Here is a 56,729-nt window from a genome sequence, read left to right as displayed (position 1 = left end):
CGGCTACCGGGCGGACCTGGCGGCGCTGCGCGAGGCCGTGGGCGACCGGCTGCTCATCGTCGACGGCATCCAGGGCTTCGGCGTGGTCGACGAGCCCTGGGAGCTCGCCGACGTCCTGGTGGTCGGTGGCCAGAAGTGGCTGCGGGCGGGGTGGAGCACCGGTTTCGTGGTGCTCTCGGACCGGGCGCTGGAACGGCTCGACCCGGTGCTGTCGGGCTGGACGGGCGCGGTCGACGCCGGCCTGTTCGACAACGAGGTGCACGACGCCGCCCCGGACGCCGCCTCCTGGAACATCACGAACCTCTCGCCGGTCGTGTCCGGTGCCTTCGCGGAGGCGCTCGAGCTCGTGGAGCGCGCGGGGGTGCCGGAGATCGACGCCGCGGTCGGCGAGATCGTCGCGGAGCTCGAGGAGATCGTGCTGTCGAGCGGCGGCAAGGTCGTGTCGGCCCGCGAACGACGGGCCGGCATCCTCGCGTTCACCATGCCGGACGCGGCGCCGGTGGTGGGGGAGGCGTTGAACGCCTTCGGCATCACGGCCACCGTCAGGCCCGAGCACGTCCGCCTGTCGCCGCACGCCACGACGTCGCGCGGCACCCTGGAACGCCTGCGGACCGCCCTGAAGTCGTTGTCCGGCCCGGTTTCCTCACCGGTGCCCGCGGCGCTGTCGGCACTGGTGCCGACGGTCGGCAGCCTCGCCTCGGCGCTGGGCCCGGACACCGAGGTCGTCGTGCACGACCTGTCGAGGCTGCCGAACTCGATCATCGCGATCGCCGGGTCCCTCACCGGCCGGCAGGTGGGCGGGCCGATGACCGACCTGCTGCTCGGCCTGGTCCGCCGCGGCACGACCACCGACATGCCCGGCTACGAGACCTACGCGCCGGACGGCCGGGCGATCTGGTCGTCGACGACGTTCGTGCGCGACGCGGCCGGCGTGGCGGTGGGGTGCCTGTGCGTCAACAAGCTCGCCGCGCATGAGGCCTCCGGACCCGTGGAGTCGTTCCCCCAGGACGTGGACACGCTGCAGCGCGTGCTCGTCGAGAAGGCGATCGCGGACGTCGGCGTGCCGGTCGAGCTGATGAAGAAGGTGCACAAGTCGCAGGTCGTGCGAGTCCTGGACGAGGCCGGCTTCTTCCTCATCCGGGACTCGGTCGACCACCTGGCGGGTGTCCTGGAGGTCACCCGGTACACGATCTACAACTACCTCAACGAGAACCGAGGGACCTGAGCAGCGAAGCCCAGGCGGGGACGGAGAACGCGAGGGTGGGGCCGCTCGCGTTCTTCGAGTCCCGGACGAGTGCGTTGTGAGCCAGGGAGACCTCGACGCACTCGCCGTCCTCGGTGCCGTCGCTGTAGCTGCTAGTACGCCAAGTGCGGTCCTGAGTCATCGAGTTCCTCTCGCGGTCGGCTGACGTACTCCGCCAGCTTGCTCCGCGATTGTTCCGCACTCAAGGCGACCTCACCCAAGCGGTCGAAGAGGAGTCTGGTCCGCGCGATCGCTGCCGGGTCCTGGACGAAGACCTTCGCGAGGTTCGTCTCGCTGAAGACGATCGGCCTGGACTTCTCGTACTCCCACAGCACGCAGCCCGTGGCGGCCACTGGTGCGTCAGCGGGCACGATGCGGATGGTGTGGGTGGCGAACAGCAGCCGAGCGTACTGGTCCTCCATGATCAGGCTGCTGCCGACTCGCAGCTGCAACGCGTGCTCGTGGATGTAGAACAAGCAATTCGGCCGATCGTGTCGGCGAAGAATCGCTTGGCGGTCGGTCCGGAACTGGACCAGCGTCGGAATGCGATCCTCGGTGACGAGTCCGGTCGTCCGGTACAGCCCGTCGGCGTACTCCGGGGTTTGGACCAGGCCGGGTATCGACTGCGGTGAGTAGCTGGTGATCGTCGTGGCGGTGGACTCCGCCATCGCGACGGTGCGAAGATTCCCGGACACCTGCACGAAGTACTCGTCGAACGCGTACCGGTAGCGGCGCTTGAAGTCGTTGACGAAGTCGATGTCCTTGCCGCACATGGACAGGTACTGGATGAGGTCGATCTCGCTGGCGCGTGCCTTGCCGTGCTCGACGGTGGAGACCTTGCTCGGGTCCCAGCCGAGTTTCACGGCGAGCCTGTTGCCGCTCAACCCGGTGCACGTCTCGCGCAGGTGCCGGAGCTCGTCGCCCAGGTCCCTGCTGTAGGCGGTGGAGGGAGTCATGTGCCGACGCTATGGGTTGTATTCACTTCAAGCAGGTGCTCGTTCGGGTGAAAACGAACTCGCGTCACGGAGCTTTCGTGAAACTTGCATCTTCCGCATCCGTCTTCTCCGCTTTACCGTTCCAGGTGTGAGAGCGCTCTCAAAGGTGAGATGGCGGCGTGGTCTGGCCGCCGCAGCGATTGCCCTGTCGTCATTGGCGACGGTCGAGGCCGCGTACGCGGCCGACGACTACACGCAGAACGTGACCGCGATCGACGCGACTCAAGCCAGGATCAACTTCACGCCGACGACCCCTGCTGCCTACGTCGACGTGCACTACCTGATCTCCGGCACCTCGCAGCAGAACTTCCGCATGACCAACAACGCCGGGACCTGGCAGAAGACCGTGGGGTCGCTGTCCTCCGGCACGGTGGTCGAGTACTGGTTCACCTACGAGAAGAGCGGCCCGCAGTACGACACCCCGCACTTCAGCTACACCCACCAGGGTGCGGCGCAGCCGGTGGCCACGCCGACGTTCAGCCCGCCGGGCGGCACGTACGCGACGGCGCAGACGGTGACGATCTCGACGTCCACGTCCGGCGCGACGATCCGCTACACCACGGACGGCTCGACACCCACGAGCAGCTCGCCGGTCTACAGCGGGCCGATCTCCGTGTCCTCCAACAGGACCCTCAAGGCGATCGGCCTCAAGTCCGGGCAGTCGAACTCTGCGGTCGGCAGCGCGTCGTACGTGATCGGCACGCCGGTCGCGACGCCGACGTTCAGCCCGCCGGGCGGTGCCTACGCGTCCGCGCAGACGGTGACGATCTCGACGGCGACGTCCGGCGCGACGATCCGGTACACGGTGGACGGATCCACACCGACCAGCAGCTCGCCGGTCTACAGCGGGCCGATCTCCGTGTCCTCCAACAGGACCGTCAACGCGATCGGCATCAAGTCGGGCCTCGCGAACTCGGCCGTGGCCAGCGCGACGTACACGATCGGCACGCAGCAGGGGTGCGTCCAGTCGGACAACCCGAGCTTCGGGCCCAACACGCGCGTGTTCGACCCGGGCATGTCGGCGACGAGCATCCAGACGCAGCTCGACATCGACTTCAACAACCAGAAGGACACGCTGACCGCGCAGATGGCGCCGCGCCGGGTCGCGCACCTGTTCAAGCCCGGGACCTACAACGGCATCCACGACGACGTCGGCTTCTACACGTCGGTCGCCGGCCTGGGCAAGAACCCCGGTGACGTCGTGATCAACGGTGACATCACCGTGGACGCGTTCAACGAGTCCGACAAGGGTGTGGCGCTGCAGAACTTCTGGCGCTCCGCCGAGAACATGGCGGTTGTCCCGAGCACCGGCACCAACCGGTGGGCCGTCGCGCAGGCCGCGCCGTTCCGCCGCATGGACGTCCGCGGCAACCTGGCGCTCTACCCGGCCAGCTACGGCTTCGCGAGTGGTGGCTACACGGCCGACACGCGTGTGTCCGGGCAGACGGCGTCGGTCTCGCAGCAGCAGTGGTACACGCGTGACTCGAACTACGGCAGCTGGAACGGCGGCGTGTGGAACATGGTGTTCTCCGGAACGCCCGGCGCTCCGCCCACCACGTTCCCGAACCCGCCGTCGACGAACCTCGCGACGACGCCGATCTCGCGCGACGTGCCGTACCTGTACTTCGAGAACAACGCCTACCGGGTGTTCCTGCCCTCGTTGCGCACCAACGCTTCCGGCGCTTCGTGGATCAACGGCGGCACGCCCGGCACGTCGTTGCCGATGAGCCAGTTCTACGTCGTGAAGGCGGGCGACACGGCCGCCACGATCAACGCGGCGCTGGGCCAGGGCTGCAACCTGTTCTTCACGCCCGGCATCTACAACGTCAACCAGACGATCAACATCACGCGGCCCAACACCGTCGTGCTGGGCATCGGCTACGCGACGATCGTGCCGCAGAACGGCGTCACGGCCATGCAGGTCGCCGACGTCGACGGCGTGCGGATCAAGGGAATCCTGTTCGACGCGGGCACGACCCTGTCGAACTCGCTGCTGACGGTCGGCCCGTCCGGCTCGTCGGCGTCGCACGCGAGCAACCCGACGACGTTGCAGGACGTGTTCTTCCGCGTCGGCGGCGCCATCGCGGGCAAGGCGACCAACAGCCTCGTCGTCAACAGCCACAACGTGATCATCGACCACACCTGGGTCTGGCGCGCCGACCACGGCAACCCGGGCACCTGGGGCTGGGACGAGGCGATCGGTGACACCGGCGTCGTCATCAACGGCGACAACGTGCTCGCCACCGGCCTGTTCGTCGAGCACTACCAGAAGTACCAGGTGATCTGGAACGGCAACGGCGGGCGGACCATCTTCTTCCAGAACGAGATGCCGTACGACGTGCCGAGCCAGGCGGTGTGGAACAGGCCGAACGGCCAGGCCGGGTACGCGGCCTACAAGGTCGGCGACAACGTCACCACGCACGAGGCGTGGGGGCTCGGCAGCTACTGCTTCTTCAACGTCAACCCGTCGGTGCGCGCCGAGAACGCGTTCGAGGTGCCCAACCGGTCCGGCGTGAGGCTGCACAACCTGCTGACCGTGTCGCTCAACTACCAGGGAACGATCACGCACGTCGTCAACAACGTCGGCGGTGTGACGCCACCGGGCACGGTGCCGGTGAACGTCGTCAGTTACCCGTAGCCACATCGGGGAGCACGGCCCGTCACCGAGGTGGCGGGCCGTGCCCGTGTCCGGCCGTCCGGCCCGCTGACCAGTGGATTTCGTTTCACGCGCGTGGCATTGCATGATGCGTTGCATGTCGATCGAGCGTGGCCCCGAGTTCGCCGAGTTCTGGGCTGAACGGCACCTGTGCACGTTGTCCACCGTCCGCCGGGACGGGACCCCGCACGTCGTGCCCGTCGGGGTCACCCTCGACGCCGAGGCCGGTGTCGCGCGGATCATCACGCACGGCGCGTCGTGGAAGGTCAAGCACGTGCGCGCGGCCGGGTACGCGGCGGTGTGCCAGGTGGACGGACGCCGCTGGTCCACGGTGGAGGGTCCCGCCGTTGTGCGCGACGACGTGGAATCGGTCCGGGAGGCCGAGCGGCGGTACGCGCTGCGCTACCGGGAGCCCCGGGTCAACCCGGAGCGCGTCGTGATCGAGATCCAGGTGCGGCGTGTCAGCGGCTCGGTCTGACGTCGTCGTCGTCGGCATCGGTGCCGACGGGTGGGAAGGGCTGTCACCGGCCGCCCGGCAGGCGGTGTCCCGCTCCCGCGTGCTGATGGGCTCGCGGCGGCAGCTCGACCTGGTGCCGGGGGAGTTCGAACGGGTCGCGTGGCCGTCGCCGCTGGTGCCGGCGTTGCCCGAGTTGTTCGAGAAGTACTCGGACGTGTGCGTTCTGGCGTCCGGCGACCCGATGTTCCACGGCATCGGCACCACCTTGGTGCGGTTGCTGGGAGATCGGGTGACGGTCGTACCGCACCCGTCGTCGGTGTCGCTGGCCTGCGCGCGGCTCGGGTGGGCGCTGAACGAGGTCGAGGTCGTGTCGCTGGTGGCGCGGTCCGCCGACCTGCTGCGCCCCGTGCTGACGCCGGGACGGCGCGTGCTCGTCCTGGGCGGCGACCCCGCGGTGGTCGCGGAGATCGCCGGGCCGGTCACGGTCCTCGAACAGCTAGGTGGCCCGGCCGAGCGGGTCTACCCTTGGTCCGGACAGGACGCCGATCCGTTGTGCGTGATCGCGATCGAATACCGCGGGAGCGCTTTCTCACGGGTGCCCGGACTGCCTGACGACGCGTACGAGACCGATGGTCAGCTGACGAAGCGAGAGGTGCGGGCGATTTCTCTGTCGAGATTGGCGCCGCTGCCGGGGCAGCTGCTGTGGGACGTCGGGTCCGGGACGGGGTCCATCGCGATCGAATGGGCGCGCACGCATCCGACGTGCCGCGCCATCGCCGTCGAGCAGTCCGCCGAACGCGCGGAGCGGATCGTGCGCAACGCCGCGTCGCTGGGGGTGCCCGCGGTGGAGGTCCACATCGGACGCGCCCCGGAGGCGCTGGCGGGGCTGGAGAAGCCCGACGCGATCTTCATCGGCGGCGGGCTGACCGTACCGGGCGTGGTGCAGGAGTGCTGGGACGCGCTGGCGTCGGGCGGGCGGCTCGTGGTGAACGCCGTGACGCTCGAGTCCGAGGCAGTGGTGGCGCAGTGGTACGCGCGGCTCGGCGGTGACCTGGTGCGGATCGCGGTGAACCGCGGGTCGTCGGTCGGCAAGTTCACCGGCTGGCGGCCGCACATGCCCGTGACGACGTGGAGCGTGACGAAGTGACCGTGCACTTCATCGGGGCCGGGCCCGGCGCCGCCGACCTGATCACGGTGCGGGGCCGGTCGTTGATCGAGTCGTCGCCGGTGTGCCTGTACGCGGGCGCCCTGGTGCCGGTGGAGCTGCTGGACTTCTGCCCTCCCGGTGCCCGCAGGGTCGACACGGCGTCGCTGACGCTGGACGAGATCGTCGCCGAGCTGGTCGCGGCTTCGGAGCAGGGGCTGGACGTGGCGCGACTGCACTCCGGCGACCCGGCGGTTTTCAGCGCCATGGCCGAGCAGATGCGCCGGTTGGACGCACTGGGGATCGACTACGACGTGACGCCCGGTGTGCCGGCGTTCGCGGCCGCCGCGGCGTCGTTGCAGCGCGAGCTGACCGTGCCCGGTGTCGGGCAGACGGTGATCCTCACGCGCACCTCGCAGCGGGCGACGCCGATGCCTCCCGGCGAGGACCTGGACACGCTGGGGCGCAGCCACGCGACCCTGGTGCTGCACCTGACCGTGCAGCGGATCTCCGAGGTCGTCGCCGAACTGGTGCCCAACTACGGCCCGGACTGCCCGGTGGCGGTCGTCGCCTACGCCTCCCGCGAGGACGAGGTCGTGCTGCGCGGGACGCTGGACGACATCGCCGCGCAGGTCGCGGCCGCCGGCATCAAGCGGACCGCGGTGATCGTCGTCGGACAGGTGCTCGGGGCCACGCAGTTCCCGGACAGCCACCTGTACTCGCCGACGCGCGTCCGATGATCCTGATCCTCGGCGGCACGGGGGAGGCGCGCGAGCTGGCGCGGCGGCTGACGGCGGGGTCCGCGCACCGCCGGGTCGTCTCGTCCCTCGCCGGGCGGGTGAGCAACCCCGCCCTCCCCGCCGGCGAGGTCCGGATCGGGGGCTTCGGCGGAGTGGCCGGGCTGGCCCGGTGGTTGCGGGACAACGACGTGCGCGCCGTCGTCGACGCCACCCACCCCTTCGCGCGGCGGATCACCGCCAACGCCTTCGAGGCCTGTGATCGGGTGGGCGTGCCGCTGCTCGTCCTGCGGCGGCCCGGGTTCACGCCCCAGCCCGGCTGGCGGTGGGTGGACAGCGTCGCCGAGGCCGCGCGGGACCTGCCGGGCTCGCGGGTGTTCCTCACGACCGGGCGGCAGGACCTGGCGGAGTTCGCGGACTGCCCGCAGTGGTTCCTGGCGCGGATGGTCGAGCCGCCGCAACCGCCGGTGCCGCGGCGCGTCGAGGTGCTGCTGTCGCGCGGTCCGTTCACTGTGGACGGTGAGCTGGAGCTGATGCGGTCGCGGGCGGTCGACCTCCTGGTGACCAAGGACAGCGGTGGCTCGATGACCTCGGCCAAGCTCGAAGCCGCGCGACAGCTGGGAGTTCCCGTCGTGGTCGTGCGCCGGCCACCGCTCCCGCCCGCGGAGGTGGTGGCCGACGTCGACGCCGCCGTCAGGTGGTCGGGTACCGCCGGGGCGTGAAGACGACGCCCGCGTCCGTCACGACCGTCTGCGACGAACCGATGATCAGCAGGCAGCGCATGTCGATCGTGGCCGGGTCGAGGGTGCCGAGCGTGAGCACCCGGATCTCCTCCTCCGGGCCGCCGACGTCCCGCCCCACGACGACCGGCGTCTCGGGCCCGCGGTGCTCCAGCAGCAGAGCGCGCATGTCCGCGACCTGGTGCGTGCGGGCCTTGGACGCCGGGTTGTAGATCGCGATCACCAGGTCCGCCTTCGCGGTGGCGGCGAGGCGTTCGGCGATGACGTCCCACGGCTTGAGCCGGTCGCTCAGCGAGATCACCGCGTAGTCGTGGCCGAGCGGCGCACCGGCCTTGGCCGCCACGGCGTTCGCGGCCGTGACGCCGGGGACGATCCGGACCGGCACGTCCCCGGTCTCCGCCGCGACCTCCAGGACCGCCGTCGCCATCGCGAAGACGCCGGGGTCACCGGACGACACGACCGCGACCCGCGCACCCTTGCGCGCCAGGTCCAGGGCGAAGGCCGCGCGTTCGGACTCGACCTGGTTGTGGGAGAGGTGCCGCTGCTGGCCGGGACGCTCCGGAACGCGGTTGAGGTAGGTGCTGTAGCCGACCAGCTCGTCGGCGGCCTCGAGCTCCTGGCGTGCCTCGGGCGTGAGCCAGTCGCGGGAACCGGGACCGAGACCCACGACCACGACCTCGCCCTTCGGCTTCGGCGGCTTGGACTGGCTCGGCAGCACGGCGATGGAGAAGTACGGAACCGTGTCGGGGTCGACGTCCGCCAGCGGCGACATCCTCTGGCGCTTGCTCGTGGCGCGTTCGACGTACCAGGCGCCGTCGAGCCTGCCCGCGTCCTGCAGCGCCTGCTTGACGTTGCCGAAGGTGCGGCCCAGCTTGAGGATCGCGGCGCAGTCGGTGTCGGCGAGACGGGCCGCGAGCTCGGCGGGCGGCAGCGTGCCGGGCAGGATCGTGAGGACCTCGTCGCGTTCGACCAGCGGCGTGCCGAGGACGGCGCTCGCGCCGCTCACGGACGTGACGCCCGGGACGACCTCCCACTCGTAGCGGTCGGCCAGCCGCTTGTGCATGTGCATGTACGAGCCGTAGAAGAACGGGTCGCCCGCCGCGAGCACGACCACCGTGCGCCCGGCGTCGAGGTGCGCGGCGAGCCTGCCCGCGGCCTCCTCGTAGAAGGCGTCGATCTCGCCCTGGTAGTCGTCCGACTCCTCGGTCGTGACCGGGTAGACGAGCTGTTCGAGGACCTGGCCCTCGCGGAGGTACGGCGCCGCGATGGTCTTCGCGATCGACCTGCCGTGCCGGGCGCTGTGGAACGCCACCACGTCGGCCTCGCCGATGAGCCGCGCGGCCTTGACCGTCACGAGTTCCGGGTCGCCGGGACCGAGGCCGACACCGTAGAGCTTGCCCGTCATTCTTCTTCGCTCGCAATCGCGTTGATGGCCGCCGCCGTCATGGCACTCCCGCCGCGCCGGCCGAGCACCACGAGGTGCTCCAGATCCGTTGCGGCCAGGGCTTCCTTGGACTCCGCCGCCCCGATGAACCCGACCGGGATGCCGATCACCGCGGCGGGCCTGGGCGCGCCCCGGTCGAGGAGGTCGAGGAGGTGGAAGAGCGCGGTGGGGGCGTTGCCGATCGCGATCACGGCGCCCTCGAAGCGGTCCGCGAGCAGCTCGAGCGCCGCGGCACTGCGGGTGTTGCCGATTTCCCGCGCCCTGTGCGGCGTGCGCGGGTCCTGCAGGTAGCAGAGGACCTCGTTGTCCTTCGGCAGGCGGCGGCGCGTGACACCCGAGGCGACCATGTTGGCGTCGCAGAGGATCGGGGCGCCGTTGTTCAGCGCCTCGCGGGCGTCGCGGACGACGTTCGGCGAGAACGCCACGTCGTCGGTCAGATCGGTCATGCCGCAGGCGTGGATCATGCGGACGACCACTGTCGCGACGTCGCCGGGGAACCTGGTGAGGTCCGACTCCGCGCGGATGGTGGCGAAGGACTGGCGGTAGATCTCCGCGCCGTCCTTGATGTACTGCGTCAACGGATCTCCTCGTAGCCGTCGCCGGTCGCGACGAACTCGATCACATCGCCGGCGGGGCGACCGCAACGGCGTGCACAGCCCGACCAGTGGACCGGTCGGTCGTGCGGGGTTCCGAGCCAAGCGCGCGCGTCGGCGCGGACGTCGGACAGCGACTTGGCACAGCCGGGGCGGCCGGTGCAGGCGCTGACGCCGTGCCACGGCGAGGCGGGGTCGGTGATCAAGCCGGACGTGCCGGTCCCGGCGGGCACCACCAGGCTGCGCCACGGGGTCAGCCGCAGCGGCACGCCCGGCAGTTGCGCCGCGTCCAGCCGGCCGAGCGGGACGCCCGGCGTCACGGGTGAAGGTGCGACAGGAGTCACAACCGGGCTGAACCGGTCACCCGGCGAGACGCCGAAGTGCTCGGTGATCTTCCGCACACCGCCGTCCACTTCGGACAGGCGCCACGCGGTGCCGCGCAGCGACCCGAAGAGGCGGGCCGCGGTCACCACGGCGTCGACCGGATCGGTCACGCGGACGCCGGTGTCGCGGCCCGCGAGGAGCAGGACCGTCCCGCCGTCGCCCTGGCTGACCAGGCCGAAGTCGCCGCCCAGGCCGCTCACCGAGGCGCCGACCGTGACCAGGAACCGGCCCGGCAGCGAGGCCAGCGACGGGTCCGCGCACAGGGCGGCGTCGAGCTCGTCGACCAGCGCCTGGTTGTCCTCCAGCGGTGCCGCGATGATGTTGCGCATCCGCTCGTGCGACCACGAGGGCAGCAGGCCGGCGGCACGCAGCCGGGAGCCCAGTTCCACCCCGTCCGCGAGGCCCCTGATCTGGAGGTTCGCCCGCGAGGTCAGCTCGATCGAACCCGAGCCGAGCTCGGCGGCCGCGACCCGCACGACGTCCCACTGAGCAGCGGAAAGAGTGCCGCCCGGCACCCGGATGCGCGCCAGCCCGCCGTCGGCCGCGGGGTGCAGCTCGACGGCGCCGGGGCAGGCATCCGGGTGACTACGCATAGGTCGGACTGTAACCCGCCGGTTAGGGTGAGCCCGAACGGCGAAGCACAGGAGGAAGCCGGTGTGAATCCGGCGCGGTCCCGCCACTGTGACCAGCGGACACGCTGGGAGTCAGGAACTCCGCTTCGCCTGTCACCCGCAACCTGGGGCGAGGACCCCACGAGGGATGGAGCCTGCGTGATCCTGCTGCTGTCGACTTCCGACACCGACCTGCTGTCGGCGCGTGCGAGCGGTGCCGAGTACCGCCTCGGCAACCCCGCACGGCTCACGGCCGAGGACCTGCCCGCGCTCGTCGAGGGCGTCGACCTGGTGCTCGTGCGCATCCTCGGTGGGCGCCGGATGTGGGAGGAGGGCCTCGACTGGCTCCTCGCCGGCGGGCTGCCGGTCGTGGTGCTCGGCGGTGAGATGCAGCCCGACGCGGCGCTGATGGAGCTGTCGACGGTGCCCGGCGGCGTCTGCGCGGAGGCGCACCTCTACCTCGCCCACGGCGGGCCGGCGAACCTCACCGAGCTGCACAAGTTCCTGTCGGACACGGTGCTGCTGACCGGTCACGGCTTCCAGGCGCCCGCCGCCACCCCGAGCTGGGGCGTGCTGGAACGGGAGAACACCCCGGCGGAGGGTCCGACGGTCGCGGTCCTCTACTACCGCGCGCACCACGTGGCCGGGAACACGGCGTTCGTGCACGCGCTGTGCGACGCGATCGAGGCCAAGGGCGGCAGGCCGCTGCCCGTCTACTGCTCCTCGCTGCGCACCGCGGAGCCCGAGCTGCTCGACACGCTGCGCGCGGCGGACGCCCTGGTCGTGACGGTGCTCGCGGCCGGTGGCACGAACCCGGCGAAGGCGTCGGCCGGGGGCGACGACGAGGCGTGGGACGTCGGTGCGCTGGCGGCGCTCGACGTGCCGATCCTCCAGGGCCTGTGCCTCACGTCGAGCCGTGAGACGTGGGACTCCAACGACGACGGACTGTCTCCTTTGGACACCGCGACCCAGGTCGCCATCCCGGAGTTCGACGGCCGGATCATCACGGTCCCGTTCTCGTTCAAGGAGATCGACTCCGACGGCCTCACGGTCTACGTGGCCGACCCGGAACGGGCGCTGCGCGTCGCGGGCATCGCGGTCCGCCACGGCCGGTTGAGGCACATCCCGGCGAGGGACCGCAAGGTCGTCGTGATGCTGTCGGCGTACCCGACGAAGCACTCGCGCATCGGCAACGCCGTCGGACTCGACACGCCCGCGTCGACCGTGCGGCTGCTCAAGGCCATGAAGGAGCACGGCTACGACATCGGCGACGAGCTGCCGGGCGTCGACGAGCTCGACGGCGACAAGCTGATCCACGCGCTGATCGCCGCCGGTGGCCAGGACGCCGACTGGCTCACGCAGGAGCAGTTCGAGAGCAACCCGATCCGCATCGCCGCGGCCGACTACCGCGAGTTCTACGAGACGCTGCCGGACGACTTCCGCGAGTCGATGCAGGAGCACTGGGGCGACGCGCCGGGCACGCTGTTCGTCGACCACAGCAGGTCGAAGGACGGCGAGATCGTGCTGGCCGCGCTGCGGTCGGGCAACGTCGCGGTGATCGTCCAGCCGCCGCGCGGGTTCGGCGAGAACCCGATCGCGATCTACCACGACCCGGACCTGCCGCCGTCGCACCACTACCTCGCGGCGTACCGGTGGATCGAGTCGAACTTCGGCGCGGACGCCGTGGTGCACGTGGGCAAGCACGGCAACCTGGAGTGGTTGCCCGGCAAGACCGTCGGCATGTCGGCCTCCTGCGGCACGGACGCGGCGCTGGGCGACCTGCCGCTGATCTACCCGTTCCTCGTCAACGACCCCGGTGAGGGCACGCAGGCGAAGCGGCGCGCGCACGCCACGCTGGTCGACCACCTGGTGCCGCCGATGGCCCGTGCCGACAGCTACGGCGACATCGCACGGCTGGAGCAGCTGCTCGACGAGTACGGCAACATCTCCGCGATGGACCCGTCCAAGCTGCCCGCGATCCGCGCGCAGATCTGGACGCTGATCCAGGCCGCGAAGCTCGACCACGACCTCGGCCTCGAGGACCGGCCGCACGACGCCGAGTTCGACGAGTTCCTGCTGCACGTCGACGGCTGGCTGTGCGAGGTCAAGGACGTCCAGATCCGCGACGGCCTGCACGTCCTCGGCGAGGCGCCGACCGGCAGCGTGCGCGTGAACCTCGTGCTCGCGATGCTGCAGGCACGGCAGATGTGGGGCGGTCAGGTCGCCGCGCTGCCCGGTCTGCGCGAGGCGCTCGGGCTCACGACCACGGCACGGGAGGACGTCGACGCCGTCGAGGAGCAGGCGCGCGCACTCGTCCAGGCGATGGAGGACGGGGGCTGGAACCCCGAGGTCGCCGAGACCCTGCACGAGTCCGCGGACGTCCGGAAGATCCTGGAGTTCGCGGCTGTCGAGGTCGTTCCGCGGCTGGCGCGCACCACGGACGAGATGACGAACGTCCTGCACGCGCTGGACGGCGGCTACATCCCGGCCGGCCCGTCCGGTTCTCCGCTGCGCGGCCTGGTGAACGTGCTGCCGACCGGCCGCAACTTCTACTCGGTCGACCCGAAGGCCATCCCGTCGCGCCTCGCGTGGGAGACCGGCCAGGCGATGGCCGACTCGCTGCTCGCCCGCTACCGCGACGAGAACGACGGCGAGTGGCCGCCCTCGGTCGGCCTGTCGGTCTGGGGGACGTCCGCGATGCGCACCGCCGGCGACGACATCGCCGAGGTGTTTTCGCTGCTCGGCGTGCGGCCGGTGTGGGACGACCAGTCCCGCCGCGTCACGGGCCTCGAGGTGATCGGGCTGGAGGAGCTGGGAAGGCCGCGCATCGACGTGACCGTCCGGATCTCCGGCTTCTTCCGCGACGCCTTCCCGCACGTCGTGTCCCTTTTGGACGACGCCGTGCAGCTGGTCGCGCACCTGGACGAGCCGGCGGAGCACAACTTCGTCCGCGCGCACGTGGTGAAGGACCTGGAAGAGCACGGCGACCAGCGCCGGGCCACGTTGCGCGTCTTCGGCTCCAAGCCGGGTGCGTACGGAGCGGGCGTGCTGCCGCTGATCGACAGCCGCAACTGGCGCGACTCGTCGGACATCGCCGAGGTCTACGCGGTGTGGGGCGGGTACGCGTACGGCCGCGGCGTCGACGGCGTCGCCGCCCGCGAGGACATGGAGTCCGCGTACCGGCGGATCGCGGTGGCGGCCAAGAACATCGACACCCGCGAGCACGACATCGCCGACTCGGACGACTACTTCCAGTACCACGGCGGCATGGTCACGATGGTCAAGGCGCTGACGGGCAAGGCGCCCGCCGCGTACGTCGGCGACAGCACGCGGCCGGAGGCGGTCCGCACGCGCACCCTGACCGAGGAGACGTCGCGGATCTTCCGCGCCCGCGTGGTGAACCCGCGCTGGGTCGGGGCGATGCGCAACCACGGCTACAAGGGCGCGTTCGAGCTGCAGGCGACGGTCGAGTACCTGTTCGGCTACGACGCCACGACCGGCGTCGTAGCGGACTGGATGTACGAGAAGCTGACCGAGACCTACGTGCTCGACCCGGAGACCCGCAAGTTCCTGCAGACGTCGAACCCGTGGGCGCTGCACGGCATCGCCGAGCGCCTGCTGGAGGCGGCCGAGCGCAAGATGTGGGAGCACCCGGAGGAGTCCACTTTGGACGCGCTGAGGTCGGCCTACCTGGAGACCGAGGGCGACCTGGAGGACGGCGTCTGATCCAGCCGGACGCAGCAGTGGCCCGGTGACGGGGCGAGGCGGGCGGACGCGCCGTCCGCCCCGATCCCGTCCAGCAGGCCGCTGACGAGGCAGAGGTTCATCCCGCACACCAGCCGGGTGTGCCGCTGCGCGAGGCTGTGGAACGGGCAGTTGCCCAGCAGGATCGATCCGCCCTCGGCCCGGGGTTCGAAACCGAGGTCCGCCAACGCCTCCGCCACGTCGCCGGACGCCCGCGCGGCCAGGTCCGAGCCCCACTCGTACGCGCGCCGGTTCAGCACCTCGCGAGCCGGCTCGCCGGTGGTCTCGGACTCGGCCAGCGCGTCGGCGAGCAGGTGGCTCGCGGCCTCGTAGCGCCGGTCGGGCAGCGACACCGCGATCTGCTCCCCGGAGCGCCGGTAGAGCTTCGCCGGCCGGCCGGCTCCCGGTCCGCTGCGCCCGGAACGCCGCTCGTGCACCACGGACAGCAGGCCCAGCTCCACCAGTTTGTCGAGGTGGAACGCCGCTGTCGTCCTGGGCAGCTCGACGGCCCGCGCGGCCTCGTCCTTGCTGATGGGCGCGTTCTGGCGCACCACGAAGTCGTAGAGCCTGCGCCGGTTCGGCTCGTCGAGGGCCGCCACGGCGGCGACGGAATCGGCCATCTCTAAAACCTACTCCCATTGACTATATTCGGCGAGCCGTTCTAACGTTGACGAGAGTTGTCGTTAGAAGGAGCCGGGCCGATGAACGAAGCGATCGACGTCGAGGCGGCGCGGCAGGCCGTGTCCGACCTGCTCAAGGCGCTGGGCAAGGACCCGTACTCGGTGCACCTGGCCGACACCCCGCGCCGCGTGGCCGACGCGTACGCGGAGATGCTGACGCCGCGCACGTTCACCCTCACGACGTTCCCGAACGACGAGGGCTACGACGAGCTCGTGCTGGCGCGCGGGATACCCGTGCAGTCGTTGTGCGAGCACCACATGCTGCCGTTCCACGGCGTCGCGCACGTCGGCTACCTGCCCGGCGAACGCATCCTGGGGCTCTCGAAGCTCGCACGGGTCGTGGAGATGTTCGCGCGCGACCTGCAGGTGCAGGAACGGCTCACCAAGCAGGTCGCCGACTGGCTGCAGGACCAGCTGCGGCCCAAGGGCGTCGGCGTCGTGATCGAGGCCGAGCACATGTGCATGGCGCTGCGCGGCGTGCGGGTCAGCGGGTCCAGCACCGTCACGTCGGCGTTGAAGGGCGCGCTGCGGGCGGATCCCGCGTCACGGCAGGAGTTCTTCACCCTCGTGCACGCGTAGCCTGCGGGGCATGGGGAAGATCCACGCCGGGGCCACGCTCACACCGCACTTCCGGGAGTTCCTGCCCGCCTGGGTGGCAGCGCAACCGTGGTGCGCCGCGCCACCGGAGGCGTTGCGGCCCACCGGGTTCTTCCGGTTCGAGGACCCGGCGGGCGAGGTCGGGGTGGAGACGCACCTGCTGCACGACGGCCAGGACGTCTACCAGGTCCCGCTGACCTACCGCGCCGCGCCGCTCGCCGGGGGAGCGCTCGTCGCGCGGGCGGAGCACAGCGTGCTGGGGACGAGGTGGATCCACGACGCGGTGAGCGATCCGGTCTGGATCGCCGCCGTCCTGGACCTGGTGGCGCGCAACGGGGTCTCGGACTCCGCGAGCCGCGGCCCGATCGGCCCGGCCGAGGCGCGCGGGCGGGTGCTGCGCCCGGTGCCGTTCACACCGGAGACGATCACGATCGACCTGGACCGCCGGATCGTCCGGGACGAGCCGGGCGACGCGGCCGGCGTGGTCACCGGCTCGTGGCACCACGAGGGCGTGATCGCCACCGGACGGCTCGCGGTGCTGCGTCAGACCGGCCCGAACACGTAGGAGCCGGGCGCCTCCGCGTCGTCGCCCGCCCAGAACTCCGCCCACAGCGCGGCGAACTCGGCGCGCGACACCCTGCCGTCCCCGTCGAGGTCGAGCCGCGCGAAGTCGGGGTCGCCCTCGGTGCCGAGCCAGGCGTTGATCATCACCCGGTACTCGTCCTCGGACACGTAGTCGTCGTTGTCGGAGTCCACGGCGGTGAACATCGCGTCCGCCGTGCCGTGCACCGCCTCGATGGAGGTGGGCAGGACGTCCACGACCTTCAGCACGTCGTCGATCGTCACGCGGCTCGCGCCCCCGGCGGCGGACCGCAGCGTCTCCCACCAGCCGAGCACGACCCTGGTCAGCAGCTCCTCGTCACCGCCGCGCAGCCCCGCCCAGCGCGCGGCGAGGAGCCCGAAGTCCTCCTCGGTCAGATAGCCGTCGCCGGTGGTGTCCATCGCACCGAAGACCAGCTCCACCTTGCTGCGCTGGAAGTCGCTCGCCATGAGCAAGGACGATAGGCCGAACGCCGCAACGCCAGCCATCGGCCGAACGGGTCCGAACTAGTCCACGAACAGAGCATCGGACAGCTGAGAACGGCCGGAGACACCCAGCTTGCGGTAGATGCCGGACAGCACCCCCTCGACGGACTCCGCCGGCATGAGCAGCGTGGACGCGATCTCCCCGTCGGAACGGCCGCGTGCCGCCAGTTCGGCCACCCGGTGCTCCGTCGGGGTGAGCGCGGTCGGCCCGGTCTGGCGCATCCGCCGAGGTCCGGCGCTCGTCGCCACCAGTTCGGAGTACGCGCGGGCGGCCATCGCGGTGGAGCCGCACTTCTGGGCGAGGTCCAGCGCGTCGCGCAGGCAGGTTCGTGCGCCGGAGGTCTCGCCCTGCCGTCGCAGCACCACGCCGAGGTCCACCAACGCGCGCGCCAGCTCCAGGCGGGCGGGGGAGCCCCGGAGCACCCGCACGGCCTCTTCGAGCAGGCTGCGTCCGGCGGCACCCGCGGTCACCCGGCCGGCCGCGCGCAACGCCATGCCCAGCGCCCTGGGGGCGCCCCAGGCCCTGGCCAGGTCGACCTCCTCCTGGGCGAGCTCGCGGGCCCGTTCGCCGTCGCCCATCGCCGCGCACGCCACGGCGGCGCCCGAACGCCACGCCAGCGCAGCCGGGTTGCGGTACGGCCAGGCCGCGCAGTGCCGTTCGGCGGCCAGGAAGGCTTCCAGGGCCTCGTGGTCGTCACCCCGGGCGGTCAGCATGCGGCCGCGCACGGTCAGCACGCCGCCGAACGACCAGGTGCGCCGCGCCTCGTCCGTCGTGGCCTCCGCGATCACCTCGGCGGCCTCGTCCAGGCGGCCCTCCTCCAGCAGGATGTCGGCCAGCAGCGCGGCGTGCCAGGTCGCCACCGCGTGCCAGCGCCGGTCCTGGCGCAGGTGGCCGGCCGCCACGTCGAGGTCGGCGCGGGCGGAGACGAGATCTCCCTTGCGCCGCTGGACGTTCGCGCGCATCACGTTCGTCAGCGCGCGCAACGCCGGTGCCTGCGCGCGGTCGACCTCGTCGAGCACGGCGAGCGCTTCGTCCAGGGAGTCGGCGAGGTTCAGCGTCATCGCGGACGTGAGCGCGGACAGCACGTCCGAGGTCGACACGAGCGCGACCGCCCGCGCCGCGCCGATGTCCCCGACCATGACGTGGTGCAGCACGCCCGCCGGGGTGTCGAGCGGCACCGACGACGGCACGGCCTCCCGCCACACCAGTCCGTGCACGACCAGGTGCGCCGCGGCCCAGGGGGAACCGCCCGACAGCACCGGGAGGATCTCCGCCGGGGTGCCGTCGGCGTGCAGGGCGTAGGACAGGGCCACCGCCGAGTCCGCGTCGTCCACATCGGACCGGAAGGCCTCGCGCAGCCGGGCCGTGGCACCGGGCAGGTCGCCGACCAGCTCGGCGATCCCCAGCAGCCGCAACGCCCGGGACGGGTTCGCGACCGGTTCGCGCAGCGCCCGCCACAGCAGTCGTGCGGCGCCGGCGGTGTCACCCCTGGTCACCGCCTCCTGCGCGGCCCGGTCGAGCACCTCGCCCGCCCACGGTTCCAGGCCCGGCGCGGTCTCCAGCAGGTGCTCGGCCACGGCGCGGTCCGCCGCCCCGTGCTCCCGCAGGCACCGCGCCGCCCGCAGGTGCAGCTCCGCCCGCGCGCCGGCGGGCATGTCGTCGAGGACGGCGGGCCCGGTCAGGCCGAGCAGCTCGGCGGTCCGGACGGCGCCGGCCAGCTCGACCGGGCTCAACTCCGCGAGCTCGGCCAGCACGCCGGGGTGCGGGGACGGGCCGAGCACGGCGAGGCACTGCGCCGCGGTCACGACCGAGGCCGGTCGGCGGCGCAACCGGGCCGCCACGATCTCGCCGGACACCTCGGCACCGCGCTGGACGACCCGCCACGTGGCCTCGGCGGTCGGCGGCACCTCGTCCTCCGCCAGCGCGGTGAGCAGACGCGTCACCGCGAGCGGGTTGCCGCCGGTAGCGTCGAAGCAGGCCGTCACGAACTCGGGTGCCGCGGTTCCCAGGGCGTCCGAGACGAGACGGCCTGTCTCGTCCCGCGTCAGGTTGGTCAGCGTCACGCGCCGGCACGCGGCCATGATCTCGCCGTACGAGGGGTCGTCGCAGCGCTCGCCCAGCCCCACGGCCAGCACGACCGCGATCGGCAGCCGCCGCACCCTCAGCGCCAGGTAGGCGAGCCACCGCAGGGAAGCCGCGTCCGCCCAGTGGGCGTCGTCCACGACGACCAGCAGATCCCCCTGCCCGGCGAGAGCGGCGGCCAGCCGGTAGACGCCGTGCAGCACCGGGAAGTCTGCGGAGGTGGCGGTGAGGCTCAAGGCACCGATCGCCTCCGCGGGAACGAGGTCCGGGTCGACCAGGTCGAAGAGCTGGGCCACGACCCCGAACGGCAGGTCGCCCTCCAGCGCGCTGCCCCGCGCTCGCACGACCCGTCCGCCGGCGGACTCCCAGCGGGCGGCGAGGTCGTCCAGCACCGCCGTCTTGCCCGTGCCGGGAGCGCCTTCCACGACGGTCGTCGTGCCCGGCGTCACCTGACCGCTGATTCCGGCACACCAGGCTTTCAGCCGGTTTTCCAAGATCTCTCCACAATCCGCCGCTGAAAGATCAGCGGAAATGATGCTAGGAGAAAGTGCGCCACTTGACCGGGTAAAGGTTCTTCCGCCGCACGGCGTCTCAACAGGAGGGCTGCACGTATGATCCCGCGGGCAACTACCCGAATGGGTAGCGGCAGCCGGACGGCGGCGCGCGGCGGTCATCCCAACGGTCCAGAGGGAGCACTTCGGGGCTGGTCGGGGCGCCGGTCGCTGTGGTATTGCGACGCTTGTTCTCCGCCGCCGCGGAGCGAAAGGAAAAATGGTGTCCGGGAATCGTGACGGGGTGTTCCGCGGCCGTGAGGGAGAACGGGAGCTCCTGAACGGTGTGCTGGACGCGGGCACCGGTGTGGTGCTGGTCGACGGGGCCGCGGGCACCGGCAAGACTCGCCTGCTGGCCGAGGTCGCCGCCGTCGCCGCACGCCGCGGGTTCCACGTCGCGACGGCCCAGGACGAGCTCGACCAGCCGTTCCTCCTGGCACGCCTGGCGGAACGCGAACCGGACGGCCCGACGCTCGTCGTGCTCGACGACCTCCACCTGGCCGAGCCGGGCACCCTGGCCGCCCTGCGCGCGTTGCTGCCCGCCTCCGGCGACGCCAAGGTGGTGTGGCTGCTCGCGCGCCGCCGCGGTCAGGGCGCGGACCGCCTCTTCGCCGCCGCCGCGCAGCGCGGAGCCGTGCGGATCGACCTGCGGCCGTTGCCGGAGCAGGAGGTCGTGGAGCTCGTCACCGACCTCGCCGGCGGTGTGCCCGACCACGACCTGCGCGCCCTCGCGTCCACCGCCGGGGGGAACCCCGCCGCGCTGATCGGTCTCTTCGACGCGCTGGAGCGCGACGGCCAGCTGGAGCTCGACGCGGGCAACGCCTCCCTGCGCACCGACCGCCTGCCGCGGCGCACCGAGGCGTTGCTGGGCGACCTCGTCGGATCGCTCAGCGGCACGGCGAGGCACCTGCTGCAGGTCGCCTCGGTGCTCGGCCAGAGCTTCGAACCCGGTGACGTGGCGGAGATGCTGGCGTCGAGCACCGCGACCCTGCTGCCCGCACTGGACGAGGTCATCGGCGCGGGCGTCGTGATGTCGCTCGAGGACAGACTGGCGTTCCGGCACGAGATCCTCTGGCGGCTCGTCGCCGACTCCGTGCCGCCGCCCGTGCGCCGCGCGCTGCACCGCGAGGCGGGGGAGATGCTGCTGGCGCGCGGGGACTCCGCCGTCGTCGCGGCGAAGCACCTGCTGCACGGCGCCCAGCGCGGTGACGTGCGGTCGATCGACGGACTGGTCTCGGCGGCGAAAGCCCTGCTGTGGAACGCACCCGAGGCCGCGGCGGAGCTCGCCGTGCGGGCGCTGGAGCTCACCGACCAAGCGTCTGCTTCGCTGCTGCACCGCACGGTGATCGCGGTGCGCGCGCTGACCGCGGCCGGGAAGCTCGCGGCGGCGCAGGCGCTCGCGCAGGAGGCGCTGTCGCGCCAGGTCGCCCCGGACGCCGCGGCCAAGCTGCGGCACTGCGTCGCGACGACGACGCTGCTGACCGCCCGGCACGCCGAGTCCGTGGAGATCTCCGAGGCGTTGCTGCAGGAGCCCGACCTGCGCCCGGAACTCGTGGGGTGGGTGGAGATCACCAGGATGATGGCGCTGCTCGGCCACGACCGGCGCCGGGCGGAGGAGCTCGCCGAGTCCGTCGTGCGCACCCACCAGGGCTCGCCGGACGACGTGCTGGCCACGGCTCTCGCGGTGCTGGCGGCGATCGCGCGCGACGCGGGACAGCCCGGCGCCGCACTGGAACTGGCCCGCGAGGCCGCGCGGTCCGGTACGTCCCACGACCTGAGCGCCTACCCGCAGCTGCTGCTCGCGACCCTGCTCTCGGGGCTGCGCGAGTTCGCCGAGGCCGACAGCGTGGTGCGGCGGGTGCGCAGCGGACCGTCCGCCGTGGTCACCCGGCAGACCATGACCTCGGTCGTGCAGGCGCGGATCCTGTTGCAGGCAGGGCGGATCGAGGAGGCGTCGATCGAGGCGCGCGGCGCGCTGGCCGTGGCGCAGGAGACCGGGCACGAGACACTCGTGGCGCCCGCGCTGGCCGTGCTCGCGATGGTCGCCGTCCACACCGGCGACCTGCCGGCCGCGGTCGAGCACGTCGAGCGCTACCGCGGGCGGGCCGCGGTCGACGGGCTCGTGTTCTCCCGCGCCTACTACCAGTGGGCCGACGTGCTGGTCACCTACGTCGGATCCGGGCTGGACGAGGCGATGGCGCTGCTCACCGGGGAGTACCCGGGGCTCGTGGCGTCGGGGCTGTTCGCCGAGGAACCCCGTGCGGCCGGGTGGTTCGTGCGCCGTGCCCTGGAAGCGGGGGACGAGCGGCTCGCGCGGGCCGTGGTGGACCGGGTGGACCGCCTCGCCGGGGACCACCCGGCGGTCGCGGCGGCCGCGCTGCACGCGCGCGGCCTGGTCGACGGCGACGCGGAGCTGCTGGAGCTGGCCTCGCAGCAGCACCGCGACCTGTGGGCGCGGGCGAACGCGGCCGAGGACCTCGGCGTGCTGCTCGCGGGCGGGCCCGAGGACCGCGCGGAGTCGGTGAAGGCGCTGGAGAACGCGCTCGGGCTGTACCGGGAGATCGGCGCGTCCCGCGACAGCGCCCGCGTGCTGGGACGGCTGCGCAAGCTCGGCCGGCGTCGCAGGGCGGCACCGGCACGGCCCGCGTCCGGGTGGTCCGGGCTGGACGACACCGAACGGGCGATCGCGAACCTGGTGGCGAAGGGTCAGACGAACCGGCAGATCTCCACGCAGCTGTTCATGTCACCGCACACGGTGAACTTCCACCTGCGCAAGATCTTCCGCAAGCTCGGGATCAGCTCTCGCGTCGAGCTGGTGATGAGGTCGAGGGACCAGTAGTGGGCGTGGCCCGCTTGGCCTGCCGGCGCAGCTGCAGGATCCGGGCCGCTCCGACCACCGCGACCAGCACCGCGCCACCGATCGCGCCGAACAGCAGCGCCACCCCGAGGGGCAGGCTGAACTGGCCCCACAGGAAGTGGATCGTCGTGTTCCCGCCGTTCTGCAGGATGAACACCAGCAGGAAGATCAGCACGACGATCGCGACCAGCACCGCGATCCAGGTGCCGCTGGTCCGGGTCGGCCGCGGCTTCTTCGCCGCGGCCGCCGGGGCGGGATCAGGAGCGGGAGCGAGGGCGGCCGGCGGTGCGGCCGGGATCGGTTCCGTGACCGGCGTCTTCGGGGTCTCGTCGCTGGAGGTCGCCACGGGAGAATTATCGGCGACCCCGCCTGATGGCGCGCGTTGGCGAACGGGTGGCCTACAACCTCCGCAGGCCGGACAGCACGCGTTCGAGCAGCGCCATGTTCGGCTTGTCGCCCGGCTCGTGCACGGCGACCAGGTTCAGCGTGATCAGGTCGCTCAGCAGCACCCGCGTGACGCCCAGCGGGATCTTCATCAGCGCCGAGATCTCGGCGACCGACCGGGGCTGCAGGCACAGCCGCATCATCGCCGCCTGGTCGTTCGTCGCCCGGTGCAGCCGCTCCTCGTCGGTCGAGAGCAGCGTCTCCAGGCGCAGGTCGTGGCGGGCCGCCGTCCGGCCGCCGGTGCGGGCGTAGGGACGGATGAGCGAGCTGTCCCGCGCGGGGACGTGGGGTTCTTCTTCCTGCATCGGCCACTCCGGCGGCGGTTCCGGTGGGCGTTGGCGCAACGGTTGCTGAAGGGGCAGTTGTTGCGTCTCGGCGCCGTTGAAATTTCCACTGCTTTCGTCCGCGCGCAGCCGTCTGCGGGTGGCGGGAGACCCGAATCGGGCTCCCGTGTAACCGATTTCCGTCGCTCCCTCGTCGTGCACGTGCCCAAGCTATAACGAAGTCGCCCAAATGTATGTCGATCACGTTGTCTTTTTGTCACCCAGATCGAATCTGACCTGGATCGCGGTGCCCGACGACGTCGTTTGGGTGCGCACGAGGTCCGCCAAACGGTTGACAAGCAACAGACCGCGACCGCCTGGTTCGTTTGCGTGAACAGGAGTGCGTCCGGCCAGAACATCGGTGATGTGACCGTTGTCGTTGACTTGGCAAACAATACTTCTGCTTTCCGCCCACACGCGGACCGTGCTCTCGCCCCCGCCGTGCCGGACGCTGTTCGTCGCGAGCTCGGTGACCGCGAGCGCGAAGTCGTCGAGGCGCTCCGCTGCCAGACCGAGCTGCACGGCCTGCTCGCGCGCGAACGCCCGGACCGCCGCCATCGCCCCCGCCTCGGCCGAGGTGCTCACCGCGTCCGCCGGGATCTGCAGCGGCAGCGAGTGCGCCGCGACGACCACCCGTGCCGGGTGGAAGTGGTCGCTGGGGCGGTGGCCGCCCGCGTCGATCACGACCGGGTGCGTCTTCTCGGCGTCGGCCAGCACGTCGTGGCTGAGCGCCGAGGTGTCGTACGGGCACAGGATGCTGAGATCGCGGCCGCTGAACGCGTAGTTGACGAGCGCCTCGTGCAGCGCGCAGGCCGGGTACTCGACCTCGGTGCGCAGGTCCCACACGGGTTCGCTGATGATCCGGACTGCTCCGCGGTGCCGGTCGGCGAACGAGCGGAGGTCCGGGATGATCCGGCCGGGGTTGCGGCCCGTCTCGGCCAGGTCGATGAACGTGACGAGGTGGGCGAACCCGCTCAGCGCCTCCCTGAGCAGCTGGAGCTTCCTGCTGGGGACCGCCACCGCTACGGGCTCGGCGCCGGCGAGACCCTCCACGACGAACGGCACGGTTCCGTCGATGTAGGAGTCCTCGTCGGAGTAGAACAGCGCAGGATGTGCGAACGTCATGTGCCACCTCTCGTCAACATCCCAGGATGCGCTGCCCGGGCGTTGTTCAAACCCACCACTTCTTGACCCTCACACCGTGTCAGCCCCTACACAGGAGCAGTCATGTTCACCATCGGAGACTTCGCCCACTTGGGGCGCGTGTCGGTGCGGATGCTGCGCCACTACGACGCGGTCGGGTTGCTGCCGCCGGCGCACGTCGACCCGTCCAGCGGCTACCGCTTCTACACCGCCGCCCAGCTGCAACGGCTCAACCGCCTGGTCGCGCTGAAGGACCTCGGACTCACGCTCGACCAGGTCCGCGTGGTGCTCGACGACGAGCTGTCCGTCGAGCAGCTGCACGGCATGTTGTCGTTGCGGCGTGCCGAGCTCAGGCAGCAGATCCTCGCCGACGAGTCCCGGCTGCGCCGGGTCGAGGCACGTCTCCGCGCCATCGAGAGGGAAGGCGCCATGCCGACCGACGACATCGTTGTGAAACCCGTCCCCGCCGTCCGCGTCGCCCGGCTGACGGCGACCGCCGCGTCCTACGGGCCCGAAGACGTGGGCCCGGTGATCCAGCCGCTGTACCCGCAGCTCTTCGCACGGCTGGAGCGTGCCGGCGTCGAGTCGTCGGGCTGCGGGATCGCGACGTACGAACCCGCCGGGGGTGACGAGGTCGTCGTGCACGCCGGAGTCGAGGTGGCCGTCGAACCCTCGCCGCGCCACGACTTCGAGGTCGTGGACCTGCCGGCGCTGGCCGAGGCGGCCACCATCGTGCACCGGGGGCGGATGGACGACGTCGACACGTCCTACCAGGCCGTCGCGGCGTGGATCGAGGCGCACGGGTACAGGCAGAACGGGTTCGCCCGCGAGGTGTACCTGAACTACGGCGTGGGCGACCCGTCGGACTGGGTGACCGAGCTGCAGCTGGAGATCACCAAGCCGTGAGGGCGATGACGGCGGCCAGCCCGAGCAGGCCGACCGGCAGCGAGGCGACGACGGCGAGCCCGCCCACCAGGAGCGGGCCGCCCGCGTCGCCGAGCTCGCGGCCGACCTCGGCGCTGCCCATCGTCTGACCCGTCCGTTCCCGCGGGGCGGACCGGGCGAGCGCCGCGAACGCCGGTGGTGCCACGGCTCCCGAGCCCGCTCCGACGAGGACGGCCGCGACGAGCGTGCCGGTGAGCCCCGGGACCACCGCCGCCGCGACGAACCCCGCCGCCGCGGCCAGGAGGCCCGCTCGCGTGCCCGCGCGGGTCGAGACGCGGCCCGCGTCCAGGGCCTTGCCGATCCTCGGCTGCACCAGTGCCGCGGTGAGGGCGAGCAGGCTCACCGCGGCACCGGTGACGACCGGGCCGTGCTCGGCGGCCTTCACCGGGAGGAACCCGATCGCGGTGGCCAGTGCCGCCGTGGACGCGGCGAGTGCCGCGGTGGGTCTCAGGAAGTCGCTGCGGGACAGGCGCTTCACGAGGTCCCGGACGGTTTGCCGTTGGCGTGGAAGGGGTTCGAGCTTCGGAACCGCGAGGCACCACACGGCGACGACGGCGGCGAGCGCGGCCATCGTGAGGAACAACAGGTCGAAGTCGCCGAGGTGGATCAGCACGCCGCCCAGGAGCGGGCCGACTGCGTAGCCGATGCCCTTCCAGGCGCCGTAACGGCCGAAAGCCCTGCCACGCGCCGAATCCGGGGTCAGGCGGGCGACCGCGGCGCCGGCCGCGGGGGAGAACGCCGCCGCGGCCACGCCCTGGCCGAAGCGGGCCACGGCGACGTTGCCGACGAGCACGAACGCGCTGGACGCCACCGCGAACGCGAGCAGGCCGCCGATCAGCACCGGGCGGGGACCGACGCGGTCCGCGAGCGAGCCGAAGACCGGTTTGAGCACGACCTCGGCGCCGTCGTAGACCGCCAGCAGCAGGCCGAGCGCGAGCAGGTTCGTCTGCAGGAAACCCAGCCCGGAGGCGACGCTGTGGGCGCCGAACGCCGTGACGAACCCTGCCGCGCACAGCGGCAGGACGGTTCTCACACGTCGTCCCGGTGGATGCGGCGGTGCAGCGACTCCATCCGGTCGTCGAGCTGCGCCGCGATCATCGCCGTCGACATCAGCTCGCCCACGAAGTCCGCCGGCGGGTTGTCGTCGTACTTGTAGAACAGCTTGTGCTCGAGCGTGGCCCAGAAGTCCATCGCGATGGTGCGCAGCTGCACCTCGACCTTCACGTGCTCGACGCGGTTCGACAGGAACACCGGAATTCGCACGATCAGGTGAAGACTGCGGTAGCCGTTCGGCTTCGGCGAGGCGATGTAGTCCTTGGTGCGCAGGATCTCCACGTCGTGCTGCCGCGCCAGCATCTCCTTGACGCGGTAGACGTCCGAGACGAACGGGCAGATCACCCGCACGCCGGCGATGTCGTCGAGCCAGTCGCCGATGGAGTCGAGGTCGAGCGGGAAGCCCTTGCGCCGCAGCTTCTCCAGGATGCCCTCGGGCTTCTTCACCCGGTTGGTGATGTGCTCGATCGGGTCGTGCCGGTGGACCGAGTCGAACTCCTCGCTGAGGATGCGGAGCTTCGTCATCAGCTCCTCGATCGCGAACTTGTGGACGAGCAGCCGCCGCTCGAGGTCGCGCAGCAGGCTCAGGTCGTCGGCCAAGTCGGTCACGACACCAGGGTACTGATCAGGCGCGCCACGGCGCGGAGGCGGTCACGCGCGGCGGCACCGCGCTCAGAACTGGGCGACGGCCTCCGGCGCGTAGCCGTAGAAACCGGGAAGGCCACCCGTGTGCAGGAACACCACCGGCACCTCGCTCCGCGCCGCGATCTCCCGGAACTTCACCGCCGCCTTGCCCGTGTACACCGGATCGAGGACCACGCCCTCGGTCTCGGCGAACAGCTTCAGCACGCTCCACATCTCCGGCGTCGGCACGCCGTAACCAGGCCCGATGGTGTCGTCGGTGACGGTGACGCCGGCGAGCTCGGGAGCGGGCCCGCCGAGCAGCGCGGCGGCTTCGGCGGCGAGGGCGCGCAGCTCACGCTCCGCTTCCGCCGCCGGGTGCGAGACGCTCGCGGCGTGGACGGTGCCCGGCCAGCCGAGCAGTTCGGTGCCGAGCGCGAGACCCGCGGCCGTGGCGCCGCTGCCGTCCGGCACGACGACGGTGGCGGTGCCGATGCCGCGCTCGGTGAGCTGGCCGACGAGCTCGGCGGCGGCGTTGACGTAGCCGAGGGCGCCCAGGCCGTTCGAGCCGCCGACGGGGAGCGTGACGGCCCTGTCGTGGTTGACGCGCTCGTAGGCCTTCACTGTCTCGTCGGCGTCGGCGCAGACGTGGACGTTCGCGCCGAACATGTGGTCCAGCACGACGTTGCCGGACTTCTCGTACGCGTCGCCCTTCATCGGCACCTTGGCCGTGAGCACGAGCTCGCACCGCAGGCCGAGCTTCGCGCACGCCGCCGCGGTCTGCCGGCCGTGGTTGGTCTGCAGCGCGCCGAACGTGATGATCGTGTCCGCGCCCTGCTCGACCGCCTGACCCAGCAGGAACTCGAGCTTGCGCAGCTTGTTGCCGCCCGCGCCGAGGCCGTTGACGTCGTCGCGCTTGATCAGGACCCTGGGCGCGCCGAGGGCGGCCGCGAGCCTGGGGGCCTCGTCGAGCGGGGTCGGCCAGCTGCCCAGGGCGACTCGGGGGAACGCGCTCAGGTCCATGCCGCGAGCCTAATCGCCTCGCTCCCGGGCCGGGCGGGGGCGAGCCGCTCGACGGCGGCGACCCCCGGCATCAGACCTCCCGGCATCAGACCTCCCGGCCGAACTCGGCGTACCGCGGGGCACCGCTCTCCAGAGCGGCGAGGGCGAGGGTGAGCCGCCGGTGCAGCGACGGGTGGATCCGCGGCCGGGCCTCGTCCAGCGCCAGGTACACCACGCCCTCCAGTTCCGGGTCGCACGCCACGGCGTCGTCCACGACACCGCCGTCGAACACGAACTGGTGGCAGTCGCGCCACACGCCGTTGCGGGGCGTCCAGTCGACGACCAGCAGCGGCCCCAGCGCAAGGGTGAGGCCGAGCTCCTCGCGGATCTCGCGCAGGGCCGCCGCTCTCGGGGACTCGTCGTCCTCGGTCATGCCACCGGGGATGTCCAGCACGTTCTTGTAGCCCGGCACGACGAACAGCACGCGTCCCCGCGAGTCGCGGATCAGGGCGCCACCGGCGGACGTCTTCGCGGCGCGCCTCGACGCCACCCCCGGCTCGTGCTCGAGTTCGGCCGGGCCCTCGTCGAGGACGTCGGCGGCGAAGGTCGCGGGGTCGCCCGCGTGCTGAGCTGACACCCGCCGATGATCACACCACCGGGTGAATCGCGCGCGGGGCGGCCCCCGGTCGGCTGAAGGGCGCAACGGCACGGTCCGCAACCAAACGATCGGGGAGTACGCTTGGTGGTGTAACTCCGTGCGATCAATCGCCGATGTCCACGGCAACATCGGTGGAGGTGACGCCAATGGGGGCAACCGGTGCCGCCAAGCGCAGACGTGATGGTAGATCGGCCCCGTGGTCGGTGGTCGGGTTGACCGTCGTGTTCGTCGTGGTGGCCCAGGTCCAGTTCGCCATCGCGATCGCGGAGCGGGTCCTGTGGCCCGTCGTGCTCGGGGTGCTGCTGCTGGCCGCGGCGGTCGCGTTCGTGAAGACGGCGCGCAGGCTGCCCTGGGAGGACGACGACCGCTTCGAGGCGCCGCCCGAGGTGGCCCAGCCGCTTCCGGCGCACTACGAGAGCCACGTCGACGCGGACGGGAGCCTGGCCCGCGCGGTCGGCGAAGTCGTGCAGGCGTCACGGCGCTGGCGGGCCTGACAACCCTCACAGCAGCGGAGACCGGGCCCTGGGCGGGGTCCGGTCGTCCGGCTTCCTCCGGGAACCGGCGTGGCGTCTCCGTACCGCTCCCGCGAATCTCCGTACCGCTCCACGGATGTCCGCACCCCCTTCTCGCGGCTGGAATGTCGAAGTCACATTTCAGATCCGAGGGGGATTCAGATGCGGAAGTTCACCGCTCTGCTCGGCACCGCGTTCGCCGCGACCGCGATGGTCGCCGCGACCGGCCAGGTCGTTCCGGCCCAGGCCGCGCCGGTGTCCGTGCAGGCCGTGACCACGGTGCACGTCAAGGCCGTGAGTGAGATCGACTCGAACGAACCGAAGAGCGCGACCGCGACCTGCCCGGCGGGCATGGTCGTCACCGGGGGCGGGTTCAGCACGGCGACCGGCGTCGGCAACGACGGGTCGGTCGTCATGGACGAATTGCTCATGAGGGACACCTCCGTGAGCGGCACGGCCTACGAGGACGCCGACGGCACCTCGAAGAACTGGGGTGTCACGGTCTTCGCGGTGTGCGCGAACCCGTTGCCGGGCTACGAGATCAAGCTCGGCCGCAGCGCCGTCATCGGTTCGGAGCACGAGAAGACGGCGGTCGCGACCTGCTCGCCGGGCAAGTCCGTCATGGGTGGCGGCTTCGCGCTGACCGGCGCCACGGGCGACGTGGTGGTCGACGAGCTGCTGCCGGGCACGAGCACCGTCTCGACGAAGGCGTTCGAGGGCAAGAACGGCACCACGAAGAACTGGTTCCTCGACGCCTACGCGGTCTGCGCGTTCCAGCCGACCGGCTGGCAGATCGTGAACAAGGCGGGCCCGGTGCACTCGAGCGGCAAGATCACCACGCTGGAGTGCCCGGCGGGCAAGAAGGTGCTCGGTCCCATGTTCGACCTGACCGGATCGCTCGGCCAGGCGCACATGCTGTCCGTGCTGCCGCAGAACGTCCTGCGCGAGGAGGTCTCCATCGGCGCGCTGGAGGACGACGACGGCACCACGAACTCGTGGGGCCTGAACAACTGGCAGATCTGCGCTAACTGAGTGGTTTAGCCCAGAACCCCAAGGGTTCTGGGCTCCACTGTGGATCGGTCGGCGGGCGTGAATTCGTTCGCTGAGGATCTTCCGGGCTGTCACCATCTCGCGCATGACCCTTGCCGAGGAGCGGGCCCTGAGCGGCTGTCCGGCGGCGGCTTCCGCCGTCACCGGACAGCGGTGGCGGAAACCGCAGATCACCTTCGCGCTCGACCGGATGGGCCGGCGCGGGGTCCTGGTCACCGGCGAGCCGGGCGTCGGCAGGACGTGGCTCGCGCGGGTGGTGGCCGCGCTGTCGGGCCTCGAGGTCCGCTGGGTCGTCGCGACGGAGACGAGCCGGTCGATCCCGTTCGGCGCGCTGACGGCGTTGCTGCCGCCCGATCTGACCGAGCTGCACCCGATCACCGTGCTCGCCGCCCTGCGCCGCGGCCTCGGCCCGCGCACGCTGCTCGTCGTCGACGACGCCCACCTGCTCGACGAGGCCTCCGCGACGACGGTGCTGGCGCTCGCCTCCGGCTTCCCGCGGCTGCTCGTCACCGCCCAGCTCACCGGCCCCGTGCCGGACGCGGTGCTCGCGCTCGCCAAGGACGGGTTCCTCGACCTGCTGATCCTGCGGCCGTTCGGCCGCGAGGACGCCGCCGGGGCGTTGGCGCAGGGACTCGGCGGCCCGATCGCCCCCGCCACCGCCGAGCTGCTGTGGCGGTGGAGCCGCGGCAACGCCCGCGCCCTGACCGACCTCGTGCAGCACGGCATGGCGCACGGCTCGTTCGACCAGCTCGACGGCGTGTGGACGTGGCGTGGTGACACCGCCGTCCCGCCCACGGGGGCCCAGCCCGTCAGCGGCCTGTCGGCGGCGGGCGTGGAGGCGTTGTGCGCGCTGGTGCTGGCCGAACCGGTGTCCGTGGACGCGCTGGCCCGCGTGGTGTCGCCGGAGGGGTTCGCCGAGGTGGAGGAGCGCGGCCTGGTCACCGGAACCGCGGGCACCGCCCGGCTCGCGCACCCCATGCTGGCCGCGGCCGCCGCGCCGCACCTCACGCCGTTGCGCCGGCGCCGGCTCGCGGACCGCCTCCTCGCCGCGGACGTGGCCCGCCCCCACCTCCTGCTCGACTCGGCCGTCACCGATCCCGACGTGCTCGTGGCCGCCGCGCGCACCGTCGCGCTGGAGCGGCCGGAGCTGGCCGTGCAGCTCGCCGAACGCGCGCTGCCCGCCGATCCCGGGCCGCACGCGGCGCTGGTGCTCGCCGACGCCCACGCGGAGCTGGGTGCCGTCGCCGCGGCCTGGCGTGCTCACCGCGTTGCCTCGCAACGGGTTCGTGATGACGAGGACCGGCTGGCCGTGCTGCTCGCGCAGGCCTCGCTGACGATCTGGTGCGACCGCTCGCCGTCCAAGGCGGTCGAGCTGCTGGAAGAAGCCCATCTGCCGATGCGTTTCGCAGCCGACGTGGAATCGGCCGCCGCGGTCGCGGTCCTGTTCTCGGCGCGTCCCGCGGAAGCGTTGCGGCGGGCGGAGAAGGTGCTCGCGGCGGACCCGCCGCCGACCGCCTGGGGCAGGGCGACGCTGGTGAGCGCGGCGGCCCTGGTGATGGCCGACCGCCCGCACGACGCCGCCGAGGCGATGGCACGCCTGACCGCCTCCGCCGACGTGTCGCCGTACTACCAGGGACTGGCGCGTTCCGTGGCGAGCCTGCTCCGGCCGGACCCCGACGCCCCGGACCTCGCCCTGCTGCGCGAGGCGCACCTGGCGCAGACCACCGGCAGGGGAGCGTTCCGGTCCGAGGCCGCGGCCACCCTCGCCGTGACCGAGGCCGCGGCGGGCCTGCCGGGCAGCCACGAGCCGGACGACGTGGCCGTCCTGCCCGCGTTGAGGACGTGGGTGGCCGCCGCCGGTCGCGCCGCCCGCGGTGAACCCTCGTCGGAGCTGTACCTGGCAGCGGCCCGCGAAGCCGCGGACGTCGGTTCGGTGCGGTGCACCGTCTACTACCTCGCCGCCGCGGCCGAGCACGGTGCCGCCGCCGAAGCCGTTCGCGCGCTGGGGGACCGGGAGCTCGAGGCGCCGGAGACCCGTGCCCGCGCGGCCGGGATCCGCGCTCGTGCGTCGCGCTCCGGCCCGGACCTGCTGGCCGCCGCGCGGGCCCACCGGGAGGCCGGGCTGCGCGCCGAGGCGGAGAAGTTCGAGTCGCCGGCGGACGGGCGGACGTTCGGGCTGACCCGGCGGGAGCTCGAGGTGGTGCGGCACGCGGCCACCGGGATGACGGACCGGGCCATCGCCGAGACGCTGGTGGTGTCGGTGCGCACGGTCGAAAGCCACCTCGCCGCCGCCTACCGGAAACTCGCGATCAGTTCCCGGCAGGGCTTGGCGGGGCTGTTCGCGCAGCCGGGGTGAGGGGTGGCCTCGCGCTGCCCCGACAATGGCGCCATGCCGACGTCTGCCGAGTGGCTCGCAGTGCGCGCCCATTTGCTGCGGCACCGCCACGCCCTCGCGGTGGAGGCCGCCGCCGAGTACCCGGACGTGCCAGGGGTCGCGGGCACGCCGCTGCTCACCTCGCCGGACTGGATGCCCGCCGCGCCGATCCCGCTCGACGAGCTCACGCTGGAGCTGCGGCCGTCCCCCGAGCTGCCGGTGCTGCCCGCGTCCGGGCTGCCCGACGGGTTCGGCAGCTACTCGGAGGCGATGGCCGTGCTCGCCCCGCCCGCGGTGTTCGCCGACCGCGAGACCTACCGGCTGCTCGGCTTCACCGGGCGGCACCTGACGTTCGGGCTCGGCAGCTACTTCGACGGCATCGACGTCGGCGAGGCCTGCGCGCACGAGTACGCGGGGCAGGTCCCCGGGCTGCCGTTGCGCACGGCGGTGGGGAATCCGTGCGATCCGCGGCGACGACCGGTCAACGTCGCCATCAGCACGCTCACCCTGCGGCACGACCCGGCGTCCGGCGAGGCGACGTTCTTCCTGCACTGGCGCGACCCGAAGCGCGTCGGGCACGCGGGCGGGATGTTCCAGGTGCTGCCGGTCGGGGTCTTCCAGGGCACGACCGAGGCCGACTTCTCGTTGTGGCACTGCATGGTCCGCGAGTTCGCCGAGGAGGTGCTGGGCGCGGAGGAGATCCACTCGGTGGACTACGGCACCTGGCCGTTCGCCCGGGAGCTCACGGCGGCGGCACGGGTGTTCTACCTCGGCACGGGAGTGGACCCGCTGACGTTCGCGACCGACCTGCTCACCGTCGCGGTGATCGAGGCCTCGCGGTTCGACGAGCTGTTCGGGGACCTGGTGCCGCACAACGATGAAGGACAGGTGTTGCGCGGGCTCCCGTTCACCGCCGCGAACGTCGAGCGCTTCGTGCGCCACGAACCGACGCAGGCCGCCGGTGCCGCGCTGCTGTCACTCGCGTGGCGGCACCGCGAGGAGCTGTTCAGCTCCTGAACGGGTTCGGCAGGTGTGCCCAGGCCGTCGTGCCGGGGTCGATCCGCATCAGCGTGAGGGGCTTGGCGGGCAACGGGTCGTGCAGCAACGCGTGCCGGTCCGGCGTGTCCGGCAGGACTCGGGCCACCACGTCCCAGAGTTCGGCGTCCGGGGCGTCGAGGGTGCTGATCAACCCGGTCAGCGCCGTGGCGAAGAACGTGGCGAACGTCTTGGCGCGCAACGCCTCCGGGCTCGCGTGCAGCCGCGTGGGCAGCCCGGCGCGCGGGCTGACGCGGATGTCGGCCAGGTCGCGGTAGACCACCCGGTGCGGTCTGCCGTTGACGAGGCCGATCAGCAGGTTCTGCTCGTGCGCCTCCAACGCGACACCGCGCGCCAGCAACGTCATCAGCGGCGGCACGGTCAGCTCGGCGAACTCCCTGAACCACCCGACCGGGTCGGGGATCCGCCAGGCACTCAGCGCCGCCAGGGGCAGGAGGTTCTCGCCGTCGTGCGGGACGGGCCTGTCGCGCAGGACCACCCCGAGCCGGCGATCCGGCTCGCCGCCGGTGAGCACGGCCGCCGACGCCCGGTTGTGCTGCAGCTCGATGCCCTCGACGACCGAGCCGAGGAAGTCGGAGACCGTCGTCGCGGTCGCGATCGAGCCGCCGGAGATGTCCCGCACGGCCGAGGTGATCTGAGCGCTCAGCGTCGTCTTGACGTGCCAGGCGCCGGCCGAGAGCGTGCGCAACGCCATGAGCGGGCTCGCGTCCAGGGTTCCCGCGCTGCTCACGCCGAGCCGATCGGCCTGCCAGGGGTGCACGGGCAGCAGGATCTGCTCGCCGTCGCGCAGCTCGTCGGGCCAGTCGCCGAACACCACGTGGTCCGCCGCCGGGTGCAGCCGGAGCCGGACGACCGGGCGGTGCTCGGGGCCGTACGCGAGGTGGTCGAGGGCGGTGAAACCGGTGCGGTTGCGGCAGCACGGGTGCAACGGGTGGCCGTCGACGACGCTCTGCTCGTGCTCCTCCAGCGACCTGTCCGCGAACGGGGTCGTGAGCGGGCTCGTCGTGCGCGACAGGGCCAGTCCCGCCACGCTGTGGGCGACCTCCGTGACAAGGCTCTCAGAGCCCGGCCAGCGCAGCGCGATGAGGAGGTCGACGGGATGCTCGTACGCGGACGGATCGACGTTGACCTGCGGCAACGGCTCGACGGCCAGGGCTCGGCGCAGGCGCGCGAGCACGGCCGCACGGGCGCCGGGCAACGCCGCGGTGAACCTTTCGGCGCGGCTTTCCCCCAGAGCGGCGAGGAACTCGGACTCGACCGGTGTGTGCGTCAGAATGATCTGATCCTGACACATCGCCCGAGGGAAGCGGACACCGGTGGAAGCGATCACTGATCCCGACGGCGTCACGTCGACGGCGCTGCTCAACTGCCTGCGCCGCGAGGTCGGGGAACGGGGTCCGGACGGCACGCTGCGGCTGCCCCGCACCGGCGTCGTGCTGCGGGCGCGGGAAGGCCGCTGGCTGTCGGACCCCGAGGTGTTCACCGGATCATGGAGGCCGCTGCCGTGGCACGAGCTCGCCGTGCTCGTCGCCGAGGAGCTTGGAGACCCGCCGGTCGGCTTCTTCGACGAGATCGCGGCGTCGCGGTCGGCCGTCGCCGCCATCCTCGACGCCCGCCCCGCCGCCCCGCCCGGCGACCTCTACCGGCGCTCCGAGCAGGCGCTGGTCGCGGGTCACCGCTACCACCCGGCGCCGAAGGGCCGCGGCGGCCTGCCCCCGTCGCAGTGGCTGCCGTACTCGCCGGAGGTGCACGCCACCTTCTCCCTGGCCAGCCTGGAGGGCGAGTTCGTCGACGACGGCGAGGTGCCGCTGCCCGCCGGCGTCCTGCCCGCGCACCCGTGGCAGCTGTCGTTGCTGGGCAGGGAGGGCAACGCCGCGGGCCACGAGGTGTGGCCGACGTCGTCGGTGCGCACGGTCTACGACCCGGCGGCCGACCTGTTCCACAAGTTCAGCCTGGACGTGCGGATCACCAACGACGTGCGGCGGCTGTGGGCGCACGACCTGCGCTGGATCCCGCCGCTCGCGGCGCTCCTCAAGCCGGTGTTCGACGACATCGCCTCGATGTTCCCGGGAACGGCCTTCCTCCTCGACCGCGGCTACCGGACGTCGCCCGAGGAGTTCGAGGGCCTGGCCGTCGTGGTGCGCGACGGCCTGCGCCGGCACCTGCTCCCCGGCGCGACCCCGTTGCTGGCGGCGGGGATCAGCGAGGGCTTCGAGGGCAACCCGCTGGACGGCTTGGACGCCGGGGCGGCGCTGCACTGGTTCCGGCGGTACGTGTCGGTCGTCGTTCCCCCGGTGCTGCACGCGTTCTTCGCGCACGGCGTCGTGATGGAGTGCCACCTGCAGAACGTCCTGGTGGGCGTCGACGCCTCGGGCATGCCGGTGCAGGCGATCCACCGCGATCCCGAGGGCATGCGCCTGCTGCCGCGGCACGCCGCGCTGCTGTCCTCGATGGACGGTCCCGGTTCCGCGCGCGGCGTCACCGAGGCGAAGGGCTGGGAACGGCTGCAGTACTGCCTGGTCGTCAACCACCTCGTCGAGATCGCCGGCGCGGTGCTGGACCGGCACCCGGGACTGGACGTGTGGGCCGAGGCGCGCGCCGTGTTCGCCGCCTACGCGCGGGAGCACGGAGCCGAGCAGGTCTTGGCGTTGCTGGCGAACCGGTTCGTGCCCGCCAAGGCGAACCTGCTGCTGCGCTGGACGCGCGCGGAGGGGGCGGCGAGCCGGTACGTCGACTGCCCGAACCCGCTGCGCCGGGACTGACCACCGGCGCGGGGACGCCGACACCTCGGCGTCCCCCGGAAGCACGGCAGGTCAGCCCGGGTGGACGTGGTGGGCGCTCTCCCACAGCACGCGGTGCCGGGTGGGGGCGGCCTCGGCGGCGGTGCGCGCGGCGGGTGGAACCGGCCACTCCGGGCGCTGTCGATCGTCCACAGTGGCCGGTCGGGTGCGGCCGGTCCGTTCAGCCGGAGCTCGGGCGCGAGCGTGCGGCCACCCATCCTTCGACGCCGTCGAGGAACCGGTCCACGCCGAAGCCCAGCTCGAACGGCAGCCCGTCGCTGTCCGGGCTCTGCTGATCGCCGGTTTCGGCGGCGTGCACCGCCGTCAGCGCCGGGTATTCCTCCTCGTCGAGGAACTCCGTGACGGCGTGCGTGAGACCGGGGTGCGGGAGTCCGTCCGCGCGTTTGCGCTCGCTGCTCGTGCTGAGACTGATCTGCGCCGTGCCGCGCACGACGGCGGTGAGGTGCAGGGCCGCGCTCCTGGCCTCGCCGCCCACCAGCCCGGCCGCCAGCAGCGGGCGGAGCAGGCGGTCGAGCCACGCGAGCTGGTTGGGGCCCACGGGCGCGTGGTCGAGCGGGACGCGCAGCAGCCAGGGGCGGCTCCGGAGACCGGCCCACAGCGCGCCGGCCCAGAGCCGGACCGCCTGCCGGAAGTCCTCGGCGCCGGCGAGGTCGGGAGGCGGGCCCGCCGCGACGTCGGCGGCCACCTCCAGCAGCAGGTCCTTGCCGGGAACGTGGTTGTAGAGCGACATCGTGGAAAAGCCGAGCTCGGCGGCGACCCGCTGCATCGACAGCGCCTCCAGCCCGTCGGCGTCCGCGACCCGCACGGCGGCCTGCGCGATCTGCTCGACGCTGAGCTTGGGCCGGGGTCCCCGGCTGCCCCTGCGCCGTCCAGCCCACAGCAGCGCGAGGCTCCGTTGCAGGTCGGGGTCCTTCTCTTGCCGTGCCGTCATCCGCCATCCCGTTCGTCGGCCGGAGTCCATCATAAAACTACGTACGTCATACGTTTCTATGTATGGTGTACGCAGTTTCTCCACGACGAACGGATCTCCATGACCTCGACTGCCCCGCCCCGCCGGAAGACCTGGTGGCGCCGCCCCTGGATCGCGCCGCTGATGATGGTGGTCGCGGCGTTCCTGGCGTTCTCCGTGCCGCCCTACCTGACCTTCGACCCGGCCCACTCGCGGCTGGAACCGCCGCCGGGCAACGACCTCTACTACCCGCTGCTGGTCGCGCACGTCCTCTGCGGCACCGTCGCCATGGCGACCGCCTGCTTCCAGGTCTGGCCGGCGTTCCGCGCACGCCACCGGACCGGGCACCGCATCACCGGCCGCGTCTACGTCTACGCCGGCGCGTTGCCGGCGGGCGTGCTCGGCCTCTACGTCGGCTGGCACACGACGGCGGGCCCGTCGGTGCTGGTGGCCAACCTCGTGGGGTCGGCGCTGTGGGTGGTGACCACGGCCACCGGGCTCTGGATGGCCCGCAGGCGCCGCTACGACGAGCACCGCAGGTGGATGTCGCGCAGCTTCGCGCTCGCCATGTCGATCGCGCTGAGTCGTGTCATCAACGTCCCGGCCATGATCGTGCTCACGCCTCAGGTGGACACGGCGTTCGGCGGCAACGAGGTGTTGATGCGCAACACCGCGACGAGCATCGGCGTCTGGCTCAGCCCCCTGCTCCTGCTGCTGCTCACGGACTGGGTCCTGGAGCGCCGCAAGCCGGGCGCCCGCCGGGCGGCGCCCCGTGGTGCGGCGGCGGGGGTGCGCCTGGCGACCGGCTGACCGGCGTCACCGGAAGGCGCACGCCGGTGGAGGGCAAGCGGGATCTCGGCCGCCCGCCCTCCACCGCGGGTGTCCACTCAGGACCGGACCGGTGTCACAGCAGACGCTTGATCTCACCCCGGGCCCGGTAGAACCCACCACCGGCCGAGGTGTGGATCTCCGTCACCAGGTACCGCGCGCCCGGCACCCGGATGTTCTTCGGGAACTGCACCGCCCGCGCCCGGTCGTACCCCTCGGAGACCACGTGCACCCGCAGGCGCCCGTTCTCCTGCACGCACTCGACGACCACGCCGCCGCTCGACGCGACCGCGCTCGCCACAACGGTTTCCACCTCGGTGGTCGCCTCGACGCGCTGCCAGTGGTCGGCCTTGATGTCGCTGGGCTTCGGCAGCTCGCCCTGCTCGGCGGCGTGGATCGCGGCCGGGCTCGCGTCGATGCACGCCAGGGAGCCGTCGGTGGTGACGATGTAGAGGCGTTCGTCGCGGTACTGCATGGAGTACGCGGAGCCGCAGCCGGTGCCGAGCTTCCACAGGCGGGTGCCGTCGGCGGCGAAGCAGTACACCGACGAGTGGTTGTCGCCCGCGAAGACGTAGCCGCCGTCCGGGGAGGTGGCGCACGAGAAGACCGCCGCGTCGCAGCGGTAGCGGGCCGTCTCGGCGCCGGTGGCGCGCGACAGGCGGTGCACGTAGCCGCGGCTCGTGCCGGCGAACACCTCCGCCGGCTCCCGCCAGCCGAACAGCACCGCGCCCACGGTGTCGGTGTGCCACACGGGATCGCCGCTGCGGGCCGCGTAGTGCGTCACGCCCCGCGAATGGCCGTGGAACACGCCTTCCGGTGCGCAGCGCACCATCCAGGCGCTGTCGCCGGTGCTGCGGCGCGACCACTGGAACTCGTCCTCGTGGTCGACCAGCGTGATGCCGCCCTGCCGGTCGGACACGCCGAGCACGCCGTCGTCGATGTCGAGCCAGTAGATGTCGACGTCGCTCGCGATCTCGTACGCCACGCGCGGGACCTTGCCGCCGAGGTCGTACACGCGGCCGTCGTCGCAGCCCGCGTAGATCCAGAAGTCGTCGGCCACGATGCACTTCACGCCGTCCGGCAGGCCGTAGCGCCCGGTCACCCGGCCGTCGTGCGCGAGGGTGAAGACGTCGCCGCGCTCGTTGCCGACCCAGGCCTCGTCCTCGCCGATGAAGATGCCGAACGCGGGCGCGCCCGAGTGGAAGCGCCACAGCACGGGGGCCTGCCGCGCGGTCGACCGGACGCTCGTGATCTCGCGCCGGGTGACGGGGCGCCGCTGCCGTTCGCCCTTCACGGCGGGCGCGTAACCCTTGCGCACCTTCTCGCCGATCTTCTTCTGGGCGGCCTGCGCGGCCTTGGTCTCGTCGGCGAACGTCGACTCGCGCGTCGAGCCCCGCTCACCGATGCGGCCGAACGTGATGGTCACCGTCGTGCCGTCGACGACCACCTCGTAGAACTTGTGGGCGCTCCCACCGGTCTCGGACAGCTCCAGGTACGTGGTGGCAGCCACGGTCTTCCCCCTCGTGTTGATCAGCTGTCCGGACGCTAGCAAGGGGGTCCGACAATTCCGGTTGTGCTGGAGGAACGCCGCAGGGTGACCAGGCGGCTACCGGATCGGAACGGAAACGGTGTTTCTCCTTGCGCTGAACGGGTATTCGCCTGTTCCCCGAACATCCGCGGCGTGTCGGCGCCCCGAGCAGGACGGTGAGACGTGGAAAAGGCGCCCTCGAAGGACGCGTGGAGTCCGACGGTAGGTGTGGAGGAGGAGTTCCTCCTGGTGGACCCGGAGACGGGTGCGCCGGTGAACCTGGCGGACGAGGTCGTCACCATCGCGCGCGAAAAGCTCGGCCTGGAGCTCGAGCACGAGCTGACCGGCGCGCAGGTGGAGATCAACACGTCGATCTGCCGCGACGTCGAGCAGGCCCGGCAGGAGCTCCTGGCCACACGTCGCCTGGTCGCGCAGGCCGCGCGGATGGCCGGGTGCCGTGCCGTCGCCGTCGGGGCCCCTCCGCTCGGTGAGGCGACCGGCGAGGTCACGGACAGCCTGCGGTACCGGCGGATCGCCCGCGAGTTCGGCGCTCTGGCCGAGCAGCAGCTGATCTGCGGTTGTCACGTGCACGTCGCCGTCCCCGACCGGGAGACCGCGGTGCGGGTGTGCAACCACGTGCGTCCCTGGCTTCCCGTGCTGGCCGCCGTGACCGCGAACTCGCCGTTCTCCGGCGGCGAGGACACGGGCTTCGCGAGCTGGCGCTCGACGGTCTGGTCGCGCTGGCCGGTTTCCGGGCCGCCGCCGGTCTTCGAGTCGTGGCAGCACTACGAGGAGCTCTGCGACACCATGATCACGGCGGGCACGGCCCTGGACCGCGCGATGGTCTACTGGGACGTCCGCCCCGCCACCGAGCTGCCCACCGTCGAGGTGCGGGTCTCGGACGTCGCGGCGACCGTGGACGAAGCGGTGCTGCTGGCGGCCCTGGTGCGCGCTCTGGTCGCCCAGGCCGTCGTCGACGTCGGCCGTGGCGTCGAGGCGGAGCCGGTTCCCCAGGAGACGCTGCGCCAGGCGTGCTGGAGCGCGGCCAACGAAGGCCTGCGCGGCACCGTCCTCGACGTGCTGGCCGGCGAGCCGAGGCCCGTGCGGCAGCAGCTCGACGACCTGGTGCGGCGGCTGACCCCGATCTTCGAGGCGAACGGTGACCTGCCTGCCGTGCAACGAGGTCTGCGCCTGCTCGACACGCAGGGCGGCGGCGCGGACCGCCAGCGCACCGCGTTCCGCGGCGGTGAGGTCGAGTCGTTGCTGAGCTTGATCGACGTCGACAACGCCGAGCAGCGCCAGAGCACCGCGAGCTGAGGCCCGGCGACCTTCGCGGGCTGCCGGGTGCTCATCATCGGGTCACGGTATGACCGGCGCGTTGTCGTCGAGTCAGGCCCCGGCACCCGCGAGCCCGCGGCGGAACCACTCCGGCATCTGCTCCTCGGACCGCGGGAACCAGTCCTGCTCGGTCGCGAAGTCCTCCGCCGACGGCGCCTCGTCGAAATTCGGGGCCTCGTCGCGGTTGTAGGTGATGCTGTACCTGCCGGGCGGGTCGAGGACGTACTCGAAGCCGATCCACGAGCCGAGCCCTTCGGCGTACATGCCCTTGCGCAGCTGCTGGAACTTCCGCCACGCGTCCGGCGTGAACGACCAGCCGCGCACGGTGCCGTCGGGCATCTTCACGCCCGTGTCGGCCTCGCTGTGCATGCCGATCATCTTGACGCGCACCACCAGGCGCACCCAGCCGTGCGGCAGGGTCGGCAGGATCTCCTGCGTGATCTCCGCGAGCTTCTCCTGCTGCTCGGTCGGGCTGAGCGCCGGCCAGTTCGCCATGGTGTCGCTTCCTCCTAGATCGCGGTCGGACCCGGCCAGCCTACTGATCGGCAGGGCTCGCCTCCTGCTCGCGCTGGAGCTCCTCACCGCGTTCGACCATTTCGCGCAACCAGTCCGGGACGTGCTCGTCGGCCCTCGGGAAAGCCTCCAGGTCGCGCACGAACATCATCGGGTGCAGGTCCGGTGACCACCGCGGGTTCTCGTCGTAGTTGAACGTCACCTCGGGCTCGGCCCCGCGGTGCAGCACGAACCGCGCCGACAACCACGCGCCGCGGTCCTCCCGGTACATCTGCTCGCGGAGGTCCTGCAGCCGTTCCACCATGTCCGCCAGCCGCACCTCACCCGCGAACCTGCCCTCCGCGTTCTTCGCCGACGCGGCCAGCTCGTACGCGTGGACGTTCGCCCAGACGTCCAGCGTGACGCGGTTCCAGCCGGCCGGGGCGCCCGCCTCCAGCAGCGCGCAGATCTCAGCGCTTCGCGTATCGGTTCGTGGGTCCATAGTTCACCTCCGGACGGTTCGGGAAGACCCGTTCCTTGGTCACCACGTTCTCCACGATCTTATTGCCGTCCGCGTCCAGCTTCGGCTTGCCGTTCGCGTCGACCTCGTACGTGACCTCCTGCCAGCGCATGGTCACCTCGTCCGGCACGCCGTCGGCGCCGCGGGTGGCCCGCACCTGGTAGTTCTGGACGTCCTGGTGCTCCTTGGAGGCGAACTCGACGAGGTAGTTCTCCTTCTCCCGCCACGACGCGGCGTGCACCCAGCCGTCGCGGATGTTGCCGGAGTTGGACGCGGCCATCTGCGGGTGCATGTTGACGTACTCGCCGAGGCCGCCGAGCTCGTTGGCGAGCAGGTGACCGCCGGCCCACTTGACACGCGAGTTCTCCAGCTCCTGCGGGGTGAGCTCGCGGTCCGGCGGGTTGCTCGGGTACGCGGCCTCGCCCTCCTGGTAAGCGCGCTGCTGGGCGCCCTTGCCGGAGTCGTCGTCGCGGTACTTCGTGTTCTGCCCCTTCGCCTCGACCTCGCCGGTCATCGCGTCGGTCTGGCCGTGCTCGTTCGTGTGGAACGAGAGCACCTTGTCCGGGTTGTGGGTGTTCGGCACCTGGTACTGCACGTCCGGCAGCAGCGGGTGGCTGAGGTCGGGGTTGAACCCGGACCACTTGCCCTTGCCGTCGATCGACATGTCCTGGCGGCCCGGCGTCGCCTCGACCCACTTGACCTTGCCGTCGCCGTCGGTGATGAACGTCGTGCGCGTGCCGTTCTCGTTGCGCACCGGGTACTCGGTCCACGGCTGCAACGGCTGGTGGTCGCGCAGCGGTGCGGGAACCGTGTCGGGGGCCTCGACCGGCTGCAACTGGTCGGGCTGGGTGTTGCCGTCCGGAACGGTCTCCCGGTCGCGGTGCGGCGCGTAGATCTCCTCGTTCCGGTTGAGCGGTCGCGGCGGGGCGTCGGGGTTGTTCGGGTCGGCCGGCTGGTGCGTCGGCCGGTCGTACTCGACGAACCGGTCGTTGTAGGTCGGGTCGTCCGGCCTGATGACCCGGTCCTTCGGGATCGGCGCGTGCTCGGGATCCGGCCTGCGCGGGGTGTCCTGGTTCTCCGGCGCGTCGCTGTTCTCCGGGCCGTCGGAGTCCCCGCGGTCCCTGGCACCGTCGCCGTCGGTGTTCCGGTCGCTGCCGGGTGCGTACCCGTCCTCGCCGGCCCTCGTCCTCGACCCGTCCGGGTGGTGCGTCTCCCACTCGCCGTTCGGGGGGATCCGCGGTGAGCGCGTGCCGTCCGGGCCGATCTCCGCGTCACTGGCGAAGACGCGCCCGCTGCTGTCCGTCCACGCGGGCCTGTTCGGCGCCACGACCGGCGCGTCGAGGTGCCTCGACAACTGCTGCGCGAAGTCGTTGCTGCCCGCGTCGCAGCCGATCAGGCGGACCGGCCTGCTGCCGTCGTACCCGCTGCGGCGCAACATGTCCGCGTACTCGGCCGGCGTGTAGTGGTGCCCGCCGACGCGAGCCCGGCCGTCCGGCGTGACGTGCACGTCGGCGGTGAAGAACCGCGGGTCGTCCGGCACGCGGTGCGGCAGGTCGCCCATGTCGGGGTCGCCACCGTGGTGCGACACACCGGCGGGCGTCCGCTCGGCATGCCGTTCGTGGGCCTGCTCCGGCGTCGGGCGCTCGTCCGCGTGGGTGTTCGGGTTGTTCGGGGTGTCGCCGTCCGTGCGGCCGTCGGCGTCGGGGCCGTCGGGCCGGTGGTGCGGCTGGTCGGGGTGCGTGGTGGGGCTGTCCGCACCGCGCGGGCGGGCGCCGTCCGCATCGGGCCTGTGGTGGACGGGGTCGGGCCGGCTCGGACCACCGGGGTGCCCACCGGGCGCGTCCGTGCGGGGCCGCGAGGCGTCGGGCCGGCCGTCGGGACGCGAGCCGGGTCCGTCGGGCCGGTGGCCTGGCGCGTCAGGACGCCCGCCGGGACCGTGACCACCCGGTGCGTGCGATCCGGGCCCACCGGCGTGCGGCGCACCGGGACCACCCGGACTCGGCGTGAAGCCGGGCTGCTGCGGCACGTGCGGCGAGCCGGGAGCGTTGGGCGCGTTCGGACTCGTGTGCGGCGCGGACGGGCCGTCCGCGTGAGTGGGAGAAGTGGTCGACTGCGGACGAGTGGGCGCGTCCGTCCGCCCCGCCGGCGAAGTCGTGCCAGGACCGTGCGGCCCGTCCGGCGAGTGCGGGGCACCGCCACCGGGGCCGTGCGGCGCACCGGGCCCGGACGGCGCGTGCGGTGCGCTGGGACCGCCGTGCGGCGCACTCGGGCCGTGCGGTGCACCAGGACCGCCATGCGGTGCGTTCGGCGCGGACGGCCCGCTCGGGCTGTGGGGCGCACCCGGTCCGGCCGGCCCACCGTGCGGTGTATTCGGGCTGTGCGGCGCGTTCGGGCTGTGCGGCGCGCTGGGGGCGTTCGGCGACCCGGACGGCCCGAAACCGGGCTGCGACGGCGCCGACGGCCGAGCCGACGAGGGCGACACGTCCGGCGTGCGCTGCGACGGCATGCCCGACCCGAGATCGCCGCGCGAGCCCGGCGTACCGGTCCACCCGCCACCGGCCCCGGGACGCGCACCGCCGGCGGCCGGCGGACTGCCCGGCGCCCCTGCACCGGGCGTTCCCGCGGGACCACCCATCGGCCCCTGCTGCGCAGTGGTCGGAGAGCCGGCCGACGGACCACCGTCACGCGGCGCGGAAGGCGCGTGCTGCGTCGGAGCCTCCGGCGTGGTGACACCCGCCTGGCTCGTCTGACCGGTGTTGCGCGGCACCGCAGGGGCGTCCGGCGTCGATCCCGGCCCGTTCGCACTCGGAGCCGGCGGCCCACCCGAGGGCGGCCCGCCCGCGGGCCCGCCGCTCGACGGCGACCCGGCCGAAGGTGACGACGGCGAACCGGGCGACGGGGCGTTCGGCGAACCGGGCCCGTCCGGGCTCGGCGACGACGAAGGCGAGGGTCCGTTCGACGAAGGCGACGGCGAAGGCCCGCTCGGCGCTGGGGGAGGTGAAGACGAGGACGGCGACGAGGCAGACGGCGAGTTCGCGGAAGGCGACGTCGGGCTGGGACCGTCCGGTGAGGACGGTGAAGGGGAGGGCGAAGGCGGCGAGGACGAGGACGGCGAGGAGTCCGGGCTCGACGGTGACGAGTCGGGCGACGAAGGCGTGCCACGCCCACCGGAGGGCGAGATGTCCGGTGCGTCGGTGCGGTGGAACAACCCGCCCGGCTTGATGGACTTCGTGGAGATCACGTCGAGCCCGGTCACCTTGCCGACCAGCTTGCCGACGACCTTCATGATCTTCGTGAAGACCTCGACGATCTTGCCGAGCAGCGGCGAGACCTTCTTGATGGTCTTGATGAGCTTCTGGATCAGCTCACCGATCCGCGTCGCCCACTTGGAGATCGCCGTCACGGCCTGCGCCACGATCACCGGCGTGCCGAACCCGAGCGTGAACACCGCCTCGAGCACCCACGTGATCAGCTTCGCCACCAGGTCGGCGATCAGGTCGCGCACCATCTCGCGCACGAAGCCGACCACCATGCCCATGACACCGACGACGGTGCCGACCGAACCGGCGGTGGAAGCGGCACCGGCGAGCGCGTCGCCCTGAGCCCCGGCAGCCGCCCGATAAGCGTCCGCGGCCGCGCCTTCCCACTGCGCCGTGCCCTGCTGCACCGCCTGCTGGTAGTCCTGAGCGATCTTGCCGAGCTCCTCGGACACCTTGTTCCACGTCGCCGAGTACGACTCGATGACCGGCGGATCACCCGCGAGCCAGTCCAGCGCCTCCTTGAGAGGCTGCATGTGCTCCATCAGGAACGAAGCCGCGGACGACAACAACGTCCCGAAGGGGTCGATCGCCATGGAAGCGGCGTCCGCGACCAGCCCCACCATGCCCAGGCCGGCCTCGACCCAGTTGCCGTCCTTGATGCCGTTGAACGTGTCCATCGCCGACTCGGCGATGGAGATGCCCGTCATCCAGCCGTTGTCGCCGGTGCCGGCGTTCACGAACCCGGACGGCGCGGCGTCGGGCTGGACCACCAGAGGGTTCGACATCACTTGCCTCCGAAGGTCTCGGCGACGTTCCTGGCCACCACTCGACAAGGCCTGGAGCGACCCCGCCCGGAGATCCTCGACGCCGAACCGGCGATGTCCTCGGGCACCGTGCCGTCCTTCCCCCTGAACGCAGCGGTACGTACTCGGTCCACAGGATGACGCAGCGCCGCGCGGACCGGTTCCACTCGGCTCGCAAATGGTCCGGACAGAGCAACAGCGCTGCCCCGAAGTGCTCAGCGCCCGTGCTCCCGGCGATCTCGAGGCACTTCCACGTCAGAGGCCCGGAACCATTCCTGGTTCCGGGCCTCCTGCCTGTGCGGGTGCTCGTCAGATCAAGCGCACCACGTGTTGCCGGTGTACTGCAGTTTGCTGGAAAGAATCCAACCCCATTTCCCGTTCGCGACGTTGAACCCGTAGTAGCGGGGGCTTCCCTGGATTCGAACGTTGAACGTGTCGTTGGGGTAGGCCCAGCCGACGAAGGAACCGCCGCTTTCCGCGTTGGTCATGTCACCGTTGCTCGTGACGATGTACTGCCAGACCTGGGTGCATTGCGCGCCCACGGGACCTGCCACCTGCTCGCCGGCGGGAAGCGCCTGAGCGGGCGCAATCCCGCCAAGAGCCGATGCGCCGAGTACGGCGATCCCAAGAGCAATACCGCGCAACTTGCTCAATGCGAACTCCCGAAGAGATGTCGTTAGGGAACGAACGACTCAGAGTCTCGCTGGGCCAGGCGACGAGGTCTAGCTCCGATCCAGTGCTGAGGCTGCGGCAACCGGACGGCACATGGATCAAGGCAGATAACGCGCCGTAACCAAGGCACGCGAGCCGTGCCTGAACGCGCACCGCCCCAGGTGGTTGCGGCGGAGACTCAGACCGGGCGGGCTTCAACCAGGCGCAGCGCCGTCCGCTTGGGCAGCACCGCGGCCACCCGCCGGGCCCATCGGTTCGCGCTGCCCGAGATGACGCTGACGGGCGGCTTCCTCCTGTCCAGCGCGGCGATCGCGGTGCCGACGACCTGCGCGGCGGTCTGGAACCGGACACCGCTGGTCCTCGTGCCCGAGACCCCGTAGAACTCAGTGCTGGTCGGCCCCGGTGACAGGGCAAGCACGGTGAGGCCCGACTCGCGGGTCTCGTGCGCGAGGGCCTCGGTGAACCGGACCACGAACGACTTCGACGCCGAGTACACCGCCATGCCCGGCGTGGACAGGTAGCCCGTGAGACTCGCGACGTTGACCAAAGCGCCGCACCCGCTCGCGATCAGCTGAGGCAGGAACGCGCGCGTGATGCCGACCGTCGCGTCCAAGTTGACGCGCAGCTGCACGCGAATCTCGTCCTCGGACGAAGCGGCGAAGGGTTTGGTGTGCGCCACGCCCGCGCAGTTGACCACGGTGTCGACGCCCTGCCCTTCAAGCAGCGCGGCCAAGCGGTGACCGCTGCGCTCCTCGGTGAGGTCGAACGGCACGACGCGCACACTCCGCCCGGTGTCAGTGCGGATCTGTGAAGCGAGCGACTCGAGCGCTTCCTCCCGTCGTGCGACGAGGACGAGATCGGCGCCCCGTCCGGCGAAGCGCTGCGCGAACTCCGCGCCGATGCCCGAACTTGCTCCCGTGATGAGCGCTGTGGTGCCCGCGTACCGCATGAGTACCCCTGTTTCGATGTAAGAGATTCTTACATTGAAGCTACGCGAGCGATGTGAGAGACTGCAACATCGGAGGTGCGGATGGAACCCAAGCGCAGCTATCACCACGGCGACCTGCGCAACGCCCTGCTCGTGGCGACGACGGAGCTGGTGCGGGAGCGCGGGGCACAGGGCTTCAGCGTGTCCGAGGCGGCGCGCCGTGCCGGCGTGTCGACGTCCGCGCCGTACCGCCACTTCAACGACCGCGAAGCGATGCTCGCCGCCGCGGCCCAGCTGGGTTTCCAGGCGCTCGAGAAGCGCTTCTCCGACCTCCCGGACGCGCAGGCGTTCGACAGCCGGGCGGCGTGGATCGCGGTGTCCTACCTCCGCTTCGCGCAGGAGGATCCCGCGCGGTTCGAGACGATGTTCGCGAGCGGGATCGACAAGTCACGGCACGAGGGCCTGCTGCGGCAGACCATCGTCGTGCAGGAGCTGTTCGAGGCCGCGTTGCGACCGTTCCTCGCCCCAGCGGAGATCGTGGGCAGGGCGGCGGAGCTGTGGTCACTCGCCCACGGTGTCGCAACCCTTGCACTGCAGGGAAACCTGCAGCACGTCGTCGACGCCGGCCAAGTGGAGGCGGTCGCGGAGAACGCCGCCAGGTCGTGGGCCGTAGGAGTGAGCTAGAAGCGCTTGTGGCGGCTGCCAAGAGATGCGTTTTCATGCTCTGCGCCACACCGATGAGATCTGGCTCGTGGAGGACGGTGTGCCGCGCGTGCTGCGGCCCGAACGACCGGGCACAAGCGCAAGGGCGTTGACAGTGACTGCTCGCATGTGACCGACGTCAAGATCCGCCCGATGCTCGAGCGCTGCAGTGCCGTTGGGGAGCGGCGGGTGGTCGTGGAGCATGGAGGGCCTGAACGAAGCGGTGTGACGTCCAGGTATCGCAAATGTGTTCAGGAGCACGCGCTCCCGATTTGCTCCCAACACAACGCAAACGGCCCGCCGATGGAGTCCACCGGCGGGCCGTCTGATCAGGTAAAACACACTGTGGGCGATACTGGGATCGAACCAGTGACCTCTTCGGTGTGAACGAAGCGCTCTCCCGCTGAGCTAAACGCCCGTGTTCTGTTGTCTTGCTGTCCCGCTCTCGCGGTGTGGCCATAGCTTACAACATCATCAACGAGAACCAAAAATCGGGCTCTGCAACCAGCTCCACTCGAGGCCGAACCAGCTGCCTACCAGCGCAAACACGTTGAGGAGGTAGCAGGTGACGAGCACGATGCCGCAGACGCCGGCCATCACGAGGCCGCGGACCCAGGACGGCTGGCGCTTGAGCCACTCGACCCAGCGGTCGTAGTAGCGCTTCGCGAACTTGAGGACTCGGCCCGCCCACTCGAACTCCGTCGCGAGGATCGCGAGGCCCGCGAAGACCACGAGCCAGCCCGGGCCGGGGTAGGGGATCATGATGACGCCCGCGATCAGCACGATGCCGCCGATCACGCCCACGCCGATGCGGTAGGCGAGGTTCAGCGCCGGGTTGCGGTGGAACCAGTGGCGCCAGCCCTTGTGCTCGTCCTCGGGCTTCACGTCGGGCTTCGTCATGTGTCGATCATCCTGTTGGGACTCAGGCGGGTGCAACCTGGCCTCCCGCCACCACGTCCGAGGGTTCCGGCGGGAGCTGGCGGCCCGGTTCGAGCGACACCGCGAAGGTCGTGTGCTTGTGCGCTTCGGACGACCATGCCAGCAGTTGCGGGTCGGTCGAGCCGGCACGAACGTCGAACATCGCCAACGGTACCGGCGCTTTCGTGCTCGCACCCCAAACTACGTAAACATGGCCCGAGTCGTTCGGTTTCAGGCCCTTCGGCACCACGGCGGCGGCGGACGAGTTCGAGAGGACGACGGCCACCTCGTCGCCCTTGTCGGTGCGCAGGACCGCCCTGTTCGTACTCGGGTCGGCGGCCAGCGAGAGAGCCGTGTTCAGGTCGTTGGTGCGGGCTTCGGAGGCCGTCACCTGGTCCGAGAGCTGGTTCACGCGCACGCCGAGGTAGGCGCCTCCCGCCAGGACGGCGGCCGCGGCGGCCGCGGCCAGCAGTGCGCGGCCGGTGCGGCGGCGGTGTTGCGGGCGCAGCGGGATCGGGGCCGCCGCGTGGCGCGGGGTGTCGTGGTGCGCCGGGGGCTCCTGCGGGGTGTGCTCGATCTGCTCCATCAGCCTCGCGCGCAGGCGGGGTGGTGGCTGCTCCTGGCGGACCGCTCCGCCGATGCCCGCCAGGACCTCCTGCGTCGCCCGCACCGTGCCGCGGCACGGGGGGCAGGTCGGCAGGTGGTCGCGGACCAGTGCTTCCTCGTCGGGCTCCAAGGAGTGCATCGCCCAGCCGACGGCGAGCTCCTCCTGGGCGCACGGGTCGCCGTTCACCGGTGTGCTCCCGTCGTCTCTCCGGTCTCGCCGGTCCACAAGTTCCCCAACGTCCCTCTCAGACGTCTTATGGCAGCGAACGTGCGCGATTTCACAGTCCCCAGTGGCACGCCCGTCAGCTTCGCGACTTCGCACTGCGTGTAGCCACCCAGATAGGCGAGGGCTATCACCTGGCGCTGCTCTTCGGGCAACGTGTGGAGCGCTGCTCTCACCTCGGCGCTCACCACGCTGACCAACGCCGCGTGGTCCGAGCCCTCGGTGGGAGGCGGCGATACGTCGTCGGTGAGGGGAACAGTTCGGCGCCTTTGCGTGTTCTCTTTACGTACGGCATCCACCGCGCGGTGGTGAACCAAGGTCATCAACCAGGTGCCGAAACTTCCGCGGGTGGGGTCGAACCTGGCGGGGTGCCGCCAGAGCGCGAGGAAAGCCTCCTGGACGACGTCCTCGGCCAGTTCCGGGTCCACGCAGATGCGTCTGGCCAGCGAATAGGCTGGTGTGCCGTACCTGTCGTACAGCTCACCGAACGCCGGCCGATCGCCCTGTGCGAGCCTTTGCACGAGCTCGAAATCAGTCGGCCTGCCGTCGCGTGGTGCGACGGTCGGGCCGGGCGATTCAGCCACCAGAGATGTCCTCACGTCCAACATTCGCGCAACAGCCGGTACCGGGTTCAGGTTAGACCCAGCAAGATGGGGGTCGCTGAACATCGGCTGACGAGCGAGGAGGACACGGAGTGCGTGCAAGCGGTCGCGTTGCGGAGTCGATCTGACCCGATGGGGTGATCTGACCCCGGATCGCGAGCGTTCCTCGCCACATGCACGTCACAACTGAGGTGCTCGGTCGTTTCATTGACCGGGAAGGGAGAAGAGGGTAACGACGATGCGCAACGATCACGTGACGCTCCGCTCGACAGCGGTCTTCGACCTGCTGGCGCCGAGGACCCCCGCGGTTCCGGTTCAGGTGGAGCTGCGATACGACACGAAGGACCCGTACGCGGTAGTCGCCGCGTTCCGCACCGGCCGCGCCGGTTGGGTCGAGTGGGTGTACGCCCGCGACCTGCTCGCAGACGGCCTCATCGCCGACGCCGGCGACGGTGACGTCCGGATCCGCCCCGCCGCCGACGACCCCGAGGTCGTCGTGATCGAGCTGAGCTCCCCGTCCGGCCACGCCATGTTCGAGGCGTCCGCCCAGGAGCTCGCCGACTTCCTCGACCGCACCTACGACGTGGTCGTGCCGGGCAACGAGCACCTCTGGGTCAACGTCGACGAGGCGCTCACGCACCTCATCTCGAACGACCTGAGCTGAATAACCCGAGGTAGGGGGCCCGCGAAGGCGAAGCGGGCACCCCCGGTGAAACCCGCTTGAACCCCTCGTATAAGGTAGTTTCAACATCACGAAGTCAGTGATGTACGCGGATGTAGCGCAGTTGGTAGCGCATCACCTTGCCAAGGTGAGGGTCGCGAGTTCGAGTCTCGTCATCCGCTCTGTGAGGCCTCAGTGGAGTTTCACTGTGGACTCATGCTCCTGGCGGAGTGGCCGAGTGGCTTAGGCAAGGGCCTGCAAAGCCCTGTACACGGGTTCGATTCCCGTCTCCGCCTCGGACGATTAGCTCAGCGGGAGAGCACTACCTTGACACGGTAGGGGTCACTGGTTCAATCCCAGTATCGTCCACTCGGATCACCCAGCGGGGCCCGGTGCACATCGCACCGGGCCCCGCTGGCGTTCCCAGGGCCTGCCGGCGGGCGCGCCAGCCTCAAGATCAGCCGATTTGGAACTTCCGGGGACCGTCGGATAAAGTTCCTCTCGCACCGCGGGAAACCGGGGAGCAAAGCGGATGTAGCGCAGTTGGTAGCGCATCACCTTGCCAAGGTGAGGGTCGCGAGTTCGAGTCTCGTCATCCGCTCGGACGATTAGCTCAGCGGGAGAGCACTACCTTGACACGGTAGGGGTCACTGGTTCAATCCCAGTATCGTCCACTCAGACAAGAAGCCCTCGATCATGATCGAGGGCTTCTTGCTTTTCCAGGACGGTTCGGCCGACCAGTTGTTGTCCACTTTATGGTCCGAGTGGTCGAAAATGCCCACTTTTTTGTCTTTTGTCGACGCCTTCGCCGCATCTACCGTGATGCGCTGTGTCCTACAAGTACGACTTCTTCATCAGCTACAGCCGCAGAGGCACTGTGCAGAAATGGCTGCTGACGCACTTCTACAACAAACTCGTCGAGTACCTCGCTGACGAGTGCGCACCCGCGCCTCGGGTGTACATGGACCGCACGATGCCACGGGCTGTGGAGTGGGCGTACAACCTGGAGAACTCGCTGCGACACAGCAAGATCATGATCCAGTTGCTGACCCCGCCCTACTTCGAGTCGGACTGGTGCATGGCGGAGTTGGAGAGCATGCAGGCGCGGGAGGCCATGCTCGGCCTCGCTGGTGCGGACATCTCACAGGGGTTGATCTACCCGATCCTGTACTCGGATTCCGAGAACTTTCCCGACATCGGTCGAATGCGTTCCTGGCAGGATTTCAAGGAATTCGCCCACCCGGACCCCGTTTATCAGGACTCCGTCGATTACCTCTCCTTTTGCCGGCAGGTCAGGGTCTTGGCGCGCGACCTGGTGCAACTGGCGAAGCAGGTGCCTCCGTGGAGTCCTGACTGGCCGATCGTCGACCGGCCGAATCCGGTGCTCATCCCGCCACCGCCGTTACCGAGGTTCGAGTGATGACCGGAACCGTGATCACGTTCTACTCCTACAAAGGTGGCGTCGGACGCAGCTTCACCCTGGCCAACACCGCCGTCCTGCTCGCTCGCTGGGGGTACCGCGTTCTGGTGGTGGACTGGGATCTGGAAGCGCCAGGTCTCCACCTGTACTTCGGACCGCACCTGGCGACATCGCCGGGCAGCGGCGTGGTCGACATGGCACAGGAGTTCCTCGCCGGGGTGAGGACGCCGAGTGCGCACGAGGTGCGGGTCGGTGTCGGCGGCGTGCTCGACCTGATCGCGTCGGGCAGGGTCGAGGACGGAAAGCTGGACCCCACCTATGCGCGCCGGATGCAGTCGCTCGACTGGGAGGACCTCTACCGGCGGGGCTTCGCGGCCCACCTCGAGGAGTACCGCGAGGAGTGGATCGCCAAGTACGACTTCGTCCTGATCGACAGCCGCACCGGCGTCTCGGACATCGCGGGCATCTGCACGGCTCAGCTGCCGGACCGACTGGTCGTCGTGTTCACCGCGAACGACCAGAACCTCAACGACGTCGTCGACGTCGCCCACCTCGCGGACAAGGCCAGGGACCGCCTGCCTTACGACCGGCCCAGGCACCAGGTCATGCCGGTGCTGTCCCGGCTGGACAACCGCATGGAGTACGAGCGAGCCGAAACGTGGCAGAGGAAGTGCGCCGAGGTCGTCTCTCCGCTGTTTCGCAACTGGCTGGTCAAGACCGTGACCCCGGAACAGATGCTCCGGCACGTCACCGTCCCCTACATCTCCTACTGGAGCTTCGGCGAACTGCTGCCCGTGCTGGAGGAGCAGGTGCCGTCGTCCGACCAGATCTCGTTCGCGTTGGAAACGGTCGCCGCGGTGATCGCGCAGCAGTACGACCGCACGGACCTGCTGCGCGACAACCGGGACGCCTACGTGGCCGCGGCGCGGGCCCAGCGGCGCAAGTTCGACCTCGACCTGTTCGTGTCGAGCCCGCGAACGCTGTGGCGGACCGGCACCGAGCTGATCACGGAGTTGCGCCTGCTCGGGATCAAGGCGGACCGGTCGGTCTCCGGTGACCCGGAGATCCTCGAGCAGGCCGCAGACGTAGCCGAGCACCTCTGCCTCGTGGTGGGGGACGAGCTGAGCCGCTGGCAGCTCACCGAGGCGGAACGGTTCATGCGCAGGACGCTCAGCCCGGACGGTGCTCAGCGGCAGATGTTCTGCCTGCTCACCCCGGGAACCGATCGTGAGCGCCTGCCCGGCTTCCTGCGGGGTCTCCGTCCCCTCGAGTTCGACCTGAACGTCCGGCCCGTTCGGGTGGCGCGGGAACTGCACGACCTCATCAAGGCGACGCCCGCGAAGGAGACCGAGCCGGATCAGCAGGCGCTGCTCGACGCCGAGGCCGCGTTGCGGGAGGTCCCGGAGCAGTTGCCGTACGCCGACAGGGTCGCGCTGGTCGAGGAGACCGTCCGAGGCATGGCGGGGGCTCTCGACGAGAGCGACATGGAACTTCTGCGCGACAGGTCCGCCGACCTGTCGCTGCTCAGCAAGTCGCACCGCAACGGCGCCGGGGTGCTGACGCCTGTGCGGTTGCGCACGGAGGTGAGCGCACTGCTCGCCCGGATCGAACGACGAATCACCGCGTTCACCGACTGAAAGGGCGGCGTGATGCCGAAGACGTACGCACCCAGTGCCCGGGCCGCACTGGTCCAGCTGATGCTCGAGGACCGCGTGATCCCGAACGTGGAGCTGCTGAAGGAGTACAAGATCGAGCTGGGCCGCGACGACCGCGACGCGCTCAACGAGGACGGTCTCATCGAGACCACCAAAGAAGGCAGACGGCTGGTCCACCGCATCACGGAGGAGGGCGTCGCCTGGTGCATGAACGACCTCAGCGAAGGTGAGGCTCCGACGCGCATGGGACCACTGGCCAGGGTGCACGCCGCGGTGCTGCGCCGCGTACTGCGTTTTCTCAAGGACCACGGTCTGTTCGGCGAGGCGATCCGTGCCGATGTCGACCTGGAGGAGCTGATCCGGCAGGTCTACCTGGAGCTGGGTGACGGCTACCAGGACTGGGTGCGGCTCGCCAAGATCCGGCCGCGGCTCGCTGCCGGGCGCGACGAGGTGGACGAGACGCTGCTGAGGATGGTCAAGGGCGGGGACACGCACCTGGTACCGAGCTCGAACCGCAAGGTGCTGACCGCCGAGGACCACGAGGCCGCCATCAGGATCGGCGGCGAGGACAAGCACCTCATGGCGATCGAGGAATCATGACCGAGCACCTGCGCGAGGCGCTGGCGGTGCTCCGGTTCAACTCCGCGGAGACACCCGACGACGTCTGGCACGCCTCGCCGTTCCACATCGACGGCCTGCACACCAGAGCCGAGCACCGCCTCCGCGCGGGCATTGCCGACGCGAGGGACAGCATCGGGCCGAGCGTCGGAGGACTCGTCCTGCAGGGCGAGAAGGGGGTTGGCAAGACGCACCTCCTGGGGTCGGTGCGCAGGATGGTCCAGCATCAGGGCGGTTACTTCTTCCTCGTCGAGGTCACGTCCGGGATGGCGTTCTGGGACGACGTCGCCGAAGCCATGCGCAGTGAGCTGCGGCGCGCCAACGACCAGGGCGAGCTCCAGCTCACCGTGCTGCTGCGCCAGTTGTGCCTCGGTTCGGACGTGCCGGAAGAGGTCGCCGACGCGGTCGTGGGCGAGGCGACGCTGACACCGGAGCACCTGAAGACGTTCCTCAACGGACTGCGCAAAGTGGACAGCCGCATCGCGGTGGAGTGCGGTGACACGATCCGGGCGCTGGTGCTGTACGCCTCCGAGCACTCGGACGTCGGCAGGTCGTACCTCAAGGGCCTGGACGACACGGGGGAGGAGCGACGCCGCTGGGGGCTGCCGGCCGAAGCAAGCCCGTCGCGCACCCTGGTTCGGGACATCTCCCGTGTCCTCGCCATGACCGGCCCGTGCGTCATCGCCGTCGACCAGCTCGACACCCTGGTCAACAAGGGCCAGGACGAGGTCGGGGAGAAGGTGACGAACCCCGAACTGGTGCAGGAGATCGCGGATATTTCCGACGGGCTGATGCAGCTCCGTGAGACGACGAGGCGCACGATCACCGTGGTCGCGTGCTTGATCGACACGTGGATGATGCTGAAGTCGATCGCGAGCGACACCGTCGAGGACCGCTTCACCACAACCCCGGTCCTGGCCTCCATCGCCGACCCGGAGATCGGCAGGAGGCTGCTCGAGAAGTGGCTCGGCGTGATCTACCAGCGCAACGGCATCGTGCCGCCACATCCGACCTGGCCGGTGGCGCCGAGTGCGTTCGAGCCCGCGAACTGGGCGAACCGCACTCCGCGCCAGCTGCTCAAGCGGGTGCACCAGCACGCGGAAGCCTGCCTGTACGGCGAGATCAGGGAACTGGGCTCGTTCGACGAACCGGTGCAGACCGAGGCTCCGCCGACGCCGGTGTCCGCCGGGCCCGAGCCCGACTACATGGCCGAGCTCGACGCCAGGTTCGCACAGTTGAAGAGAGCAGCCTCGATCGTCGCCGCGGACATCAGGCCGCACAACGAGGACGAGGTGTTGCCGGCGCTGCTGCTGGCCGGGATGAAGTCCTGGATCACCGAGGTCGGCAACGACGATCTGAAGTGGCACCCGGAGCCCCATTCCGACGACATGGGGCTGCACGCGGGCCTGCGGCTGACGGTGA

50 protein-coding genes, 6 tRNA genes and 1 riboswitch (2 of these 57 cut by a window edge) are annotated in these 56,729 nt (G+C 71.1%); of the genes, 29 read left to right on the top strand and 27 right to left on the bottom strand.

The features are described 5' to 3' along the window. A protein-coding gene (locus L6E10_RS05550) for an aminotransferase class V-fold PLP-dependent enzyme (RefSeq protein WP_236217424.1) crosses the window boundary here: on the top strand, positions 1-1,225 show its 3' portion. Its footprint begins 440 nt before the window's first position; the window shows 1,225 of its 1,665 coding nt (coding positions 441-1,665); its start codon lies beyond the left edge, outside the window; it ends in the stop codon at positions 1,223-1,225. Here the strand turns inward: L6E10_RS05550 and L6E10_RS05545 are convergent. Both L6E10_RS05545 and L6E10_RS05540 read right to left on the bottom strand, forming a co-directional pair. Beyond that, a complete protein-coding gene (locus L6E10_RS05545; RefSeq protein ID WP_236217422.1) occupies positions 1,203-1,385 on the bottom strand; it encodes a DUF397 domain-containing protein in 183 nt (60 codons plus the stop codon). The genes L6E10_RS05550 and L6E10_RS05545 overlap by 23 nt on opposite strands. Then, positions 1,357-2,199 carry a helix-turn-helix transcriptional regulator gene (locus L6E10_RS05540; RefSeq protein ID WP_236217420.1) on the bottom strand — a complete coding sequence of 281 codons (843 nt, stop codon included), beginning with the start codon at positions 2,197-2,199 and terminating at the stop codon, positions 1,357-1,359. Before L6E10_RS05540 ends, L6E10_RS05545 begins: the two co-directional genes overlap by 29 nt. 193 nt (positions 2,200-2,392) lie before the next feature. Between L6E10_RS05540 and L6E10_RS05535 the strand changes: the two genes are divergently transcribed. The 5 genes from L6E10_RS05535 to L6E10_RS05515 all read left to right on the top strand — a co-directional run bounded on the left by L6E10_RS05535 (position 2,393) and on the right by L6E10_RS05515 (position 7,954). Next, positions 2,393-4,876, top strand: coding sequence for a chitobiase/beta-hexosaminidase C-terminal domain-containing protein (locus tag L6E10_RS05535; RefSeq protein WP_236217418.1), 2,484 nt, complete (start codon positions 2,393-2,395; stop codon positions 4,874-4,876). Positions 4,877-4,982: 106 nt separating this feature from the next. Further along, positions 4,983-5,372 (top strand): TIGR03618 family F420-dependent PPOX class oxidoreductase, encoded by a 390-nt coding sequence (locus L6E10_RS05530; protein WP_236217416.1) that lies wholly within the window; start codon positions 4,983-4,985, stop codon positions 5,370-5,372. Next, positions 5,353-6,498, top strand: a complete 1,146-nt coding sequence (gene cbiE / locus L6E10_RS05525) for a precorrin-6y C5,15-methyltransferase (decarboxylating) subunit CbiE (RefSeq protein WP_236217414.1) — start codon at positions 5,353-5,355, stop codon at positions 6,496-6,498. The genes L6E10_RS05530 and cbiE overlap by 20 nt, the downstream gene beginning before the upstream one ends. Further along, positions 6,495-7,235, top strand: coding sequence for a precorrin-4 C(11)-methyltransferase (gene cobM / locus L6E10_RS05520; protein ID WP_236217412.1), 741 nt, complete (start codon positions 6,495-6,497; stop codon positions 7,233-7,235). The genes cbiE and cobM overlap by 4 nt, the downstream gene beginning before the upstream one ends. Next, entirely contained in the window at positions 7,232-7,954 is a 723-nt protein-coding gene (locus tag L6E10_RS05515; RefSeq protein ID WP_236217410.1) for a cobalt-precorrin-6A reductase, read from the top strand. Before cobM ends, L6E10_RS05515 begins: the two co-directional genes overlap by 4 nt. Here L6E10_RS05515 and L6E10_RS05510 read toward each other — a convergent pair. The 3 genes from L6E10_RS05510 to L6E10_RS05500 are packed head-to-tail and all read right to left on the bottom strand — an operon-like array spanning position 7,926 to position 10,986. After that, complete coding sequence (locus L6E10_RS05510; RefSeq protein WP_236217408.1) at positions 7,926-9,377, bottom strand: precorrin-2 C(20)-methyltransferase; 1,452 nt, start codon at positions 9,375-9,377, stop codon at positions 7,926-7,928. The two genes, L6E10_RS05515 and L6E10_RS05510, sit on opposite strands and share 29 nt — an antisense overlap. Further along, positions 9,374-9,994 carry a precorrin-8X methylmutase gene (locus L6E10_RS05505; protein WP_236217406.1) on the bottom strand — a complete coding sequence of 207 codons (621 nt, stop codon included), beginning with the start codon at positions 9,992-9,994 and terminating at the stop codon, positions 9,374-9,376. The genes L6E10_RS05510 and L6E10_RS05505 overlap by 4 nt, the downstream gene beginning before the upstream one ends. After that, on the bottom strand, positions 9,991-10,986 hold the full coding sequence (locus L6E10_RS05500) for a hypothetical protein (RefSeq protein WP_236217404.1): 996 nt from the start codon (positions 10,984-10,986) through the stop codon (positions 9,991-9,993). The genes L6E10_RS05505 and L6E10_RS05500 overlap by 4 nt, the downstream gene beginning before the upstream one ends. A gap of 8 nt (positions 10,987-10,994) precedes the next feature. After that, a riboswitch (cobalamin riboswitch) is annotated at positions 10,995-11,129 on the top strand. A 34-nt stretch (positions 11,130-11,163) separates the two neighbouring features. Here L6E10_RS05500 and cobN point away from each other — a divergent pair. Continuing rightward, positions 11,164-14,730, top strand: coding sequence for a cobaltochelatase subunit CobN (gene cobN, locus L6E10_RS05495; RefSeq protein WP_236217402.1), 3,567 nt, complete (start codon positions 11,164-11,166; stop codon positions 14,728-14,730). Here cobN and L6E10_RS05490 read toward each other — a convergent pair. Continuing rightward, on the bottom strand, positions 14,691-15,368 hold the full coding sequence (locus tag L6E10_RS05490) for a metalloregulator ArsR/SmtB family transcription factor (protein WP_236217400.1): 678 nt from the start codon (positions 15,366-15,368) through the stop codon (positions 14,691-14,693). The two genes, cobN and L6E10_RS05490, sit on opposite strands and share 40 nt — an antisense overlap. Positions 15,369-15,449: 81 nt before the next feature. On the opposite strand from L6E10_RS05490, the gene folE reads away from it, so the two are divergent. Beyond that, positions 15,450-16,007, top strand: a complete 558-nt coding sequence (gene folE, locus L6E10_RS05485; protein WP_236217398.1) for a GTP cyclohydrolase I FolE — start codon at positions 15,450-15,452, stop codon at positions 16,005-16,007. Between the two features lie 10 nt (positions 16,008-16,017). Beyond that, a complete protein-coding gene (locus L6E10_RS05480; protein WP_236217396.1) occupies positions 16,018-16,590 on the top strand; it encodes a hypothetical protein in 573 nt (190 codons plus the stop codon). Here L6E10_RS05480 and L6E10_RS05475 read toward each other — a convergent pair. Together L6E10_RS05475 and L6E10_RS05470 are read right to left on the bottom strand one after the other, a co-directional pair. Continuing rightward, positions 16,569-17,075, bottom strand: a complete 507-nt coding sequence (locus L6E10_RS05475) for an EF-hand domain-containing protein (protein WP_236217394.1) — start codon at positions 17,073-17,075, stop codon at positions 16,569-16,571. The two genes, L6E10_RS05480 and L6E10_RS05475, sit on opposite strands and share 22 nt — an antisense overlap. 57 nt (positions 17,076-17,132) lie before the next feature. Next, positions 17,133-19,688, bottom strand: coding sequence for an AAA family ATPase (locus tag L6E10_RS05470; protein WP_236217392.1), 2,556 nt, complete (start codon positions 19,686-19,688; stop codon positions 17,133-17,135). Positions 19,689-19,968: 280 nt separating this feature from the next. Here L6E10_RS05470 and L6E10_RS40680 point away from each other — a divergent pair, with 280 nt between their 5' ends. Beyond that, positions 19,969-22,584 carry a LuxR family transcriptional regulator gene (locus L6E10_RS40680; protein ID WP_236217389.1) on the top strand — a complete coding sequence of 872 codons (2,616 nt, stop codon included), beginning with the start codon at positions 19,969-19,971 and terminating at the stop codon, positions 22,582-22,584. On the opposite strand, the gene L6E10_RS05460 is transcribed toward L6E10_RS40680, so the two are convergent. The 3 genes from L6E10_RS05460 to L6E10_RS05450 form a co-directional block, all read right to left on the bottom strand. Continuing rightward, positions 22,541-22,948, bottom strand: a complete 408-nt coding sequence (locus L6E10_RS05460) for a lipopolysaccharide assembly LapA domain-containing protein (RefSeq protein WP_236217387.1) — start codon at positions 22,946-22,948, stop codon at positions 22,541-22,543. The genes L6E10_RS40680 and L6E10_RS05460 overlap by 44 nt on opposite strands. A 52-nt stretch (positions 22,949-23,000) precedes the next feature. Beyond that, a complete protein-coding gene (locus L6E10_RS05455) occupies positions 23,001-23,351 on the bottom strand; it encodes a DUF742 domain-containing protein (RefSeq protein ID WP_090104702.1) in 351 nt (116 codons plus the stop codon). A gap of 219 nt (positions 23,352-23,570) precedes the next feature. After that, on the bottom strand, positions 23,571-24,494 hold the full coding sequence (locus L6E10_RS05450; protein WP_236217385.1) for a sensor histidine kinase: 924 nt from the start codon (positions 24,492-24,494) through the stop codon (positions 23,571-23,573). Positions 24,495-24,596: 102 nt separating this feature from the next. On the opposite strand from L6E10_RS05450, the gene L6E10_RS05445 reads away from it, so the two are divergent. After that, positions 24,597-25,418 carry a MerR family transcriptional regulator gene (locus L6E10_RS05445; protein WP_236217383.1) on the top strand — a complete coding sequence of 274 codons (822 nt, stop codon included), beginning with the start codon at positions 24,597-24,599 and terminating at the stop codon, positions 25,416-25,418. Here L6E10_RS05445 and L6E10_RS05440 read toward each other — a convergent pair. The 4 genes from L6E10_RS05440 to L6E10_RS05425 form a co-directional block, all read right to left on the bottom strand. Next, positions 25,405-26,490 carry an MFS transporter gene (locus L6E10_RS05440; RefSeq protein ID WP_236217381.1) on the bottom strand — a complete coding sequence of 362 codons (1,086 nt, stop codon included), beginning with the start codon at positions 26,488-26,490 and terminating at the stop codon, positions 25,405-25,407. The two genes, L6E10_RS05445 and L6E10_RS05440, sit on opposite strands and share 14 nt — an antisense overlap. Further along, entirely contained in the window at positions 26,487-27,119 is a 633-nt protein-coding gene (locus tag L6E10_RS05435) for a GTP pyrophosphokinase family protein (RefSeq protein ID WP_236217378.1), read from the bottom strand. The genes L6E10_RS05440 and L6E10_RS05435 overlap by 4 nt, the downstream gene beginning before the upstream one ends. Positions 27,120-27,182: 63 nt before the next feature. Further along, entirely contained in the window at positions 27,183-28,154 is a 972-nt protein-coding gene (locus L6E10_RS05430; protein WP_236217377.1) for a D-cysteine desulfhydrase family protein, read from the bottom strand. 85 nt (positions 28,155-28,239) lie between these two features. Beyond that, on the bottom strand, positions 28,240-28,770 hold the full coding sequence (locus L6E10_RS05425) for an NUDIX hydrolase (RefSeq protein ID WP_236217376.1): 531 nt from the start codon (positions 28,768-28,770) through the stop codon (positions 28,240-28,242). A gap of 233 nt (positions 28,771-29,003) precedes the next feature. On the opposite strand from L6E10_RS05425, the gene L6E10_RS05420 reads away from it, so the two are divergent. The 4 genes from L6E10_RS05420 to L6E10_RS05405 all read left to right on the top strand — a co-directional run bounded on the left by L6E10_RS05420 (position 29,004) and on the right by L6E10_RS05405 (position 33,744). Continuing rightward, entirely contained in the window at positions 29,004-29,285 is a 282-nt protein-coding gene (locus tag L6E10_RS05420; RefSeq protein ID WP_236217375.1) for a hypothetical protein, read from the top strand. A 180-nt stretch (positions 29,286-29,465) separates the two neighbouring features. Continuing rightward, positions 29,466-30,335 carry a hypothetical protein gene (locus L6E10_RS05415; protein ID WP_236217373.1) on the top strand — a complete coding sequence of 290 codons (870 nt, stop codon included), beginning with the start codon at positions 29,466-29,468 and terminating at the stop codon, positions 30,333-30,335. Between the two features lie 103 nt (positions 30,336-30,438). Further along, a complete protein-coding gene (locus L6E10_RS05410) occupies positions 30,439-32,709 on the top strand; it encodes a LuxR C-terminal-related transcriptional regulator (RefSeq protein ID WP_236217371.1) in 2,271 nt (756 codons plus the stop codon). A 33-nt stretch (positions 32,710-32,742) separates the two neighbouring features. Continuing rightward, on the top strand, positions 32,743-33,744 hold the full coding sequence (locus L6E10_RS05405; protein WP_236217369.1) for a hypothetical protein: 1,002 nt from the start codon (positions 32,743-32,745) through the stop codon (positions 33,742-33,744). Here L6E10_RS05405 and L6E10_RS05400 read toward each other — a convergent pair. Next, the gene (locus L6E10_RS05400; RefSeq protein WP_236217367.1) at positions 33,734-35,077 is read right to left on the bottom strand and encodes an IucA/IucC family protein; all 1,344 of its coding nucleotides are present in this window, start codon (positions 35,075-35,077) and stop codon (positions 33,734-33,736) included. The two genes, L6E10_RS05405 and L6E10_RS05400, sit on opposite strands and share 11 nt — an antisense overlap. A gap of 22 nt (positions 35,078-35,099) precedes the next feature. On the opposite strand from L6E10_RS05400, the gene L6E10_RS05395 reads away from it, so the two are divergent. Then, positions 35,100-36,545 (top strand): IucA/IucC family C-terminal-domain containing protein, encoded by a 1,446-nt coding sequence (locus L6E10_RS05395; protein WP_236217365.1) that lies wholly within the window; start codon positions 35,100-35,102, stop codon positions 36,543-36,545. A 199-nt stretch (positions 36,546-36,744) separates the two neighbouring features. Here L6E10_RS05395 and L6E10_RS05390 read toward each other — a convergent pair whose 3' ends face one another. After that, on the bottom strand, positions 36,745-37,515 hold the full coding sequence (locus L6E10_RS05390; protein ID WP_236217363.1) for a TetR/AcrR family transcriptional regulator: 771 nt from the start codon (positions 37,513-37,515) through the stop codon (positions 36,745-36,747). A 99-nt stretch (positions 37,516-37,614) separates the two neighbouring features. On the opposite strand from L6E10_RS05390, the gene L6E10_RS05385 reads away from it, so the two are divergent. Next, positions 37,615-38,343, top strand: coding sequence for a DUF2306 domain-containing protein (locus tag L6E10_RS05385; RefSeq protein WP_236217361.1), 729 nt, complete (start codon positions 37,615-37,617; stop codon positions 38,341-38,343). A 94-nt stretch (positions 38,344-38,437) separates the two neighbouring features. On the opposite strand, the gene L6E10_RS05380 is transcribed toward L6E10_RS05385, so the two are convergent. Continuing rightward, positions 38,438-39,871: a WGR domain-containing protein gene (locus L6E10_RS05380; protein ID WP_236217359.1), complete on the bottom strand. Its 1,434-nt coding sequence runs from the start codon at positions 39,869-39,871 to the stop codon at positions 38,438-38,440. 201 nt (positions 39,872-40,072) lie between these two features. Between L6E10_RS05380 and L6E10_RS05375 the strand changes: the two genes are divergently transcribed. Beyond that, positions 40,073-41,206: a glutamate--cysteine ligase gene (locus tag L6E10_RS05375; RefSeq protein WP_236217357.1), complete on the top strand. Its 1,134-nt coding sequence runs from the start codon at positions 40,073-40,075 to the stop codon at positions 41,204-41,206. Between the two features lie 72 nt (positions 41,207-41,278). On the opposite strand, the gene L6E10_RS05370 is transcribed toward L6E10_RS05375, so the two are convergent. The 5 genes from L6E10_RS05370 to L6E10_RS05350 all read right to left on the bottom strand — a co-directional run bounded on the left by L6E10_RS05370 (position 41,279) and on the right by L6E10_RS05350 (position 47,923). Next, on the bottom strand, positions 41,279-41,722 hold the full coding sequence (locus L6E10_RS05370; protein ID WP_236217355.1) for a hypothetical protein: 444 nt from the start codon (positions 41,720-41,722) through the stop codon (positions 41,279-41,281). Between the two features lie 40 nt (positions 41,723-41,762). Then, the gene (locus tag L6E10_RS05365; protein WP_236217353.1) at positions 41,763-42,221 is read right to left on the bottom strand and encodes a hypothetical protein; all 459 of its coding nucleotides are present in this window, start codon (positions 42,219-42,221) and stop codon (positions 41,763-41,765) included. Then, the gene (locus L6E10_RS05360; RefSeq protein ID WP_236217351.1) at positions 42,190-46,284 is read right to left on the bottom strand and encodes a hypothetical protein; all 4,095 of its coding nucleotides are present in this window, start codon (positions 46,282-46,284) and stop codon (positions 42,190-42,192) included. Before L6E10_RS05360 ends, L6E10_RS05365 begins: the two co-directional genes overlap by 32 nt. Positions 46,285-46,616: 332 nt before the next feature. Next, positions 46,617-46,955 carry a hypothetical protein gene (locus L6E10_RS05355; RefSeq protein ID WP_236217349.1) on the bottom strand — a complete coding sequence of 113 codons (339 nt, stop codon included), beginning with the start codon at positions 46,953-46,955 and terminating at the stop codon, positions 46,617-46,619. Positions 46,956-47,152: 197 nt separating this feature from the next. Next, positions 47,153-47,923, bottom strand: coding sequence for an SDR family oxidoreductase (locus L6E10_RS05350; RefSeq protein ID WP_236217347.1), 771 nt, complete (start codon positions 47,921-47,923; stop codon positions 47,153-47,155). Positions 47,924-48,004: 81 nt separating this feature from the next. On the opposite strand from L6E10_RS05350, the gene L6E10_RS05345 reads away from it, so the two are divergent. Then, positions 48,005-48,586, top strand: coding sequence for a TetR/AcrR family transcriptional regulator (locus tag L6E10_RS05345; RefSeq protein ID WP_236217345.1), 582 nt, complete (start codon positions 48,005-48,007; stop codon positions 48,584-48,586). A 364-nt stretch (positions 48,587-48,950) separates the two neighbouring features. Here the strand turns inward: L6E10_RS05345 and L6E10_RS05340 are convergent. The 4 genes from L6E10_RS05340 to L6E10_RS05325 form a co-directional block, all read right to left on the bottom strand. Beyond that, a tRNA-Val gene (locus L6E10_RS05340) sits at positions 48,951-49,022 on the bottom strand. A 56-nt stretch (positions 49,023-49,078) separates the two neighbouring features. Then, positions 49,079-49,504 (bottom strand): TIGR02611 family protein, encoded by a 426-nt coding sequence (locus tag L6E10_RS05335; RefSeq protein ID WP_236217344.1) that lies wholly within the window; start codon positions 49,502-49,504, stop codon positions 49,079-49,081. Positions 49,505-49,526: 22 nt separating this feature from the next. Then, positions 49,527-50,315, bottom strand: a complete 789-nt coding sequence (locus L6E10_RS05330) for an anti-sigma factor (protein ID WP_236217341.1) — start codon at positions 50,313-50,315, stop codon at positions 49,527-49,529. Next, on the bottom strand, positions 50,312-50,935 hold the full coding sequence (locus L6E10_RS05325; RefSeq protein WP_236217339.1) for an RNA polymerase sigma factor: 624 nt from the start codon (positions 50,933-50,935) through the stop codon (positions 50,312-50,314). The genes L6E10_RS05330 and L6E10_RS05325 overlap by 4 nt, the downstream gene beginning before the upstream one ends. Before the next feature lie 256 nt (positions 50,936-51,191). Here L6E10_RS05325 and L6E10_RS05320 point away from each other — a divergent pair, with 256 nt between their 5' ends. From L6E10_RS05320 to L6E10_RS05275, 10 genes are all read left to right on the top strand, one after another. After that, the gene (locus tag L6E10_RS05320; RefSeq protein ID WP_030477975.1) at positions 51,192-51,617 is read left to right on the top strand and encodes an SsgA family sporulation/cell division regulator; all 426 of its coding nucleotides are present in this window, start codon (positions 51,192-51,194) and stop codon (positions 51,615-51,617) included. 106 nt (positions 51,618-51,723) lie between these two features. Next, positions 51,724-51,796, top strand: a tRNA-Gly gene (locus tag L6E10_RS05315). A gap of 42 nt (positions 51,797-51,838) precedes the next feature. Then, positions 51,839-51,910: transfer RNA gene (locus L6E10_RS05310), tRNA-Cys, on the top strand. A 1-nt stretch (position 51,911) separates the two neighbouring features. Then, positions 51,912-51,983: transfer RNA gene (locus L6E10_RS05305), tRNA-Val, on the top strand. A 159-nt stretch (positions 51,984-52,142) separates the two neighbouring features. Then, a tRNA-Gly gene (locus tag L6E10_RS05300) sits at positions 52,143-52,215 on the top strand. A 1-nt stretch (position 52,216) separates the two neighbouring features. After that, a tRNA-Val gene (locus tag L6E10_RS05295) sits at positions 52,217-52,288 on the top strand. A gap of 155 nt (positions 52,289-52,443) precedes the next feature. Next, positions 52,444-53,034, top strand: coding sequence for a TIR domain-containing protein (locus L6E10_RS05290; RefSeq protein ID WP_236217337.1), 591 nt, complete (start codon positions 52,444-52,446; stop codon positions 53,032-53,034). Then, positions 53,034-54,671: a KGGVGR-motif variant AAA ATPase gene (locus L6E10_RS05285; protein WP_236217336.1), complete on the top strand. Its 1,638-nt coding sequence runs from the start codon at positions 53,034-53,036 to the stop codon at positions 54,669-54,671. The genes L6E10_RS05290 and L6E10_RS05285 overlap by 1 nt, the downstream gene beginning before the upstream one ends. 12 nt (positions 54,672-54,683) lie before the next feature. After that, positions 54,684-55,289 (top strand): hypothetical protein, encoded by a 606-nt coding sequence (locus L6E10_RS05280; RefSeq protein ID WP_236217334.1) that lies wholly within the window; start codon positions 54,684-54,686, stop codon positions 55,287-55,289. Then, on the top strand, positions 55,286-56,729 hold the 5' portion of the coding sequence (locus L6E10_RS05275) for a helicase HerA domain-containing protein (protein ID WP_236217332.1). Its footprint extends 1,712 nt past the window's final position; only the first 1,444 of its 3,156 coding nucleotides appear in the window; it begins with the start codon at positions 55,286-55,288; the stop codon falls past the right edge of the window. The genes L6E10_RS05280 and L6E10_RS05275 overlap by 4 nt, the downstream gene beginning before the upstream one ends.

This window comes from Lentzea sp. CC55, assembly GCF_021056325.1.
GTDB lineage: Bacteria > Actinomycetota > Actinomycetes > Mycobacteriales > Pseudonocardiaceae > Lentzea > Lentzea jiangxiensis.
Note: the sequence above shows the minus strand (reverse complement) of the source record. Positions and strands in the feature narration are given on the sequence as shown.

Coding starts and splice junctions, on each gene's coding strand:
- L6E10_RS05545 (WP_236217422.1), bottom strand. CDS start 1,385: ATGACTCAGGACCGCACTTGGCGTACTAGCAGCTACAGCGACGGCACC.
- L6E10_RS05540 (WP_236217420.1), bottom strand. CDS start 2,199: ATGACTCCCTCCACCGCCTACAGCAGGGACCTGGGCGACGAGCTCCGG.
- L6E10_RS05530 (WP_236217416.1), top strand. CDS start 4,983: ATGCGTTGCATGTCGATCGAGCGTGGCCCCGAGTTCGCCGAGTTCTGG.
- L6E10_RS05515 (WP_236217410.1), top strand. CDS start 7,232: ATGATCCTGATCCTCGGCGGCACGGGGGAGGCGCGCGAGCTGGCGCGG.
- L6E10_RS05510 (WP_236217408.1), bottom strand. CDS start 9,377: ATGACGGGCAAGCTCTACGGTGTCGGCCTCGGTCCCGGCGACCCGGAA.
- L6E10_RS05500 (WP_236217404.1), bottom strand. CDS start 10,986: ATGCGTAGTCACCCGGATGCCTGCCCCGGCGCCGTCGAGCTGCACCCC.
- L6E10_RS05490 (WP_236217400.1), bottom strand. CDS start 15,368: ATGGCCGATTCCGTCGCCGCCGTGGCGGCCCTCGACGAGCCGAACCGG.
- folE (WP_236217398.1), top strand. CDS start 15,450: ATGAACGAAGCGATCGACGTCGAGGCGGCGCGGCAGGCCGTGTCCGAC.
- L6E10_RS05480 (WP_236217396.1), top strand. CDS start 16,018: ATGGGGAAGATCCACGCCGGGGCCACGCTCACACCGCACTTCCGGGAG.
- L6E10_RS05475 (WP_236217394.1), bottom strand. CDS start 17,075: ATGGCGAGCGACTTCCAGCGCAGCAAGGTGGAGCTGGTCTTCGGTGCG.
- L6E10_RS05455 (WP_090104702.1), bottom strand. CDS start 23,351: ATGCAGGAAGAAGAACCCCACGTCCCCGCGCGGGACAGCTCGCTCATC.
- L6E10_RS05450 (WP_236217385.1), bottom strand. CDS start 24,494: ATGACGTTCGCACATCCTGCGCTGTTCTACTCCGACGAGGACTCCTAC.
- L6E10_RS05445 (WP_236217383.1), top strand. CDS start 24,597: ATGTTCACCATCGGAGACTTCGCCCACTTGGGGCGCGTGTCGGTGCGG.
- L6E10_RS05430 (WP_236217377.1), bottom strand. CDS start 28,154: ATGGACCTGAGCGCGTTCCCCCGAGTCGCCCTGGGCAGCTGGCCGACC.
- L6E10_RS05415 (WP_236217373.1), top strand. CDS start 29,466: ATGCGGAAGTTCACCGCTCTGCTCGGCACCGCGTTCGCCGCGACCGCG.
- L6E10_RS05410 (WP_236217371.1), top strand. CDS start 30,439: ATGACCCTTGCCGAGGAGCGGGCCCTGAGCGGCTGTCCGGCGGCGGCT.
- L6E10_RS05405 (WP_236217369.1), top strand. CDS start 32,743: ATGCCGACGTCTGCCGAGTGGCTCGCAGTGCGCGCCCATTTGCTGCGG.
- L6E10_RS05400 (WP_236217367.1), bottom strand. CDS start 35,077: ATGTGTCAGGATCAGATCATTCTGACGCACACACCGGTCGAGTCCGAG.
- L6E10_RS05390 (WP_236217363.1), bottom strand. CDS start 37,515: ATGACGGCACGGCAAGAGAAGGACCCCGACCTGCAACGGAGCCTCGCG.
- L6E10_RS05385 (WP_236217361.1), top strand. CDS start 37,615: ATGACCTCGACTGCCCCGCCCCGCCGGAAGACCTGGTGGCGCCGCCCC.
- L6E10_RS05370 (WP_236217355.1), bottom strand. CDS start 41,722: ATGGCGAACTGGCCGGCGCTCAGCCCGACCGAGCAGCAGGAGAAGCTC.
- L6E10_RS05365 (WP_236217353.1), bottom strand. CDS start 42,221: ATGGACCCACGAACCGATACGCGAAGCGCTGAGATCTGCGCGCTGCTG.
- L6E10_RS05360 (WP_236217351.1), bottom strand. CDS start 46,284: ATGTCGAACCCTCTGGTGGTCCAGCCCGACGCCGCGCCGTCCGGGTTC.
- L6E10_RS05350 (WP_236217347.1), bottom strand. CDS start 47,923: ATGCGGTACGCGGGCACCACAGCGCTCATCACGGGAGCAAGTTCGGGC.
- L6E10_RS05345 (WP_236217345.1), top strand. CDS start 48,005: ATGGAACCCAAGCGCAGCTATCACCACGGCGACCTGCGCAACGCCCTG.
- L6E10_RS05335 (WP_236217344.1), bottom strand. CDS start 49,504: ATGACGAAGCCCGACGTGAAGCCCGAGGACGAGCACAAGGGCTGGCGC.
- L6E10_RS05320 (WP_030477975.1), top strand. CDS start 51,192: ATGCGCAACGATCACGTGACGCTCCGCTCGACAGCGGTCTTCGACCTG.
- L6E10_RS05285 (WP_236217336.1), top strand. CDS start 53,034: ATGACCGGAACCGTGATCACGTTCTACTCCTACAAAGGTGGCGTCGGA.
- L6E10_RS05280 (WP_236217334.1), top strand. CDS start 54,684: ATGCCGAAGACGTACGCACCCAGTGCCCGGGCCGCACTGGTCCAGCTG.